At 39.5% G+C, this 41,592-nt stretch carries 30 protein-coding genes and 2 pseudogenes; 9 read left to right on the top strand and 23 right to left on the bottom strand.

All coding sequences use genetic code 11. From position 1 onward, the window contains the following. Positions 1-394, top strand: a pseudogene (gene psaB / locus ACEW80_RS04290) (photosystem I chlorophyll a apoprotein A2); the annotation flags it as partial. Positions 395-478: 84 nt separating this feature from the next. Here psaB and hpsP read toward each other — a convergent pair. From hpsP to ACEW80_RS04245, 9 genes and pseudogenes are all read right to left on the bottom strand, one after another. Continuing rightward, positions 479-1,654 carry a hormogonium polysaccharide biosynthesis glycosyltransferase HpsP gene (gene hpsP / locus ACEW80_RS04285; RefSeq protein ID WP_373525398.1) on the bottom strand — a complete coding sequence of 392 codons (1,176 nt, stop codon included), beginning with the start codon at positions 1,652-1,654 and terminating at the stop codon, positions 479-481. 25 nt (positions 1,655-1,679) lie between these two features. Further along, a complete protein-coding gene (hpsO, locus tag ACEW80_RS04280) occupies positions 1,680-2,858 on the bottom strand; it encodes a hormogonium polysaccharide biosynthesis glycosyltransferase HpsO (RefSeq protein WP_373525397.1) in 1,179 nt (392 codons plus the stop codon). Positions 2,859-2,932: 74 nt separating this feature from the next. Further along, a complete protein-coding gene (hpsN, locus tag ACEW80_RS04275) occupies positions 2,933-3,913 on the bottom strand; it encodes a hormogonium polysaccharide biosynthesis glycosyltransferase HpsN (RefSeq protein WP_373525396.1) in 981 nt (326 codons plus the stop codon). 58 nt (positions 3,914-3,971) lie between these two features. Beyond that, the gene (locus tag ACEW80_RS04270) at positions 3,972-5,093 is read right to left on the bottom strand and encodes an acyltransferase family protein (protein WP_373525395.1); all 1,122 of its coding nucleotides are present in this window, start codon (positions 5,091-5,093) and stop codon (positions 3,972-3,974) included. A gap of 234 nt (positions 5,094-5,327) precedes the next feature. Continuing rightward, positions 5,328-5,439, bottom strand: a pseudogene (locus ACEW80_RS04265) (glycosyltransferase family 2 protein); the annotation flags it as partial. A gap of 321 nt (positions 5,440-5,760) precedes the next feature. Continuing rightward, positions 5,761-6,912, bottom strand: a complete 1,152-nt coding sequence (locus tag ACEW80_RS04260) for a glycosyltransferase family 4 protein (RefSeq protein ID WP_373525394.1) — start codon at positions 6,910-6,912, stop codon at positions 5,761-5,763. An 11-nt stretch (positions 6,913-6,923) separates the two neighbouring features. Further along, the gene (gene hpsL, locus ACEW80_RS04255; protein ID WP_373525393.1) at positions 6,924-8,570 is read right to left on the bottom strand and encodes a hormogonium polysaccharide biosynthesis protein HpsL; all 1,647 of its coding nucleotides are present in this window, start codon (positions 8,568-8,570) and stop codon (positions 6,924-6,926) included. 295 nt (positions 8,571-8,865) lie between these two features. After that, positions 8,866-9,981: an ABC transporter permease gene (locus ACEW80_RS04250; protein ID WP_373525392.1), complete on the bottom strand. Its 1,116-nt coding sequence runs from the start codon at positions 9,979-9,981 to the stop codon at positions 8,866-8,868. Positions 9,982-10,262: 281 nt separating this feature from the next. After that, positions 10,263-11,144, bottom strand: coding sequence for an Npun_R2479 family HD domain-containing metalloprotein (locus ACEW80_RS04245; protein ID WP_373525391.1), 882 nt, complete (start codon positions 11,142-11,144; stop codon positions 10,263-10,265). 388 nt (positions 11,145-11,532) lie between these two features. On the opposite strand from ACEW80_RS04245, the gene ACEW80_RS04240 reads away from it, so the two are divergent. After that, positions 11,533-12,990, top strand: coding sequence for an efflux RND transporter periplasmic adaptor subunit (locus ACEW80_RS04240; protein ID WP_373525390.1), 1,458 nt, complete (start codon positions 11,533-11,535; stop codon positions 12,988-12,990). Positions 12,991-13,036: 46 nt separating this feature from the next. Continuing rightward, positions 13,037-16,159 (top strand): efflux RND transporter permease subunit, encoded by a 3,123-nt coding sequence (locus ACEW80_RS04235; RefSeq protein WP_373525389.1) that lies wholly within the window; start codon positions 13,037-13,039, stop codon positions 16,157-16,159. Between the two features lie 636 nt (positions 16,160-16,795). On the opposite strand, the gene ACEW80_RS04230 is transcribed toward ACEW80_RS04235, so the two are convergent. Further along, the gene (locus tag ACEW80_RS04230; RefSeq protein WP_373525388.1) at positions 16,796-18,445 is read right to left on the bottom strand and encodes a mechanosensitive ion channel; all 1,650 of its coding nucleotides are present in this window, start codon (positions 18,443-18,445) and stop codon (positions 16,796-16,798) included. A gap of 314 nt (positions 18,446-18,759) precedes the next feature. Here ACEW80_RS04230 and ACEW80_RS04225 point away from each other — a divergent pair, with 314 nt between their 5' ends. Together ACEW80_RS04225 and ACEW80_RS04220 are read left to right on the top strand one after the other, a co-directional pair. After that, positions 18,760-19,203: an SRPBCC family protein gene (locus ACEW80_RS04225; protein WP_373525387.1), complete on the top strand. Its 444-nt coding sequence runs from the start codon at positions 18,760-18,762 to the stop codon at positions 19,201-19,203. A 512-nt stretch (positions 19,204-19,715) separates the two neighbouring features. Continuing rightward, positions 19,716-19,991: a hypothetical protein gene (locus ACEW80_RS04220; RefSeq protein WP_373525386.1), complete on the top strand. Its 276-nt coding sequence runs from the start codon at positions 19,716-19,718 to the stop codon at positions 19,989-19,991. 43 nt (positions 19,992-20,034) lie between these two features. On the opposite strand, the gene ACEW80_RS04215 is transcribed toward ACEW80_RS04220, so the two are convergent. Continuing rightward, positions 20,035-20,859: a SirB1 family protein gene (locus ACEW80_RS04215; RefSeq protein WP_373525385.1), complete on the bottom strand. Its 825-nt coding sequence runs from the start codon at positions 20,857-20,859 to the stop codon at positions 20,035-20,037. Between the two features lie 604 nt (positions 20,860-21,463). Between ACEW80_RS04215 and ACEW80_RS04210 the strand changes: the two genes are divergently transcribed. Both ACEW80_RS04210 and ACEW80_RS04205 read left to right on the top strand, forming a co-directional pair. Beyond that, positions 21,464-22,363 (top strand): choice-of-anchor L domain-containing protein, encoded by a 900-nt coding sequence (locus ACEW80_RS04210; protein ID WP_373525384.1) that lies wholly within the window; start codon positions 21,464-21,466, stop codon positions 22,361-22,363. 142 nt (positions 22,364-22,505) lie between these two features. Further along, positions 22,506-23,660: an endo-1,4-beta-xylanase gene (locus ACEW80_RS04205; RefSeq protein WP_373525383.1), complete on the top strand. Its 1,155-nt coding sequence runs from the start codon at positions 22,506-22,508 to the stop codon at positions 23,658-23,660. Between the two features lie 443 nt (positions 23,661-24,103). On the opposite strand, the gene ACEW80_RS04200 is transcribed toward ACEW80_RS04205, so the two are convergent. The 12 genes from ACEW80_RS04200 to ACEW80_RS04145 all read right to left on the bottom strand — a co-directional run bounded on the left by ACEW80_RS04200 (position 24,104) and on the right by ACEW80_RS04145 (position 38,402). Then, positions 24,104-24,979 (bottom strand): WecB/TagA/CpsF family glycosyltransferase, encoded by an 876-nt coding sequence (locus ACEW80_RS04200; protein WP_373525382.1) that lies wholly within the window; start codon positions 24,977-24,979, stop codon positions 24,104-24,106. Between the two features lie 100 nt (positions 24,980-25,079). Then, the gene (locus ACEW80_RS04195) at positions 25,080-26,231 is read right to left on the bottom strand and encodes a glycosyltransferase family 4 protein (protein ID WP_373525381.1); all 1,152 of its coding nucleotides are present in this window, start codon (positions 26,229-26,231) and stop codon (positions 25,080-25,082) included. A gap of 89 nt (positions 26,232-26,320) precedes the next feature. Then, positions 26,321-27,214: a glycosyltransferase family 2 protein gene (locus ACEW80_RS04190; protein WP_373525399.1), complete on the bottom strand. Its 894-nt coding sequence runs from the start codon at positions 27,212-27,214 to the stop codon at positions 26,321-26,323. Between the two features lie 98 nt (positions 27,215-27,312). Beyond that, positions 27,313-28,329, bottom strand: a complete 1,017-nt coding sequence (locus ACEW80_RS04185) for a hypothetical protein (RefSeq protein WP_373525380.1) — start codon at positions 28,327-28,329, stop codon at positions 27,313-27,315. A 23-nt stretch (positions 28,330-28,352) separates the two neighbouring features. Then, on the bottom strand, positions 28,353-29,624 hold the full coding sequence (locus ACEW80_RS04180; RefSeq protein WP_373525379.1) for a glycosyltransferase family 4 protein: 1,272 nt from the start codon (positions 29,622-29,624) through the stop codon (positions 28,353-28,355). 57 nt (positions 29,625-29,681) lie between these two features. Further along, the gene (locus tag ACEW80_RS04175; RefSeq protein WP_373525378.1) at positions 29,682-30,509 is read right to left on the bottom strand and encodes a methyltransferase domain-containing protein; all 828 of its coding nucleotides are present in this window, start codon (positions 30,507-30,509) and stop codon (positions 29,682-29,684) included. Between the two features lie 34 nt (positions 30,510-30,543). Then, positions 30,544-31,764 (bottom strand): O-antigen ligase family protein, encoded by a 1,221-nt coding sequence (locus tag ACEW80_RS04170; RefSeq protein ID WP_373525377.1) that lies wholly within the window; start codon positions 31,762-31,764, stop codon positions 30,544-30,546. Between the two features lie 39 nt (positions 31,765-31,803). Then, positions 31,804-32,730, bottom strand: coding sequence for a glycosyltransferase family 2 protein (locus tag ACEW80_RS04165; RefSeq protein WP_373525376.1), 927 nt, complete (start codon positions 32,728-32,730; stop codon positions 31,804-31,806). A gap of 24 nt (positions 32,731-32,754) precedes the next feature. After that, the gene (locus ACEW80_RS04160; RefSeq protein WP_373525375.1) at positions 32,755-34,077 is read right to left on the bottom strand and encodes a flippase; all 1,323 of its coding nucleotides are present in this window, start codon (positions 34,075-34,077) and stop codon (positions 32,755-32,757) included. Positions 34,078-34,175: 98 nt separating this feature from the next. Continuing rightward, positions 34,176-35,126 (bottom strand): glycosyltransferase family 2 protein, encoded by a 951-nt coding sequence (locus tag ACEW80_RS04155; protein ID WP_373525374.1) that lies wholly within the window; start codon positions 35,124-35,126, stop codon positions 34,176-34,178. Positions 35,127-35,181: 55 nt separating this feature from the next. After that, complete coding sequence (locus tag ACEW80_RS04150; RefSeq protein WP_373525373.1) at positions 35,182-36,123, bottom strand: hypothetical protein; 942 nt, start codon at positions 36,121-36,123, stop codon at positions 35,182-35,184. A 74-nt stretch (positions 36,124-36,197) separates the two neighbouring features. After that, the gene (locus ACEW80_RS04145; protein WP_373525372.1) at positions 36,198-38,402 is read right to left on the bottom strand and encodes a GumC family protein; all 2,205 of its coding nucleotides are present in this window, start codon (positions 38,400-38,402) and stop codon (positions 36,198-36,200) included. Between the two features lie 978 nt (positions 38,403-39,380). Between ACEW80_RS04145 and atpD the strand changes: the two genes are divergently transcribed. Continuing rightward, the gene (gene atpD, locus ACEW80_RS04140; RefSeq protein ID WP_373525371.1) at positions 39,381-40,829 is read left to right on the top strand and encodes a F0F1 ATP synthase subunit beta; all 1,449 of its coding nucleotides are present in this window, start codon (positions 39,381-39,383) and stop codon (positions 40,827-40,829) included. A gap of 159 nt (positions 40,830-40,988) precedes the next feature. Then, entirely contained in the window at positions 40,989-41,402 is a 414-nt protein-coding gene (gene atpC, locus ACEW80_RS04135; protein WP_373525370.1) for an ATP synthase F1 subunit epsilon, read from the top strand. The last annotated feature ends 190 nt before the right edge of the window (positions 41,403-41,592 follow it).

Below are 41,592 nucleotides of genomic sequence, written 5' to 3'. Positions count from 1 at the left end.
CAACGTTGCTCAGTTCAACGAAAACTCCACATACCTAATGGGCTGGTTCCGTGATTACCTCTGGGCTAACTCCGCTCAGTTGATCAACGGATACAACCCCTACGGCGTGAATAACCTGTCTGTCTGGGCTTGGATGTTCTTATTTGGACACCTCGTTTGGGCTACTGGTTTCATGTTCTTAATCTCCTGGAGAGGTTACTGGCAAGAGTTGATTGAAACCCTTGTTTGGGCACACGAACGTACTCCTCTAGCTAACCTAGTTCGCTGGAAAGACAAGCCTGTAGCTATGTCTATCGTTCAAGGTCGTGTAGTTGGTCTAGCTCACTTCACTGTTGGCTATGTCTTGACCTACGCCGCATTCTTGATCGCTTCTACTGCTGGTAAGTTCGGTTAATTCGGCTGCTAGTTTTGTAGATAAGTAATAAAAATCCCCTGCCGCAAGGTGGGGGATTTTTTCACGTTCTACTTTTTTGGAACTCTAGAGCTTGTTTGCCAGAATTTTCTGGTAAGCTTGGATTGTTTGTTTAGCGATCGCATCCCAGCTAAAATTTTGTAATGCATATTTTTGGGCATTTAATCCCCGTCGTTGGCGTTCTGCGGGATTTTGTAAAGCTTCTTGCAGTAATTCAACCAGCGCTTGGACATTGGTTGCGCCCACCCAACCAGATTCACTATCAAGTACCTGCTGATAAATATGCACTTGGTCAGAAATTAGCACCGGTGTTCCTGCTACCATCGCTTCAGCTACAGCAATCCCAAAATTTTCGTAGTACGAAGGTAAAACAAATAAATCCGCAGCTTGTAGTAAACTAACTTTTAGTTCACCAGTTACAAAGCCAGTAATTGTAGTGTGCGATCGCAATGGTGAATTTTGAATTTGCGATATTATCTTTTGTTCATAATCTGGATCTTGGGGATTTGTTCCAGCTAAAACAAAATGAAACTTATAACCAATTGCTAACAGCTTCTCTAGCGCCGGAATCAACAAATTTAAGCCTTTTTTCGGATCAATTCGTGACATAAACAGCACTAAAGGCAGATCCTTTGGTATTTCTAACTGACTACATACATTTTTAATCGGAGATTGCAGGGGAATTACACCCAAAGGAATTACCAAATCTGGCGTAGATACCCCAAATCGCTCTGATATTTTGGCTTCTTGCTCGCTAGTAAAATGAATTGTCGCCGCACCAGCTAAATTTTGACGTTCTATAAATGCAACATAAAGCTTTTTTAATTGCTTTTTTTTCTTTAAATCAGCCGGATCGAGAGTACCCAAAGGACGCAAAATATAAGGTAGTTTTTGCTGACGACATACAATAGCCGCAGCACTACTTATAGGAGAGAATAGAGCATGAATATGTGCTATGTCAAACTCTTGAGCATGACGTTTTAACCAGTTTAATAAATCTAAAGAAAATTTGTAGCGACGAAATGGAGCGCAACGAAAGTAAATTATTTCATAACCATCTTGTTTAACTGGGCAATTTAAAGGAACATCTAGAGGTGTTTGACCATTATCACCATTACTATCAGTTGTGAGAATTGTAACTTCCACTCCCTCTTTTACCAACGCTGGAGCTAATCCTAGTACCATTTGACTGGGACCGCCGTAAATTAGAGAAATTGAGGGGACAATTTGTAATATTTTCATTTTTTTGTCATTTGCTAATAGCTAATTACTCTTGACTATTAACTAACTCTTGATAAAACTCTAATTGCTGTTTAGCTAAAGCCTTATTTGTATATTTAATCATTGCTTTTTGATAACCCATTTCACCAAGAGTATGAGCAAAATTAGGTTTATCCATTAATTGAACTAAACAATTAGCAAGGGCTTGAGCATCGCCTTCGGGAAAGACTAAACCAGCGTCGCCAATTACATGGGGGATTTCACCAGAATCGGAACCAATTACAGGTACTTGGCAAGCCATTGCTTCAATTAGTACATGACCAAATTGTTCTTTCCAGCCGACAGAGGTTAAGGTTTTAAACTTGTAAGTTGTTTCTGAAGGCAGTACCAAAGTACTCATTAAATTGATATAGTTTGCAACCTGATGATGAGGGACACTTTCTACCAAAATTAGCCGTTCTTTGAGATGATTTTCTGTTGCTATTTGGATTAATTCAGTTTGCAATTCTCCTCGTCCCAGCAGCAGTAATTTCCAAGGTTTATTTTTTAACGTTACTAAAGCTTTTAAAAGTGTTAATAAACCCTTTTGTTGCACAAAACGCCCAACAAAACCCACCACAAAATCTCCTTTTTCAATACCCAACTTAGTTGCTAATTCTGGTTGAGCTTGGGGAATAAATAGACTTTCATCTACACCCAATTGTGGCATAACTTTAATTGACCCTTGATATCCCCGCGATCGCAAAACCTCTGCTCCATCCTGATTGCCAGAAATGATCCCATGACTGTGGTTGAGATTATATTTTTCTAATAAACCAACTGGAAATTTTAGTTCATAGGGTAGATTCCACCAGGTAAAAAATACATTTTTTGCCTTGAGTCCTAAGAGTTTATTTAAAACAATCATCTGACTATAAGCCAGTCCCCTAGACCCTTGTTCTACCTGGATGATATGCGGACGAAATTGTTTTAACAAAGATACTAAATCAACACCAAAGGTAAGCAGTCCTTGATGATTTTGACTAAAATTAGAAACAGGAACTATTTTAAACCTACCTTCATCGCGGTATTCAGTTTCAATGATTTTATTTTGCACACCACCTGGTTTCCAGCGCTTTGGCACTACAACTGTCACTTCAATATCCGGTTCTAGTTGAGATAAAGCGCGTAATTTTTCACAGTTCAGGTCTACGATATAAGTGTGACTAGCAACTAAAATTTTCATTGATATTTGTTATTTGTCATGTGTCATTTTTTTAAATAATTAATGCCCGATGCCCAATGCCCCATGCCCAATCACTAAACTTGTTTATCCAATCGACTATAAATTTGACCATCATTCCATGTTGATTGGATGACAGTACCCAAGGCTTTGAAAAAACCCAAAGTGTAGAAAATAGCACGACTGGCAATTTTGATCGGAGAACCGCTTTTGTGACAAGGTGGGCGTCCCAAAACGTGACAGTCAAATAAACGGGCATATAAACGTAAAGCTTGACTAACAGTGAGATTTTTCAGCCCCAGTAAGAAATGGTTGTGGTAAAAGGTGAGTTGATATTTGAGCGATCGCATACTAATATCATGACAACCCCCAGTTTCTTCGCCTAAATGCACCAAATGGGCTTCTGGGTCGTACCAAATCTTATATCCAGTCTGGCGCACCCGCAAACAAAAATCTGACTCTTCGCGCACTGCACTACCGCCAAACCTCTCATCAAACCTCAGCCCGTACTTAGTAAAAATCTCACGGCGAAAAGACATATTACAACCTCTTGCCGTCAGTACTTGTTGGGGTTTGATGGTATGTACTAAATCAATATGATACCAAGCAATTCCAGGGTCCATAGCTTGGGGAGGCAGATATTCAATCTCTAAATCTCCTCCAGAATCACCCAATTTCATTCTGTCAAATACCCGTCCAGCGACAGCCCCCACCTCTGGGTTTTGTAAATAATTTTTTGCATGGGCTGCTAACAATCCTGGGGTTAACTGAACATCATCATCAATAAACAACATTATTTCACCAGAAGACCGCCGGATAGCATAATTGCGCGCCCCTGGCAAACTCGCCCAATCTAAGCGCAACCATTTAATTTTACCTGCCCCCGCCATCTCCTCTAAATAGGCTTGAATTTCTGGCTGGTGTTTTGGGGTTTGGTCTATCACCAAAACTTCAAAATTTGGATAGTCCTGTTTCAGAACATCCACAATGCTATCTCGTAGCGGTTCCTCCCGACCATATGTCGGTATAACTACAGAAATTAAAGGGTAATTAGCCATAAGTTTTTATACTAGTTTATCTAAAGGTAATTGAAATTTTCGTTAATCATGCGAAACACTAATTTTGCTTATTCATGACTGTTGCAAACATTTTCATTACGAATCGCTCTATTTTAATAAATGAAAATACATAAATTCCCATTAAAATACTCACTATCATTAAACAAACCCCTATCTTCAAATAGTTATTTATCTGAATTAGATAATTTAATTTAGGTAATAATACAAAATACAAAGGTTGATGAATTAGATAAATTTGATAAGAATAAATTCCTAATAGACTAAGAAAGCTTAGTATACGTCCAATTTTAGTTATTTTATCGAGACGGAATAATACTGTTTGAATACCCAAAAAAAATAAAGGAGTAAACAGCATATCTATACCTAACATATATATATATTTGATTTTAAAAATAGTTAAGATAGCATAAATCAGAATTCCCACGCTAAAAAGAATGCTTGCAACAATAAAATCTATTTTTCTAAAAGTTTGATGCTCGGCATAGATAAATCCCCAATAAAGTCCCAGACAGAACTGAAATAAATAACTTCCTATAAAATTATTTTGCAAGAAGAATAAATAAGTATTGGTATCATCATCTATCAGAAAGTAAAAAGCTAAAAGCTTAGTTATTATTGCTCCTATAATTCCTAAAATTAATATTTTATTCGGCTTATTTTTACAACACAAAAACATCAATGGTGTAAGTAAATAAGCCTCTAAGATTACTGTAAAAAACCAAAAACCAGGATTGATTGATTGGAATCTTATCCCGGCTATACCTATAAATGATAAGAAAAAATTGAGGTTTAAATTAATCTTAATATTAGTAAAAAGATAAAGTAAGCAACTTAATATAACAGCTAGTATATAAGGAGGATATATTCTATACAAACGTTTAATTAACCATGATTTCCACTTAGTTTTAATTGGCTCTATCTGGTTTTTTTGTAACTTAGAGATTAGAGCATAACTTGTGTTCAAACCAGCCATTAAAAAGAATATATCGACAGCAGCATATCCGAGCTTTGCTCCATTGCTATCCAAAATTGAAATTAGTTGCGATCGCTCAGGATAATTTTGAAAAAAATGAAACATGACAATTGCTAAAATTGCTAATCCTTTTGTCTGATCAATCCAATTAAATCTAGTTTGGCGTGTTTGACTGTGAGTATTCATATATCTGATATCTCGGAGTTTCTGTTCAGCTTGATATCCAGCAATTCGACCTTTAGAGGCTGGTTATTCGCTAATACCTGCTGATAACTAGAAAGATACCAGACTTAGCCACTAGGAGGATTTAGCAACCCTTGGTTAAGCTTAATACACAAGCAAGCTTCTGTCCATCATAGCGTACTGGGTATTTTCACTATGTCCCGTCAGATTATTAAACGTTTTTGTTTTCTTGCTTGCTTAACCCAAGGCTTTGAAAAAACCTAAAGTGTAGAAAATAGCACGACTGGCAATTTTGAAAAGGAGAATCGCTTTGGTGACAAGGTGGGCATCCCAAAACGTGACAGTCAAATTAAAAAAGCAGGGGGGCAGGGAGCAGGGGAGAAAATCCACCCACAAGGGATGGGGAATCGCCACGACTCTAAATGCACGTCGAGACGGAGTAATGCCACTTCGGTGGATTTTGTCTGTGAAGCGTGAAGACTCACCGCTCTTTTAGGAGCGGTGAGTATTTCAAATTCTGACTTTTCATGGGTTATAAAAAACCTCTCTTTTTGCAGAAGAGAGGCTGGGAATTTTCCCCTTCACTATTAAGTAAGTGGGCTAGGGGGTTAGGTTTACGTTGGTTTTTCCACATCAGCTAAAAAGTCAGAATTTACATTTAGTCAATTGTTTACACTACTGCTGCATAAAGATTATCAAATAACTCATTTTGCTTTTCGGAGTTATGCATAATTTGCGCTTGAGCTAATGCTCCTGCACTCAAAAATTCATAATGTTCTCGTTTATCGGTTCTATCAAGAAATTGGATAATTTGTTGTAATGCTTGCCCTGCCAAATAATCATAGGTACTATTCAAAATTTCCCAATATTCATCAGTTTTAGTTTTCTCTCCGTGTAGCCAATTACTCCAGTGCCTAATTTCATTAATTGGTAACTCCAAAATATAGCCATTTTCGCCATGACGAATAAACTCTGGTAGGGCACATACATTCGTTGTAATTGCCGGAGTTGCAACGGAAAATCCTTCGATGATACTATAGCCATAAGTATCATGTAATGTTGCCATTAATTGAAAATGACTTTGCGATAATAACTCAATAACTTTCTCATTAGAAATATTTTTATGAAAGATAACGTTATTTAAATTCAGTAACTTTAAATCATCTATGTATTTGGTGCGATCGGGAAAATCAGTTGGGATTCCTGAACCATGTTCTAATCCCGATATTATATGTATAGTAATAGGTAAACCTAATTTTTCAGCTTTCTTGGCTAGCCTTAAAGCAACAACTCCGCCTTTGCGGGCAATATGATTTCCTATAAATACAATCTGGAGATTTTGTTGTTCCTGATAAACTTTAGATTGGTTAACTCTGACTGGAAAGTTAGGATGTATCACGTCCACTTTTTTACTTACTTTTTCTTCTATCTTCCAACCTTCTATCCGCTTAATTAATCTCAACCTTGCATAATCTGAAATAGCAATAATTTTTTGGCAATTTTCTAATGCTAATCGATTATTTAATAATTCATAAATTGCAGCTTCACCTTGATTCTGAGGATTTCTGTATAAAATACGATGATCCTCAAAAGTGAGAAACCAAGGTTTATTTGTGTATAAAATCCTGTTGAAAGAATGAATAGCTTGGTATCTTCCCCATACAGGTTGCCATGCCATAAAACTACCTAAAGGATACCAAATTTTTTCTATAGGATATCTGCCTGCGGGAAAAGCCTTGGGGGTGATGAGTGTATGCCGAGAATTTCGAGGTAGGTTTGGAATGCTGAGGTGTTTTTGACCTGCTATGATCACTTTTACCATTTTTATTTCATTTAAATTGTTTTTAGACGTTTTTTCGGGGTTTTTTGCTGAGGGTTGGCATCTTCTCGATCTTGTTTCTCCAGTTCTGGTAATTTAAAAAGGACTCCCGCGTAAAACCAATAATAGACAGCAACTGGATCAACATCCAGAGGGTAGTAGTAGGTGTTGTAGCTAATAAACAATATAAATACCCACAATGCTGCTCCGTAACTGCGGAAATTACGGTTCTTTATGGAGCGATAAGTTTTAAAGCCAATAATTGTTAAAGTTGTTACTAAACCCAGAAAAGCGAGTACTCCCAGAATTCCAACTTCATAAAGTACTTTGGGGTAGTAGGTTTCCACAAGCTTAGTTTTACCCATTGCACGGGCAGAGTTAGTTGCTCGACCTAAGCCACTTCCTAAAGGCCCCTCTACGTTTTTCCAATTTTCTTCAAATTGCTGGACGATAAAATCTTGAGGTGGTGAAGCCTCCCAGCGACCTGTAAAACTCTCGGTTCTCTGTTGTACGACAGCAGGGTTAGTCACCATCGCAATTCCCAAAATCAAGGCAAGTCCTATCCCTATCGGGATAAATCGTTTGAGGTTGCCAATTTGTCCGGTGAGTAATAGCAAAATCCCAAAGCAGATTGGTACTAAGGCTAAGGCGATTCTCTGCCCAGAGATTACAGCATTGATAAAGACTGTTACTAAAGAACCTAAACCCACCAGCCGCCATATTGGGGAGGGATCGGTGAAGCCAGTGGCAAAGGCAAAAAAGGTGCTAGCAATTAAGAACCATGCCCACTGCCAAGGAGCTACAAATGTCCCTGGTAGGCGAATAACTCCTTCATCGGGACTATATACTAGCGCCCCACCAATATAACACCTGGCTTCGAGTGTTGCTCTAAATAAAGCATCTCCTTCAAGACCTCTAGTGCCTTGACATACACCAGTTATTAGTAATAGATATTGAATAAATCCCAGCACACAGCAAATCAGTATGAGAACAATCTGGAGGCGCGATAAAAATAGAAAATCCCGCTTATCCCGAATTAAATAGTAGGCACAACCAATCAGGGGGACATAGCCTAAAAATACTTTCAGTCCCAGAATTCCCATGCCTAATGGTATTTCTTTTTCTGCTTTTTCTAATAGCCCGACACTAGGCGGGTTAAACTGCTGTCCACCATTGATAAACAACAGCGTTAGCAGACTGCAACCTAAAACAATATAAAGTGGGATTTTAATGCCTTGGGGAATAATTAGGGGTAGCCCCTGTTTACGGCAAGTCTGCCAAAGTCCAATTAGTGCTGGAACGTAAAAGGCATCTTTAGCTAATTGGAGTATGGGACTATTCCCCAAGTAGTAAGTGATAGTACCCCCCATAGGCACGTAAATGATGAAGGCATACAGCGCTTGGCGGGGGTATTTATAGGAAAGGGACATGATGAGTATCCCCAACATACCAGGAACTGCTGCTTTAATTCCAACTACAAAAAAAAGCAGAATGCCAACAAAGACACTAGCAAAGCTAGCGGTGGTGAGTAAGCTAGTGAGTTCTTTACGCCCTTGGGCTGCTTTGCGCTTTTGGGCTAACTGTTCTTTGAGGCTAAGGGTAGAAGTTTCTTTTTCAGCCTGTTTTTTTGATTTTTGATATTTTGACTTAGATTTCGCCATAGTGGCACTGTACCCTATCAGCCTTAAAAAACATCTCGTAGGATGCCGTGGTGTATATAGTATTTGTAATATCCATAGCCCCGATTATATTCTGCGTTTTCTGGTAAGAAATTTAAGTCATAGCGGATAATATTGGATGTGCCGCACATTGAATAGAAATTTTTTCTTTTAATATATATATTTACTACCTTATAAGCGATCGCTAGCAATGACTCGCAGGTTCCGCAATAATTTTGGATAGGTCTAGAAGGTTTGATCTACAGACTCTTAGTTTAAAGGTGTCGTGGAATTTTTACTATCTTCTTAAACTGCGCGGGTCGAGGGCATCTCTGAGCCCATCACCGAGTAAGTTGAATGCCAATACTGTGAGAATAATCAGCACAGCAGGCGGCCAGATTAACCAAGGTTGCAGTACCAAAATTGAAGCATTGCTAGCCAGAGAAAGCATATTGCCCCAAGAGGGATCTGGTTGTTGAATTCCCAAACCGATGAGGCTCAGTATCGCTTCTGCACCAATAAAGCTGGGAACTGCAAGAGTAGCGGAGATAATTATATAACTAGCTGTCTGCGGCAAAACGTGGCGGAGGATGATATAAAGTGGGTTTCCGCCCATTGCGCGTGCTGCTTGGACAAATTCTCGCTCTTTAATTGATAGTACCTGTCCCCGTATAACCCGTGCTAAACCAGCCCAGCTAATAACCGAAGTAATTACCACAATCAGCAAAAAGCGCTGGGTACTGCTTAAACCAGGCGGCAAGACTGCTCCCAAAGTTACCAAAAGATAAATACTAGGGAAAGTCATTAGGACTTCAGCCAAGCGCATGATCATGCTATCAGTCACACCGCCGAAATAGCCGGAAATTCCACCGATGATCAAACCGAGGGGATAAGTAATGATAATGCCAAAAATGCCAATAAACATACTGATGCGACCGCCGTGCAGCAGGCGACTAAATTGGTCGCGGCCTTGGTCGTCAGTACCCAAGAGGTTGAATTTTGCGCCGCTTGTTGTGCCAAATAAATGCCAATTTAAGGGAATACCAGGAAAGATTGTGACTTCATCCCACTTGGGAGGTAGTGGCAAACTCATCTGCAACAATCGGTATTCTGGGCCGGAGATAAATAGACGAAGAGGTGAAGGCTTTGTAAAGTCTACAATGACTTGGCGATCGCCTGTTTCTAAATTCGTATCCCCCTGGGTCGTCGGATAAATATGGGGACCGACAAACTGCCCTGACTGCGAAACCCAGTGTATCTTAGTTGGTGGCAGCAGTGAACCATTGGGCTGTGAGGCATAGGGATCATAAGGAGCTATGAAATCCGCTGCAATTACTGCTATATAAAAAACTAACAGCAAAATTGCCCCAAATTGTGCCAAAGGATTTTTCTTCAGTCGTCGCCACCAATCCATAGTAGTTAGGAGTTATAAGTTATGAGTTATTAATTTTTTATCTTAATTCATGATTAACAATTTTTAACTCTCAACTCTGCCAATTTTGAATTTTAGAATTCGGCGTGAGCGTTACTTCACTACGAGAGGCTGCACGTAGCAAGATCCCGTTTGCGTAGCGTCTCCGACAGGAGAAGGGTACGGCGCTGCTCAGTGACCACGCCAACGACAACGCTCAGTACAAAGTCAGTCGAAGGATTTTTACTTCAATCTAAAATCTAAAACTTAAAATTGAATAACTCCTAATTCCCAACTCCTAACTTTTCTAAATATTGCTGCTGTTCTTGCTGTTGTTTTTCGTGTTCTACAACAAACACATTTGAGTAGAGATTAGCCAAAATTTGTTTTCCCTGTTGTGTCAATGATAGATAATGCAATCCCTCTTGGATATAGGGAAAAACGCCATTCCAGTAAAATTTAGCGTAGTTATTACGTAAATCGGCAGGGGTTTTATAGCCCAAAACTTTATTTACACCAGTTTCTTCAAACTCGTAAAATAAAGAAGTAATTTTCTTCAAGTAACGCGGGTCGCTTAGTTGCCCAATCAAATCAGCAGCCCGGACTAACCCGGCAAAGCACTTTGTATCTTGTTGATCTTCTGCCGCAGGTACAGGAAATCGAGTCAATTCAATATTGCTCTTAATCGCCTCGGCATCTATTAACTTGTGACCCCCAAAACGCTCATCGATAAACAGCTTGGCTCTATCAACATGATAGGGTGTGAGACTGGCATCAGAAGCGCCAGAAGCTACAGAAATCATTCTGCCATTTTTACCTGTGGCATATAAGTCTGCTGTTTCTCGGTCTTGTCGGCAAACTCCTTTAACGTAGCCAATATCATGACACACTAAGGAAATGATACAATGCAACCAGTCTTCACTGGAAACACCACCTTCTCTAATATGTTTGCCACGTAAGATTTCTTGCCCTACTAGGGTGACAAGGACAGTGTGTTCAACATTGTGATAAAGGGCATCGCTATTGGCAATGTTTTCCAAAGCCATATTACCAGCCCAAGCGATAATATCCTGATAATCATTTTTGAAACAACCATAGGTGCGACGGTAGCCTTCTCGAATTTCATTTACAAAGGCATCAATTAAAATTTCAGTGGCATTGAACATATCTGGTTACTCTGGTAAATACCAAGTTATTGATTGATTTCAAAATTCCATAATCAGAGTCATTCTTGCTGGAATTTAAAACAATGCAGTTTGCTCCTTTGTAACTCAGATATAGGTCTGGACGCTAGCTTTTTCTATGTCCATATTCATACATATGTTGTGTGACGTAGAGTAGCTAAATGAAATGATTATTTATATCACAACTTAATATAAAAACTTAAGTATATTTATTTAGTAAGTAATTGTATAAAATATAAATTTTTGTAATAAGTTTGTGAAGGACATTTACTGATAAATGCGTCATAGTTGACATTAGGTAAATAAATTTTAAGTTTTTTTAAGAAAATACTAAAGGTGGTATGCGTAGACAGAAAGTGGAGGGGCGACTGTGAGCGATGAAAGAGTTTCCGAAGTCGGGGTAGAAGAAGTTGTAACATCTGAGGATGATCCTTTTACGAGCAAATTAGCTAAAAAACAAACCAGAGCATGGTTAAAGCCACTATTGTTAGGTGCTGGTTTAGGAATTGCGATCGCCTTTGGTGGGATGGGTGTATTAAATCGTCTTCCATCTGGTCAACAAAGTGCGATCGCGGATAAAAAAGTTAACCCAGCGCTGACAGTCACTATCGCTACAGTAGAAACCGCCCGTGTTGTCCGTACCCTCAAAACTACTGGGACTGTCGCGGCGCGTGATTTAATTCCGGTGTTGCCGCAGACAAATGGCTTGCAAATCAAAAGCATCCCTGAAAATGTGAAAGAAGGAGCTTTTGTCAAAAAAGGTCAAGTGTTAGCGATGTTGGATGATTCCATACTGCAAAACCAAATTAGCCAAGCAAAAGCAGATGTGGAATCCAAACAAGCAGATGTGGAATCTAAACAAGCAGATTTGGCATCTAAACAGGCAGACTTGGTGTCAAATAAAGCGATAGTCCAGCAAAAACAAGCAGATTTAGCTCAAGCTAAGGCGAGGCTAGAGGAAGCAGTCAAAAATTATCAGCGTTATCAACAACTTGCTGACTCTGGGACGATTAGTAAACAAGAACTTGATACTCGTTCCTACAATGTGAAAACTGCCATACAAGTTGTTAATCTCGCCCAAGAAAATGTGCGTAGTGCCCAGGCGAATATTGGCAGCGCTCAGGCGAATATTGGTAACGCCAAAGCTATTATCAACAAAGCTAAGGCCGATGTCCGCAGCAGTGCTGCTAAGGTGCAACAATTGCAAACTCAGTTGGGACAAACTGTGGTACGTGCATCGGTTTCTGGAACGATCGCCGAGAAACTGGCTAGAGTCGGTGATATTACTGGTGTGCCGCCGCAAACCCAGGCTGGGACTGTGATTGGGGGGACGCAAAAGTTATTTTCGATTATCCAGGATAAAAAACTAGAACTTCAAGCGAAGGTTCCCGAAACTCAGCTAAATCAGGTGAAAATTGGCGCATCGGTGCAGATTACTTCTGATGTTGATCGGCGCGTGCGATCGCAAGGACGAGTCAGGGAAATCCAACCACAAGTGAACGATCAAAGGCGTGAAGCTACAGTAAAAATTGACTTACCGCCAACAACTTTACTTAAACCAGGGATGTTTGCTAGTGCTGCAATTACTACTAACTCAGGGATGAGGATGGTAGTACCGCAAAAAGCAGTCCAGTCTCAGTCAGACGCAAGTGTAATTGTATTCACCTTATCGGGTGAGGATACAGTCCGCACCCAGAAAGTAGAGTTAGGAGATCCTGCTAGTGGTGACAAAGTGGAAATTAAGAGAGGGTTGCAGTTAGGCGATCGCGTCGTAGTTGATGGTGCAGGTTATCTCAAAGATGGCGATAAAGTTCGAGTCGCAAAGTAAAACCGAGATGTTGAAAAATGACAAATGACTAATCTAAAATTTCCCCATGTCCTTTAATATCTCAGCTTGGTCGATTAAAAAACCTGTTCCCACAATAGTTTTATTTTTAATTTTAACAGTGGTGGGTTGGTTCTCTTTTATATCCTTGGGGATTGATATTAATCCTAATATTGATGTGCCAACAGTTTCGGTAAAAGTCACCCAACCAGGTGCAGGACCTGCAGAACTAGAATCCCAAGTGACGAAAAAAATTGAAGATGCCGTCGCGGGGTTGGGCAATATTGATTATATGATTTCCACCGTTAGCGATGGGAATTCTCGGACGACAATTAGTTTTGTTTTGGGTACAGATAGCGATCGCGCCACCAATGATGTCCGCAATGCGATCGCTCAAATTCGCCAAGACTTACCCCAAGATATCAACGATCCCATTGTGGAACGCCTGGAATTTTCCGGTGGCTCGGTGATCACCTACGCGGTTAAATCAGATCAGCGTTCTGTAGAAGAACTAAGCAACCTGGTAGATCAAACCATCAGCCGCGCCTTATTGGGAGTCCGTGGTGTCGCCCAAATTCAGCGTGTGGGTGGGGTTGACCGAGAAATTCGGATTAATCTTAATCCCGATCGCTTACAATCTTTAGCGATCACCGCCACCCAGGTAAACGACCAAATCCGCGCTTTGAATATTAACTTACCTGGCGGACGTGCCGAAGTTGGTGGTAGCGAACAAAGTATCCGTACTTTAGGAAGTGCCACCAGTGTAGATATTTTGAAAACCTACGAAATCCTCTTACCACAAGGCGGTTCCGTCCCCTTATCCAGCTTGGGAACCGTAGAAGATAAATTTGGCGACGTGCGCCAAACTGCCCGTCTGAATAATCAACCTGTGGTAGCTTTTCAGGTATTGCGTAGTACTGGCAGCATTCTGGTAACAGTGGAAGAAGGAGTCAAAGCAGCAGTTAAACAACTGGAAAAAACACTTCCCGCAGATGTCAAGCTGGATTTAATTTTTACTAGAGCCGATATTGTCCGCCAATCGTACCAAAGCACTATTGAGGAATTGATTCAAGCTTCGGTGCTGGCGGTGATCGTTATTTTAGTGTTTTTGCGGGACTGGCGAGCAACATTAATTACGGCTGTTGCCTTACCTTTATCAATCATTCCCACCTTCGCAGTGCAGCAAGCTTTTGGTTACACCCTCAATAACATGACTTTGTTGGCATTAGCGCTGGCAGTGGGCAACTTGGTAGATGATGCCGTTGTAGAAATTGAAAACATGGAACGGCACATGGCTATGGGCAAGTCAGCTTGGCAAGCGGCTTTTGACTCTTCTGACGAAGTGGGATTAGCCGTCGTAGCAAGTGCCGCGACGATTATTGCGGTGTTTATGCCCGTTGCTTTTATGGGTGGGATTCCGGGGCAATTTTTCCAACCATTTGGTGTTACCGTTGCCGTTTCCACAATTTTTTCAACTCTTGTAGCGCGGATGGTTACGCCCATGATGGGAGCGTATCTCTTGCAGGAGAAAAAGGAGAGTCGGGGAGTAGTAATAAAATTTTTCAATTTTAAATTTACACTCCCAGGTAGCGGGAACGGAAGTAGAAAACTCAGCACTGAAAAGCGTCGGCGTTTTCAACCTTATAGATCACTCTTAGAGTGGGCGTTACGCCATAGATTAACAACGATCGCGGTCGCCTTAGCTTTCTTCATTGCCAGTGTGATGCTGGTTCCCTTAATTCCCAAGGGTTTCGTTGATGATGGCGACTTCGGATTTTCCAATGTATCTGTAGAATTAGCTCCCGGCTCCACTTTAGAAGACGTTAACAAGGTAGTCACACAAGCGACTGACATCATCCGGCAAAACCCAGTCGTTGAAAGGGTACTAGCAACAGAAGAGATCAATTCTGCAACCCTTGCCATTAATCTCAAACCTAGAGAGGAACGAAATATTTCTCAAAAACAGTTTGAGGAACAAGTGCGCCCTTCCTTTGAACAAATACCAGGAGCGAGAATTAGTTTTCAAAGTCAGTCACCAGGTGGCAGTCGTAAAGGTTTATCAATTGTTCTCAGAAGTGAAAATCCTCAAGCATTGAATCAAGCTGCTGATGCCCTAGAAAAACAGATGCGATCTATAACTGGATTGGTAGAAGTGTCTTCTAGTGCGAGTTTAGTTAAACCAGAAATTTTAGTAATTCCTAACCCACAACGGGCAGCAGATTTGGGAGTGACAGTGCAAGCGATCGCTCGGACTGCTTCCCTTGCCACCATCGGCGACAATGATGCTAACTTAGCAAAATTTAATTTAAGCGATCGGCAAATCCCCATTCGTGTGCAAATCGACCCGAAAGCGCGGGCTGACATCAACAGGATCACGAATCTCCAAGTACCCAGTCAAAATGGTAGCCTAGTTCCCCTTGTGGCAGTGGCAGATATCCGCTTTGGTAGCGGACCTGCTACCATTAACCGCTACGATCGCGCCCGTCAAGTTGCCGTAGAAGCCAATTTACAAGGGATTTCTTTAGGTCAGGCAGTCGAGACAATTAACAAACTACCTGTGATGCAAAACTTACCGCCAGGAGTAGTACAGCAACCTTCAGGCAGTGCCAAAATTATGCAAGACATTTTCGGTCGCTTTGGCGCTGCATTAGGGCTGTCATTAATGTGTATCTATGCAATTCTGGTGTTGCTGTATAACAACTTCCTGCATCCATTATCAATCATGGCAGCCTTGCCCTTTTGTTTAGGCGGCGCACTGATAACGTTGATGATTGCCCAAAAACCCTTGGGACTTTATGCCCTGATTGGTGTCGTGTTGCTATTAGGGATTGTCACTAAAAACTCGATTTTGTTAGTTGACTATACAATCATCAATATGCAAGAAGGCAAAACCCAACGTCAGGCACTTATAGAATCGGGTGTGTCACGTCTGCGCCCAATTTTAATGACTTCTCTGGCAACGATCGCCGGGACTTTGCCCCTAGCATTAGGAATTGGTGCGGGTTCTGAAGTCCGCCAACCAATGGGAATTGCCATTATGGGCGGTTTCACAACTTCCACCCTGTTGACATTGGTGGTAGTGCCAGTAATATTTAGCTACATTGACAACTTCCAAACTTGGATTATGCATACATTGCGCTATGGCTTTGGTAAAAAACCGTCGCGCCCATAAAAGCCTGTTTCTTTTTTTCTTTACTCACATCAGCCGGAGGTCTTCCCAAACTCTACCGATTTCCCGGCTTTATATGGATATGGTTAAAAGCCACATCTTTCGTAAGGGTTTAGCAATGCTAAACCCCTACAGCGTGGTCTATTTACGATTTTCTACAAAATTGTACTAAGTGCGATCGCAATTAACGACACTAAAAATACCTTGTAAGAGATAAGCGATCGTTTAGAGAATTATTGAAAAGTTATCAATTTGATTTTTTCAAGTTATAAAAATATTGTAGATACTAGATTGCACAACTCGGAACTTCGACCTCTGAACTCGGAACTCCGACCTTTAAACTCGGAACTCCGACCTTTAAACTCGGAACTCTGACCTTTAAACTCGGAACTCTGACCTTTGAACTCGGAACTCCGACCTTTGAACTCGGAACTCCGACCATTGAACTCGGAACTCCGACCTTTGAACTCGGAACTTGAGGTTCAGAACTCAAAATCTCAAGTTCTACACTCAAACTCCGAGCTTCTAAGCTCTAACTTTTAACCTCTTAAGCAAAATTGCTGATAGATTTTCTCTACTTTTGATGCTTACGGCTGCACTTTCCGAGATTTACAAAGGAAATTGCGCCTTCATCAACTTTTAGTTTCTACCTTTGAAAGAGTTTAGCCATTCTTGAACTTGCTCTCGTGCAATATCGCGTCCTCCAAGACCAAAGGCTAGAGCAATAGCAACAGCGATCGCACCTAATAAAAGTCCAAAGGCTAAATTTACAATATCACTGGCAACTCCAATCTGTTGCAGTGCCATTGCCGAGACTAAGGCAATGATGGCAATCCGCGCCACCTGTCCCAAAATTTGGGCTTGGCGGTCGCCGGAACTGGTAATGATGTTAAAAGCCATATTTGCTAGGAATAAGCCAATGGCAAATATTACCAATCCCGCCAAAATCCGCCCGAATACGATCACAATACCCGACACTAATGCTGTCAGGGCTGCAATATTCAGGATATTTACTGCCGCCACCGTTGCAAACAGCATGATACCCACCAAGGCAACAATACCTGCAATTTCCGATGGAGTGCGGCTTGTAATCGGGGGTGTTGGTTCTCTTGAAATTACAATTTGTCTGGTGGGTGTTGTCAAACCCAGTATGGTGAAAATGTTATTAAAGCCTAAATTGGTGAGGATACTTGTAACCAAATCCGCGACAAACCGCCCCACGAAATAAGCAACAATCCAAATTGCCACGGCTGTAAAGATGGCAGGGAGGGCGTTAAGAACCTGTTGCAGCATCGAGATCGCTGGCACAGAAATCGCATCAATTCGCAAGGCATTGAGCGCTGCGATCGCTACAGGAATCAAAATCAAAACATAGACAATTGTGCCGATAATACTCGATAAAGGTTGCACCCCCGCAGTGGAAGATAATCCCAATTGAGTACCCAAACGGTCAATGCCTGTTGTTGCAAGCAAGTTCGTCACAATCCGCCGCACCACATTAGCTATGAACCAGCCAACTACAGCAATTAATATCGCCGCTAAAATGTTCGGCAGAATTAGCAGAACTTCTGTAATTAGAGCTTGTACTGGTTGTAGAGCCTGCCTTAGTCCGAGAGTATCCAAAACTGGGGCGAGAAACAGTAAAAATATAAACCAATACAGAGCATTGCCAATCGTCTCACTCAGAGACAGTTGATTGAGGCTGGGTGTTCTGTCTTCTGTTTCTGGATTCAAACGCTCATCCAGGTTAAATGCCTGTAATGAGCGCACAGTGAGTAGCCTCACAATGGTCGCTACTAACCAGGCGGTTGTCAAAATGATTCCCGCGCCAACCAACTTTGGCAAAAAGCCAATCAGTTGATTGAGAAAATTATTCAGGGGTCGAGAGACGACTTCCAGATCCAATGTCTGTAAGACAGCTACCGCCGTCAACAGGATAATGCTCCAAAAGACTAAGCTGGAGATTATTTTCTCCACTTGGGGAACATCTTGACGACCTGTTATTCCGGCGGCAATGCGGTTATCTATGTTTGTGCGATTGAGGATTCCTCGCGTCACTGCTGCTGCGATCGCTGCAATTAGCCAACCTACTAACAAAATTGCCACTGCCCCCAGCAAACGGGGCGTAAACAGAATTAGCTGTTGAACAATACCTTCCACATCAGCTAGTCCTTGATTCACTGATCTTTGGGCCGGTTGCAGGCTGGGCGATTGTGCCAAAAATTGCTGCCCCGTCGTGGACAAAGCAACTCCTATCACCTGTGTTATTCCTTGCCAAGTTGTGTTCATGGTTTTCGGGAATTAAGCTTAAGTATTAACCGCAAACACTGGAGATACTTATGGGATGCCTGAATTTGAATAATTTTGCACTCCAGTAAGTTCACTAGTGTTTTGCCTATCAATTTAGCAGCAAATTACCAGCAAACTCATATATACGTTTAATATTGGGAGTATTTTTTTAACTTTGTTAGGTAATTTCTCGTTTTATCAAAAAATAACGCCAAAAATAAATTGTTCCTAATTTTTTAGTACTACACTGTAATGTGTCCAGAGTGCTTGATTTTGCGCTACTCTAAGTGCAGCAACAGCATAAAATATGTGCAATGTCCCAAGTTTTTGAACAATCGATTCAAATTAATGCTACAGCTACGGTAGTAGAGCGCTGTCTTACCGATCTCGCGCTGATGCATCGTTGGCTCAACCCCGTTCTCCGTTGCGAACCTGTGGGCAAAGCTTGGAGTACCAATGTCGGCAGTCAAAGTCGTTTTATCGTTCAAATTCCGCTACTGAAACCCACCCTAAATAGCGTAGTTGTGCAACGAGAACCGGGTTTAGTAGTCTGGGAATTTCAGGGATTTTTTCAAGGGCGCGATCGCTGGGAATGTCAACCAACACAAAAAGAAACGCGCCTACTGAACCGTTTTGAGTTCGATATTCCTAACCCTGTAATAAGTTGGGGTTTCAAAACCTTTGCTGTATCTTGGACAAAAGAAGATATGCAATCCCAACTGCGCCGCCTCAAACAAGTAGCAGAACAACAAGAATAATTCGATCAGGCGTTGCTGAATTAGGGTATGAAATTTCAAAATTACGTTTATTCAACTCTTAATTCTTTGCGCGGCAGTCGCTCATGGGGGAAACCCCCTTCAACCGCGCTGGCTCGCCTTTGCGTGAGGCTCAATTCATACCGCCATTATCCAATGCCTTCGATCATTAGTCATTTGGTATTGAGTTTTCGCCAGTATTCGTGCTAAAAGCTGTCGGTGGATTCTTTAAAAGACTTTTGCTATTACTCTCAGAATTCATTCTAGAGCAGTTGTTGAGAATAATAGCTTCATCATTACCTTAAGTATAAACACAGTTTTTAACCTCTTGTAGATGTGGCTACAAACCTTTTAAAGTAAGTATTTTTACATTACTTTTACTAGATTAGTAGCTTTAATTGGCAGTGAATTTCCTGTGAAGCAGGTAAAAAAAGCTGTTCTATCCTTAGAGATACGGATTAGTATTGAAGCCTTGAAAGCTGACAAAAAGATTCGTTTATAGGTTAAATGACACAATGTTTAATGTAAATTTTTTGACAAATTTATCACTCGCTACAGTGGGAGCAGCAGTTATTGGACTGGGAGTAGCAGGAACCGCACAAGCTGCGACTTTTACTGAAATGGGTGATGCAGGTAGCACTTTAAGTACCGCCCAAAATCTTCCTGGTGGCATTAATGTCAACAACCCGCAGTTAAGGCATAAACATAAATTTTTATTTAAGCCGTTTAATTTAACTAACCACTGCTGTGTCAATGTTGCTGACACAGCATTTTTGATACTTAAGTTGTAATCAAAGCTATTGTATCTTTCTCACGCAGTCCTTTTTACTTGATTCAACCATTATTACGCAACTTCGCAAGTAACTGCCGAATCACATCTGCATCCTCAGCATCAGGAACCTTTTCTAGATAACTTTGTAAGTCATCTACAGCTTGGGTATAGTTACCAAGTTTATAATAAATTAAACCGCGATCGCGCAATTCTAAACTTAAACCAGGAAACAGCAATAAAATTCGTTCAATCGCTGCTAGCGTTTTTTCTAACTCTTGTTGTTTGATATAAATAAACTTTAAATTTGTGAGCATCCGTGCCAAGAATTGCCGATGACTGACTACGGCTAAAAATTCTGGTTGTAGCGTCACAGATTGCTGATAAAGTTGAGACAGTCGTTCCTCGCAATCTTGGGCAAATATTATTTCACCGCTATTAAAAGCATCCACAAAAATTTCTATATCTGGAATATCCGGGCGGATCAGAAAATGTCCTGGCATCCCCACACCCACCATTGGAAAATCAATCCGTCGGGCAACCTCCAGGTAAACCAACGCTAAAGTAATAGGAATCCCCAATCGTCGCTCAATTACATCATTTAATAAGCTGTTGCGCGGATCATAATAGTCAAGTTGATTACCAGAAAACCCTAAATCATCGTAGAGATACTGATTAATAGTTTGAACCATCCGCAAAGGATATCGTGAGTCAGGCAGGCGTTCTTGAAGTTCCCATGCCATTGTATCGAGGGCGTTGAGATATTCCTCTGGATCTAAGTTGGGATATTCTTCTTGTGCAATATACAAAGCTGCCTTTGCTAAATCAATATCCTCGTCAGACTGCTGAATCTCTTGATAAAAATATTGTCGTGCTGACGAAAAATTCATAAGCTGTTGCTCGGTGAAAGTGTAAGATGTAAGCTTTCCTTTCCTAATGTAATCTAGTAAGCAGCGATCGCTACCCTAAGTTTTTAACCACTATGGTTTTTATCGGTAGATATTATAACACTGTGTTACTACGATGTTCTTAAATATAGATTCTGTTTACATAGCCATACTTACACATAATCACGTAGATAAACCTATCTTAAAGCAACAACTTAATTTTACAAAGTTTTAGTCAATTATTCACTTGATAATGCGTATATAAGTCGCCTTGCATCTAGGTTTTGGCTACTATTTAATCTAATTTTGAATGTATTTCTTATGTGAATACACGCACAAACTCTCGACACTAAATAAATTTGCCAGTAATCTAAGTGAATAAGCGAGTGAGGAAAACACTGATGATAACCTCCTTAATAACTAGAAGACAAAAGCTAAGTTCAAAACTTTAGTCATTTTCACTAGTGCTTATATCTGCGCTCTCCATGAAATGCTGAATTTGACCTGTCGCACTTGAGGCGTTGTGTGCAATTTCGCCAAAAGTTTCGCATAGGCAATTGAGGATATTTCTACTCTTAACATCCACTTTTTTTAGGATAAAAATCTCATGAACTCATTAACTCAATTTCTGAAGCAAAGCGCATTTACATTATTAGGTTTAGGAATATTAACTGCTCCCGCTCATGCTGTTAACATTATTACTACTAGCGATGCCAACGTTTTAGTTAACAGTATTTTAGGATCTGGCATTACTGTCTCAAATGCTACATATAACGGTGCATCTATTGCGTCTGGAACTTTCACAGATGGATTTTCCTCAGGAATTGGCATAGATACAGGCATTATTCTTACTTCCGGTAATGCTACCCTTGCTCCTGGGCCAAATACTCAAGATGACGCAACAGGTAGCAATGGCTTACCTGGGGATGCTGACTTGGATAGCTTGATTTCAGGATTTAATACTTTCGATGCAAATACTCTCCAATTTGATTTTACTTCAGCCACAGGGGATCTCTTTTTCAACTACGTCTTTGCCTCGGAAGAATACAACGAATTCGCTAATACCGCATTTAATGACGTGTTTGGCTTTTTCTTGGACGGGGTTAACATTGCTCTGCTTCCTGGAACTACTACGCCAGTTTCAATTAATAATGTCAACGGTGGTAATCCATTAGGCATTAACGCCCAGAATCCTCAGTTCTTTAACAATAATGATCCATCAGACGGTAGCCCATCCTTCAATCTTCAATATGACGGTTTCACTAAAGTATTTGCTGCTAGCGCCAAAGGGCTAAGTGCTGGAAATCACACCCTTAAACTGGCAATTGCAGATGCGGGAGATAATGTTCTTGATTCCGCTGTGTTTATTCAAGGTGGTACTTTCTCTAGTGAACCACCAAAAAGTGTTCCCGAACCCACTACTATGTTAGGGATTTTAGCATTCGGTGCTTTTAGTCTAAATACACTCAACAAGCGCAAACAATCGAAAGCCACAGTAAAAGCATAAATTCATTGCCAAGTAATTTTAATACTGCGGTGTGAGCGATCGCTCACACCGCAGTTTTTGATTTTGATAGGACTTTTCTCAAAGAGTATAAAATCTTTATTTTGTAATATAATAATCATTGTATTTTTATTAAGTACAATTTATGACTTATCGAAGAAATTTTTTAAAAAGAGCAGGATACACAACCCTTTCTGCATTATTGACTACGGGGTTTTTACAAAAGGATAAGCAGAACGAAAATCATAGCATAAATGCTGCCATAACAAATTCTACAATTGAGAATACCCCCCTTCGGCAATTAGCTGCCGCTAAAGGAAAGCGCTATGGTACAGCAATTTCTAGTGACATTTTGCTAAAAGAAAAAGATTACGCTGACCTAATTGCTCGTGAATGTTCGATTGCGACACCGAATGGTGAATTAAAATGGAATGCCACTGAACCACAGCCAGGAAAATTTACCTTTGAATCAGCAGATGCGATCGCTGACTTCTGCCAAAAGCATAAAATGGAATTGCACGGGCATACCCTTTTCTGGCACATGGCAAAACCAGACTGGGTTCCCTACCCCCCCACTCTTAAGATGATTGAACGGCACGTTAAAGGTGTCATGGGGCATTATCGCAATAGCCCAGTTTTAAAGTCTTGGGATATTGCTAACGAAATTATTGCTGACAATGAAAACGAAACTGATAATGCTACCTACGGTTTACGTAGAGGTGTCAAACCAGAATTGATTCGAGACTTGTTTTTATTTGCCGCTTCAGTTGATAGCAAGAAGAAATTTTACCTCAACGATTTTGGCATCGAAGGCGCTACATGGAAATCAGACCGTTTCTTAAAAATGGTCGAATATCTGAAGAATAAAGAAGTTAAAATTGATGGGGCTGGTATCCAGTCGCATCTGTGGTTTTCTACAGCCTATGCTTTTGACGAAAAAGGATTTAGTTCAGTCTTAAAACGGCTTAACGATCTTGAAGTTAAACCAGTAATCACAGAATTAGATATTATTATTGATACTCCCCTACCCGATAGTATCAAAAAGCTAGACCAGATGGTAGCCGACAGTTACAAGCGATATCTTGACTTGTGCTTTGCGGCTAACGTTGATACTGTAATTACATGGGGGATTAGCGATCGTCATACCTGGATACGTCATCCCGACTGGATACCAGGAAAAACCTTTAGAGAGAATCCACAACTCCATAAATTTCTGCGTCCACTTCCCTTCGACGAAAACCTGAAACCTAAACTTGCTCGTAATGCTATTGCCCAGGCTTTTAGTCAAGCAGTTCGTTAAATACCAGTAAAACATACTCCACACAGGTAGGTGTAAAGTGAACTTTTAAGTATCATCCTAAGCGAAGTATCTGGAGAAGTTCTTGGTAATATTCACCTATAAATCAAAACGACTTTACACTCAACTGCCGATTACTGCATTGGTAGACGCAAAAAGTTGAGCCTGCGATGTGCTTGTTTGTGACAACTTTTGATGTGGATAAGATTCATAATGCTGCCTAGAGAGCGATTCGTTGGGCAGTTATGTCGGGCAGTTATATAGATAGATACGAAGAAGTTTTGGCTCTCAAACCCAAGTTGGCAGTATTCTTATTGCGCGAATGCTGACTCTACTTACAACACTAAAAACTCTTAATTCTCAGCAACGCAATATTTTGGAGTTTATCACACACGCAATTGTTGCCGCTCGTGAGAACAAAGAAGCTCCATCTTTACTTTCAAAAATTAGTACTTCTTCTGCTCAGAAAGAGTTCCTGATTGCTGCATAATCAAAATTGCTTTTTTTGGTTTGAGTCTTATACTAAAGGATTTGACTTTTTTATTTCCACCGTCTGAACTGTTCCGAAAATTCCAAATTTCTCGTAATAATAAAGTACTTAGAAACCAAGGCTCAAGTAAGTAACGGCTCCAAAGTCGTCTCGGTTCACTCAACAACCGATACAACCATTCCAAGCCCATCTTTCCCATCCAGCGAGGAGGAGTAGGTATTACTCCTGCTACATAGTCGATACAGGCTCCACAAGTCAAAATAGTATTAGTCTGAATATGTTCAAGATTTTCGGAAATCCAATCCTCTTGGCGTGGCATACCCATGCCCACCATTAATACATGGGGTTTGTAAGCATTAATTGCAGCCAGAGTAGAGAGATTTTCTTGACTATCTTTATCCATATCAATGTAGCCATGAGCGCAAGCAATCTGTAAACCAGGAAATCTCTGGCGCAAAATACTTGCTCCTTCTTCAGCGACTCCTGGTTTTGAACCTAGATAGAATACGCGCCAGCCTTTATTAACTGCTTCCTCCATCAGAGGCCATATCCAGTCAGCGTATGTTACTCTTTGTTCTCGCTTCATTGGAAAACCCAACAGCTTTCCAATAAACACTAAAGGCATACTATCAATATGGGTATATTCTGCCTTGGCATAAAAAGCTTGCATTTTTGGATTTTTATGGAAGAGATAAAGACTATGCAAGTTGTGATTAGCAATAATCCATTTCTTATTCTTCTGAATAGATTTTTCAATCAAGGCATTCAACTCAGGGATAGAGAGTGCATCTACTGTAACACCAAGAAGTTTATAAGAAGATTGTTTTTTCATAAATTTATTCTACCTTTGGAGTATAATACTCTAACGTTAAAACGTTTTAAAAAACTTATTTTTTTAGTTAAATAATTTTTACAATCGAAATAAATCTTAACTAAAAATGACTTACTTTCATGAGGATTTCTGCAATATTCTGTGCTCTAGCATTCCAGGAATATTTTTCTGTAATTAAGGTATATGCTCTATCTACAAGTGATTGATACTTCTCAATATTTGAAGCCGCGTCTAAGACTGTATTAGCAACTTCTTCACTAGAGTATCCTGTTACTAAAAGATGTTCTAAATGGCGAAATTCTTCTAAACCTCGCAAGCCTTCTGGTGTAGATATAACTAACTTTTTACTAGCAAAATAATCTAATGCTTTATTGCGAGCGCCACCTGCTACAGCTTGTTTTGAAAACGGTAGTAAAGCGATATCTGCATATTTAAGATGGGCGACAAAATCCTCTCTTTTCGGTAAAAAGCCTAAAAAAGAAATGTTAGAAGGTATTGGTTCTGAAATATCACTACCATCCCTACCAATGACAACAAAATGTACTTTCTGCTGATGACTTTCAAGATATTTAGCAACCTCAATAGTCATTGCAACAGACATATCGTTAGTTGGAAATTGAAATGTTCTGGGAGCAATAACAACCGCTATTTTAGCTGGTCTGAATGCTTGATAGGGGTCTTGATTAACGAAAGATTCAGTATTTAGTAAGTCTTCAGTCACTCCATTACCGATGGCATAAATTTGTTGGGGAGTTTTCCCATACCACTGGGAAATTAGTTTAGGAATTGATTCACCTGCTGCAATAATTGGACTGCCGGAAAATACCAAAATTCCCTGAGCAATATACGTTTTAATACATTGTGCCAACTCTTTGAAAGGATTAGCAACTGAAAACAAGCGCATCCAGTATTCATACGCTGAAAATGTATGAAAATCTAATACAAGCGAGGAATCACTATGTTTTCTTAGCTTCAGTGAAATTAAAGCAGCCAATGCAGGTAGTGTTTCTTGAGCATACACAATATCTGGGCAAAACTCGTCGATGCACTTTTCTATAGTTTGAATATATGACTTTAAACTTCTTGAACCAATTGAAATAGAAGGTGCATAATTAACAGATGAACAATCTAATCCTAGCTGAAAAACATCAAAATGTTCAGTAAGATATTGTCCGAGATAAAAAGGTCTAGTAAAAGCACCAAATGGTTGACTGGAATCGAGGGTTGATACAATTAGTAAGCGTTTACCCATATAAAAATCGCTGGTTATTCAAAATTTAAAAACCTGATTTTTAAACTGCATTTGTTAGCAGTTTATTGAGATAGTTATAATGTTAAAAATCAAACCTCTGAGTTAGTTTGGTTGATATCCTCAGCGAATGTGGGAGAACTTGCCAAATTCTTGTAACCAATCATTGCTCTAATATAAGGTAAGAACCAGTAAAATATCCAGAATGGCCCAGAGTGTCTCCTACAAAATACAGTCCAAGGTTTTAACGGAAATGCTTTAATTTGCAACGCCTTTTTCAAGCGTTCTAAGACATTTAAATTGGTATCTACCCAACTATTGCGGATAGAATTTTTAGTACAAGTACCAACATATTCAGGAGCTACCCATATTTGACAACCCAATTTACCTGCTCTGAGGGCATAATCTAAATCTCCTAAACTGTGAACAAATGTTGTATCAACATTGCCAACTTTGGCGGCAACAGTTTTAGGAATTAGTACGCAGTTACCATACATAGCATCGCATTTTTGTATAGCCGAACTTGGTTCTACAAATTCAAATTTATTAGAATACCACTTTTTGGATTTTACTGCTCCTCCATAGGTTGCTTTTCCTGTCGTTGCGTCTTTAGTTGAACCAACTACAATTGAGTCTATACAACCTTGTTCAATCAAATTTTGATGAATCCGCAATAATTTACTTACAGCATTGGTTTCTAGAAATGTGTCATCATTCAACCACAGATAATAATCATATTGATTTTTTATCGCCTCACCAAAGGCCAGATGCATTCCTCCTACCCAGAATAAATTGCCATTACCTTGAAGAATTTTTACCTCTGGATATTCTGCTTTGATAGCCTCCGCAGTTCCATCAGAGCTACCATCATCAGTTAAATAAACATCACAAGGATTTTTTTGCTGATATAAAGCACGTAAACAGGCAAGAGTTGTATTGCGCCTGTTATGGCAGGTCATAATTACGGCTAAGTTTGCTTGTTTAATGTGAATCATTTCTCTCATATAATTTCTTTGGAACATACATATAAATAATGGACTTATAACGGTGTTTTTACAGGTCTACCTTCATAATTCGATAAGGTTTAAAGTTTAGCCATCCTTTCTATCCAGCCACTCAAGTTAATATCTAAATTAAAGTTTTTGAGTTTTTGTTCCATTTTTCTTACTACCAACATATATCGATGCAAAACTGATACGCGAGGCATATTAAGTCTGACAACCTCTTGACACAGCCATTGATATTTATCTGAATTAATATTAATTTTTTTCAATCTTTTGATTTGTGCATTCCAATCGTTATAGAAGAATAAGTTGAAATAATGAATGGAGATAATATCATCCCAATGTTTAATTTGTAGTTCTGTTGATAAACGGTTATGTAAAGATAATGGATAACTATAATTAGGAGGAAGATGTTCGACGTTTACTTCCAAGGCACATAAAGTTACAGATAAAACAGACTGCTCAACAAAATAAAGACCCTGGGGAGGAGTGATATCAAGGCGCATTACGGTTTCAAAATTATCTTTCCATGCTGTAAATATACCCGCACTTCTTCTCACTGCTACTAAACCAGAATTCCAGTAGGCTCTGATTCTTTTATTACCAATTGGGGTGTTAACAAATAACTCACGCTTTACCCCCAGCACTTCATAAAGTTTTTGCCAGTACCATTCTTGGCGGTCTTGCGAACCTGTAGAGCCAATTCCTTGACCATACTCAGGACGTATGCGAACGTTACAATTTACTGGCAATAAAAGCTCTTTTGGTTCAGAAAAAAAGCATTTGTCACTGTCTAAAAAAACTAATATTTCTGCATCAATATTTTGTTCTGCATAGGCACAAACCAAGGGTTTATTGGCTAAATAATATTCATGAAATTCTCGATTTATCGGAATTTGCTGATGAGTCACCTGCAACGCTTCAAAGGCTTGCTGAGTTTGCTTTGATATTGGCTCACCGACTCTGGGATGAAAACTATACATGGGTGTATCTTTTAAATTGCCGCAGAACTTACGAATACTTTCTGCAAGCATCAAAGATTGATCTTCTAAACGACCAGGTTCTGTACAAATTATAAACGCTATAGGTATTGACATATATGAAGGATTTATTTTCTAAGTTAATTACTGAATGAAGATTTATTTGCTAGTATCAATATTTCCTGAAATAAAGCTGAATAACGACGTGCTTGAAGCTCCAGAGTAAATTTTTGTTCGGCTTTCTCACGAGCATAGAATGAGAGCTTTTGCAGCCTCTGTTCATTTTCAAGTACCCAGATAATTCCTTTGGCAAAATCCTCGACTTTATAAGATTTAGCTAAATAACCGTTCTGTTGATGGTCAACAATATCTTTTAAGCCAGTAGAATTAAATGCCACAACTGGAGTACCACAAGCGAGTGATTCGGAAGCTGTCTGTCCAAAAGATTCTTGCAGAGACGGTACAAGCATTACATCAGCTGCTGAGTAAACAGTTGCTAAAGATATATCATCATGTAAGTGTCCCAAATAGTGGGTTTTGAAGCCCAGATCAGGTGGATTTTCGGGTTGAGATGCACCGAAAATAACGACCTCAAACTTATCTTTCCAGCCAGATTTGCTTAATTCTTGTAATGCTGGTTGCAGGTAATGAAAACCTTTTCTAGAGTCATTGGTGGCATCTAGCGCTCCAAATAGAATGAGTTGTTTATCTAGAGGTAAATTCAGTAATTCTCGCGCTAAACCTTGATGAACAGGTTTATACTTTTGAGTATCCAGTCCATTCGGAATTACTTCGATTCGCAAATTCTTAAACAGAGAACTAGACTTAGCGCATTCGGCTAACCAAGAACCTGGCGAAACAATTGTCAGATTTAAATTTTTCAAAGCTTTGGCTTTACGCTGCCATACCCAACGCGATAAATCCCAATCCTTTTGGCTGTTTAGTTGAGGACAGGCTCCACAGGATATTTGATAGCGATCGCAATCTCCAGTATAGCTGCATCCTCCAGTAAATCCCCACATATCATGAATTGTCCAGACCAAAGGGCGCTTTAGTTTAGCAATAGTTTCTATTTGCATAAAAGCCGCGCTAATCCAATGCAAATTGATTATGTCTGGATTAATCTGAGCAACTTGAGAAACAACTCTATCTGGCAACCATTGAATAAAAAATGGAGTACTTTGCTTTTGAGAATAAAGCTTTAAAGGTAAAGTTTCAAATGTCAACTTTGCTTTAGCGATGCCTTGAAATAATCTGAGCTTAGGTGCAATTACTGTTTTGTCATCAGTATATTTTTCTTGCACCAGCATTTGTGATTGTAAGTCAATATTTTGTAACCCTTTGTGCAAGCGATATGCAGCACGAGCCGCACCACCAGCCACATCCTGGGTGCTAAGGAGCAAGACGTTCATATTAGTAGTATTTAATTTTAAAAAAATATATTTGATATTGATCGCAGAAAATCAATATTATTTGTTTGGCTTGATGCCCTCACAATATAACGAGCCTGGTAGATATACTGTTCCATCGGCATTAATATCTAAGACTTCACTCCCAAAGTTTGAAATATCACTTGTATGGGCATCCAAAAATTTAATATCCGAAAAACCAACTCTTTCAAAAAGCGTTTTCATACTATAGCTATCATACATCCACTTATGTTTTTCACCAAGGGTCGTTTCATCTATCAGAGACTTACGGACATAATGTGGTATAAACCTCTTTACCATATCAATATAGAGGTATTTGAATTTGTTTCTGAGTTTATTTTGATTGATACTAAATAGCTTTTCTAACAAAGAATTAGTATGATTAGTTGCTATCTCTTCTTTGATTTTAACACCTGTTCTGGCTTCTACATAGTTGATAGATGATTCATCATTGTTTTCAAGCACTTGTCGCCAGTAAGTTTTCATCAAACCGCCATGTTCGGTTCTAACTAACTGGTCGATTAACTCAATAATAATCCATTCATATTGTTTCTTTGTTCCCTCATTTTCAATACTGTCGATAATTCTTAAATATTCACGGCAGGTTCGCTCTAAGTCAGGAACAACAATGCGTAAAATGCCTTGAGGTTTGAGAACTCTATAGCATTCTTTCACCAGCATTTCTCCCGTGTCTTTAGAGAAATGCTCTAGTACATGACTACTATAAATTACATCGAAATAATCTTTAGGATATGGAAGTGGTTGCAGTAAGTTATGGGCAATTACTTCAGGATGTTCAGAATTAAAATCTATATTTATCCATCCAGAAGAAAATCTGTGTCCACAGCCAAAATTTAACTTTTTCATGCTTTTTCTCCTTTTACTTATGCAAGTATGTAAACTATTTATTTATTGCTGTACGCTGAAAACTAAGAGTCAGAGATAGAGAGGTTGTGACATACATTAACCAATTCCAACCGGGAGTTAATAATCTTGCTTCTGAGAAATTCAATATGACGATAATAACTAACATCTGCATTGGCCAGTAATCTTCCGGTTTTTTGGCGATAGAAACAATTCGAGTCAATGCCATTGCAAAGAACCGGATAAACCCTGCCGCAAAAATCAAAAAACCTAAGAATCCTAAATCTAACAATAGTTCTAAAAAGCCATTGTGAGCATTACTTGCCCAATCATAAGTAGCTCTCAGATTAGATGCGGCACTAGTAGTCCAAAATCCATAATATCCATAACCTAGCCAAGGTCTTTCCAAAACCTTGGAAATCACTAATCCCCAGACGTCAGAGCGTCCGTTGAAGGTAAGGTCTTTACCAGAAGTACCAATTACACTTTCAGCATTATTGATCAGTAACATTGAAAAAATAATGAGTAACATTAAAGCTGAAGTAATCGTAATAACTTGTAATTTATAATTAGTTTTTTTCAGGGATTGGTAGAAAGGCAAAAGTAATATCGTTGTCAATAAAATCGCCAAAGATGTTGTTGAACGTGTGAGGATAATTAAACATATAGATAACCCACATATTGCCCACATCAACCAGCGATATCGAGAGCTACTAAGGGCAAGATGTAAAAACACTCCTGCACTCCAATTCATCATGTAACCTAATTCATTTTTATGACCATAAATTCCGCTCCACATATTTACTAATTCAGGTGATTTGTGAATATAACCTGGGATGAATGCAGAGAATATCATAGATAATAATGTAGCGGCACCAAGCGCCCAAGCTATTAGTCTCATTTGTTCCCTAAGGGAATAACGCATTGCCAAATAGATTGCAATAAAATATACTCTGATTAGACCTTTTATATAAGTAAGACTAGAAGTTAGGTCTTCTGACCACAAGATAGAAAATATAACTATAGCTAGTAAAAAAAACTGTAATGGACTTTTGGTAATTACATAAAGAAAACCCTTCCAGTATAAAATTAGGAAATAAAATAGGATTAAATATGAAATTATATTGAACAAAGTATCTAGCTTATCCCCTCCAAGGGTAGTCATGGAAACTTCTTGTGCAGGGTGGATTGTTAATGCCCCTACAGCAATAAGTAATAGCAAAATAGTTAATATTTTTTCTGTTAATTTTACGTTCATTGCTTACATTCAATTTATTAATTAACTACATATTCATCACTATTTTTTTATCGCTGAGTAATTCAATCTTTTCTTAACTTCCTCTTTGAAAATATCCAATGCAGTTGCTTTATAGACTGTTCTCTGAGTAAAATTATCTGCCTCTGTATTCCTCACAATAAACGGTGGATGTTTTAAGGGAAATTCCATTGCTTGCATTGACATATTGATGAACGAAAATTCTTGGTTGGAAGTGAAATGAGTCGCGTCTGCACCAACACCAACATTAGAGATTAAGTTGACATTGGGGATAATACTTAAGCTACCCTGCATCCAGCAAGCAAATGTCCATTGATAATCCCAGGTTATACCCGTAGGATTGTTATAAACAGAGTGAAATATTCGTCGCCAATAATTTACTGCTTTTTGGTCTATGAGAATATCACGTAAAAGGTTTTCTGCCTGCACTTCTTTCCAGAGTTTGATCGTCAAATCATAATGTTGCCAAGCACGTCTCCAACTTGCCCAACCCCAACAGTGGTTATAGCGAGAAAAATAGTAACTATAATTTGTGCGTTTTCGTCCGAATTGAAGATTTTGAGCAGAGATTGTGGCGATTCTAGTATCATATCTATATTTTTCTAGCAGTTCTTCACTAAATCTAAAAAATGTTGGGTGAGGGATACAATCATCTTCTAAAATAATTGTTTCTTCAACATTATTAAATACCCAATCTAAACCACTAGATACTCGTTTTGCACAACCTAAGTTGATATTAGAATAGTTCTTAATAACTTCGCAATCCCAATCAACTCTTTCAATAATTGCGCGAGTTGCTTCACACTTTTCTACCTCACCTTCGCGGTCAGTGCGGGGTCCATCGGCAATTACAAAAAGTTTTGTTGGCTTGGCTTGGCGAATAGCGTCAAAAACTTTCTCTGTTGTTTGTGGACGTTTGAAAATAATAAAAGTTACTGGTGTTTGCATCTTTGATGATTTTGGTTAAAATTATTAATATTTGTAAAAAGGAATAAGCGATCGCACTTGAATCTTAAATATTTTCTGTGTTCTTGAATCAAAGGCATTGCAGACAAAAGCCGCAGCAGCTTGAGATATTATTGTGGCGATCGCAGCCCCAAGTCCGGCATATTTAGGAATTAGGAATAAATTGAGAACAATGTTTAATATCGCTCCAAATAAAGTTTTACCTAAAGAAACGTGGTTCAAATTTTCAGCAATAAACCAGGGTGATGTTGCAAGACCCATAAAGACAAACAAAGAAGTCCAAATATGAACTGCTAATATTGGCCCTGCTTCTGCATATCCACTGCCAAACATCACCATAATTATCTTGTTAGACAAAAATGACATTGGCAGAGCAATTGCCAAAGATATACACGTCATTAGACTGAGTAATTGTCCCAGTCGCTGATAGTAAAGACTTTCTGATTTTTCCTTAGCTGCGTAAATTGCCGGAGCAACAGAAGAAACAATCGCCCCCGGAATAAAATACCAAATTTCAGAAATACGGACAGCAGCAGAATAAATTCCAACCTCACTATTTCCGATCATTTGACCTAACATCACCTGATCTATTTTCATAAAAATCAGGATAGCAAACCCCGAAAAAATAAGAGGTAAACTCTCTTTCATCAGAGTTTTAGCAGCAGAAAAACTCCAACGCCATAACCACAACGAAGACGCTTTGACTTGGTAAACAATCAGCAAACCAATTGCACTCATTGCAAATTCTGCTAATGTTACCCAAGCAAAAGCTAACAACGGTGCTTTTGTTAATATTAGGGCGATTTTGATGCCACTACTTAGTAGAAACGCTGCGTTTTTAGCGATCACAGTGTATTTTGATTGCACCTGTGATTGAAACCATATTTCAATAGTATCAGCAGCCCTAAAAATTCCTGCCATCCCTAAAATTGCAACTAGCCATATCTTCAGTGTTTCATTTTCACCTAAGAAAAACATAGTGCTAACTGCCAATAAGACAGAAGCAATTCCACCCAGCAATTTTAGCCAAAAAGTGGTTCCTAAAATTTCCTCTTTGTCTGATGATTGACGGACAAGATGGCGAACTACTACGTCGTCTAGTCCTAGAGTGAAAATTGGGCTAAATAAGCTCACAAAAGCTAAAGCATAGTTAAACAGACCATACTGCTGTACTCCTAAGTAGCGTGCTACCCATACTCCTACGACTAAGCTCGCACCCATACGTAGAATGCGGTCACCAAACAACCAACCTGTATTGGCAATAATTGCACGCAGCCCAGAACGAGATTTAAATTTTGATAAGTTTTGAAATTTTAATTTACTTAACATTATTTTTAGTAGTTAATTATGTGGCATTCTCCATCAAGCTCTATCGGGCTATTTTTTTATTTTTCAAGGCACAAAATGATGTATATTTATCCAAGCTTCTACATTACTTTTAATTTCCCAGTCATTAAGTTTTTTAAAAAATAGCTAAATAATAAAACCATTCCTTTGATTTTCCAAAAGAAATTGCGTTCAAACAAAAATATTATTTTCCAATATGAAATAAAATCTTCAACTTTTGGACATGGGATTGTTTTTAATTCATTGAGGGATGTGAAAGCCAATAATAATGGTAAAGTAAAATTATTTTTTTGCAGGATGTAATTAAATAAGGAATTGCGTTTCCAGAATCTCTTATATTCATAATTATTGTTGGCGTCCAAAAGCTTCTTGTTATGATATTGATTACTTTGATGTATTCTATACTTCACTAGAGGTTTAGACATATAAAACTTTTTAGCCCCTACCAAAGAAGCTCCCCATATCAAACAGTCATCAGCCCTCACACGCCAATCTTCCATATATGGAATAGGTAAAAACTTGCTGACTATTTCTCTACGTATTGATAAGGTTGAAGTTATCGAGCCAATCCATTCACCACTATATAAAGTTCTGATTAGTGAATAACCTAAATCTAAATCAACTGCATCGCTTTGAAATGTTTCTTCCACTGCTCCAAATTTTTTATACGCACAAAATACAAAATCACATTCACTACGCCTATTATAAAAATTTAAGGCAGTTTCTAAATATTGAGGTTCATAAATATCATCGGCGTCTAAAAAAAATATAATGTCGCCAGTTGCAGCTAAAAATCCTTCGTTAAAGGATGATAATTGTCCTTGATTTTTTTCTTTCAAGATAGATTTAACATTAGCTACTTGACTAAAATTAGCGATAACTTCCGCAGAATTATCTGTGGATGCGTCATCAACAACAATAATTTCATCAAATTTAACTGTTTGATTTAAAGCACTATCAAGTGCCTCAGAGAGAAATTCAGCGTAATTGTAATTATTAATTAAACAAGATGTTTTAATTTTATTATCCATCTAAAAATGCCTCGGTAGAGAATAAAAAAACTGAGATATTTTTTACAGCCTATAATTACCAATAGGCTGGATATTTTGATGGATTTGTAGGGACATCATCAGGTCTACACCTCACCCAATATTCATTATAAATAGACTGAAAAAACGGACTTTTATCCCAACGGTTGCCTTTAATTCCAAAAAGAATTTGAGTTGCTCCTCCAAGATGCACAGCCTGTTTACCCAGAGATTTAATGTAAGCAGCTAATGGAAGTCCATAAGCACCACATCCGATAATAGCTACGTCAAAATCTTGGTTTTTAATTTGGTTACACATCCAATCATAAGCATCGAACCAAGTATTGAACTGGGTTTGAGTTCCAGCTAGAGACTGAACTGCTTTGAAGGTAGTTAATTCAAATTCAGGCAGAATATTTTGGTTTTCAAAAAGTAACTTTCTATGGTTTTTATATTGTGATGAAATGGTTTCTGCAAAAGGGTGAATAACCAAAACCTTTTTCCCCTCAAGATTCTTGCTCCAAGGGTCGTTGTGATAATAAGGTTCAAGTGTCTTTAATTCGACAAAAGAAGCTTTTTGGCAAGAATTTCTGATGATTTCCGGTTCTCCAATTTGAAACCATACTCCCAAAGCATCTATAGATTTTGATGACTCTATAAAAAGTTGACTAAATCGATCTAGATGTTTTTCATCTACTGGAAAAAACCCAGAATCATTAGACATTGACTCAAATATAGATTCCTTGTAACCTCCTTTTAGATATTCATTCACACAATAAGCTTCTGTGCTACCAAACCGACTAATCATAAAAGGTTTAGTATCTTTGATAAGATTGGTAAGTAATTCATTACTCTGTTGAGGAGATAAAATTTGCCGATATATGTCATAGTTTTTGACATAATTCTGAAGAATTATGGCCTTTGTAGAAAGAGAACCTTTCCATTTAGCTAATGGAGTATTTGATTTTACAAATTGCTTGAGATTTTTACTTAATGTCATTAATTTAGTCCTCAGTCAAAAAATTGGATTTAGATGGTTGTAATGAGGCTCGCTTTCGCAATCCATCGGAGAACTTAACCTTCTTTGGAATATTTGGTTAAGCTGCTAGATACTAAATCTTGTTCCATTTCTTGTCCTTTGGTATAGTAGAAATAACTATTAGGTTCATTTCTAATATTCACACCATTCATGACTATCCCTAAAACCTTCTGACCTGACTGAGTTAAAAACTCTTTAGCTGCATTTGCACTGTTCAAGTCAACTACTCCAGGACGAACAACTAATAAAATACCGTCAGTGAGCGTGCTTAATACAGCAGCATCTGCTATTCCTGACAAAGGTGGCGTATCAAAAATGATAAAGTCATAATCTTTACCAAAGTTACTAATCAATGTTGCCATACGTTGAGAATCTAGCATTGCCACTGGATTAGGAGGCAAAACTCCAGAAGGAAGAACATCCAGGTTAGGCATAACTTCTTGCACCGCTGTATCTAAAGAAACTTGACCAACAAGGACATTGCTTAACCCCACTACATTTGTTAGCTCCCAGATATGATGCTGTATGGGATGACGCATATCTGCATCCACTAATAGCACCCGACGTCCCGCCTGAGCCATAGTCACAGCTAGATTTGCAGATACGTCAGACTTTCCTTCTTTGGATACAGAACTTGTGACTACAATGCTTTTGAGCGGTTTATCAAAACAGAGGAACTTCAAGTTCACTTGTAGTATTTGGTATGCGTCACCAAGAGGGAAGTAAGGAATATCTCTGCCAATAATTTTGGGAACAGGTCTATCGAGTCCTGCTACAGAAGAATGATCTTTACCACTTCTACCTTGTGTTGGAATCACTGCCAAAACTGTATATTTTAAGACTTCTTTGGCTTCTTTGACCGTCTTCACCGAGCGGTCTATCAAGTCTATACCAAAGGCGGCAATGATACCTAAGAAAAGACCAACTGCGCCTCCACCAATAATGAACAGGGTTTTGCGAGGTCCTTCTGGTTTCTCGGGGGTTAAGGCATAGGAAATTACACGAGCATTGGGAATCTTTTGGTTCTGTGCAATATCAATTTCTTGGCGTTTATTTAAGAGCGTTTCGTAAGTCGTTTGAGCCGCTTTCAGCTTCCGTTCTAGCTCTCGTTGATTCTGTTCTAGTCTTGGCAAATTATTGGCTCGTTTGATGTAGGCCTTTTGCTGTCGTTGGAGTGTGGCAATTTGTCTTTCTAGACCAACGTGTTGTGCCTCAGCACGAGTAATATCTAGAATTAGGCTTTGCCGTAGTTGCCCAACCTGTAAACTTCCCTGTGTTATCTGCGTTCCACCAGCTATTTGTCCAGTGCGCTCTTTTAGCAAGCTCTTAAGAGCTACAACTTTTTCTTCTAAGCTAGTAATTGTCGGGTGTCCAGATTCAAAACGAGTGCGCTCCAGTACTAGTTGACTTTCTACTTCTTGGAGTTGGGCAAGCACTTTCTGAACTCCAGGCGCTTGACTGACTTCAGATTCGATTACACCTCGCGGTGAATCTACCTGAGCTTGACTGCGTAACTTTCCTAAACGACCTTGGACATCATCTAGTTGCGCTTGAGCTTGAGAAATTTGGTTTCCTAACTGGGAAATTGTATCAACTGCTGCGGCTGATTCTTGTTCTAGGACAACAACTTTATTCTTTTCTTTAAATATCCGCAGTTCTGATTCGGCTCTGCTGACAATTCTCTCGGCTGTGGGTACTTCGGTTATCAGAACCTCTTTGGCTGTCAGTGCTTCATTCTGATTAGCCTTGATATTTAGGTCGATATAACTGTCAATAACTTTATTAACGACTTTGGCAGCCAGTTCTGGATTACCGCCCTGATAAGAAAGTTGTACAACATCAGTACCTTTGATTCCTTCTATTTTTAGTTGTCTTGCCAACTGGGGAATTGACAGCAATTTACCTTCACTATTTTGGAGGTTGAGGGAATTAATTGTTTTCTCAATTACTGGATTTGAACCAACAACTCTCACCTGAGTTTCCAGAGGATTGTCGTTCATATTCAAAGCTTCCAGACGTCCTATGTCTTGCGGTAATCCCGTGAGTGAGGAAGTGCGATTTGTTTTAATCATCAAACTTCCTTCTGCCTTGTAGAAGGGTTTTAGTGAAAAGGCATATAAGCATCCAAGAGTAACAGATATGCCAAAAATTCCGACTATAGGTAGCCAACGCCGTTGAAGAACTTCTAAGTATTTTTGAATATCTATCTCTTCAACGTGGGGTAAAGATTCCATTGTCATAATATACAAATATTATAAAAAACAATACTGTTTACAGCAGATTTTTCTCAGTATTTTCCCACAAACTGCGCCAAATCAATCCTCCGAATACATATCCTAATTTTATAAGTCTAAATTTTGCCCTAGATGTTCCCCTGTCAGTAAAATAGGATAATTCACAACTTTATTCCTGATTTCACGGCTTTCTATTTTTCTTGGTTAATTTACTTTTATCCAACCACTGATGTAATTATTGATGAGTGGTCTAACTTTTCATATCATATTATGTAAGAACACTTAATCGGTGAACTTTACAAAAAATTTACACATTGTAGTATATTAGAATTGGTTTATTATTGCAGATTATACGTATTTTCGACTCCTGCTGTTTCCTACAGGTGGCTATAGTACCTATTTAGTAAGCAGATTGCAGATTAATTCAACTTGTGAAAGATAATATTGATTCGGTATTAGTGCGCTACTAGGTGCAGCAGGTTTACTACGATTAATGTAGGCAATGGAACATACAGCAGAATTCAGGAGTCAGAATTCGGAATTCAGAAGTAAAACAGACTTTACGCCTGACTTGGAGACTTAGGTTGTGTATTTCACCAACTTGAAATCATCTGTAGATTTCTGACTTGAGTCAGCGCTTTACCAACTGAGTGTTGAATATCATAATCAAGCGGATTTCCAAGATTCTGGCGCTATCATTGGTCACGCTGTAATTACGCAGATGCGATCGCTAACCATAATCCTAACACTGGACTAAGAAACCCATCTGGCGGAGCGTACAACCTAGCGGCGAGTCATTTGATTTTGAATCTCCCCCAGCCTCCCGCTAAAACTTAGCCGTAAATTGATCCCCAAGCCCCAGTCTTAAGGATCAATTTATGGCGTAGAGGGGGGGCGTTCAGTGCTAATCTGAAAGGTGACATTGCTTGATTTTATGTCTTCTACGACCTTATCTGAAATATAGCTTCAATCATTAGGCGCAGCATGGTAACAACCGCAGAAAAAACAAACATTGGTTACATTACCCAAATCATTGGCCCAGTTGTAGACGTTAAATTTCCCGGCGGGAAATTGCCACAAATCTACAGCGCTTTGAAAATCAAAGGCACCAATGAAGCTGGACAGGAAATCAACATCACCGTTGAAGTACAGCAACTGCTAGGCGACAACCAGGTGCGGACTGTTGCGATGAGTTCCACCGAAGGCTTAGTGCGCGGTTTTGAAGTCAGCGATACAGGCGCTCCCATTACCGTGCCAGTTGGTAAAGCCACCTTGGGTCGAATTTTCAACGTCCTTGGTGAACCTGTGGACAACAGAGGCCCAGTAAATGCTGAGGCAACTCTACCCATTCACCGCTCTGCTCCCAAATTCACTGACCTGGAAACCAAACCTTCCGTATTTGAGACTGGGATTAAAGTTGTTGACCTTCTGACTCCCTATCGACGCGGCGGTAAGATTGGTCTGTTCGGCGGTGCTGGTGTTGGTAAAACCGTGATCATGATGGAGTTGATCAACAACATCGCTACCCAACACGGTGGAGTATCTGTATTTGCTGGCGTGGGTGAGCGCACCCGTGAAGGCAATGACCTCTACAACGAAATGATTGAATCTGGGGTTATCAACAATGAGAACCTCAACGAATCAAAAATTGCTCTAGTTTACGGTCAAATGAACGAGCCACCCGGAGCCAGAATGCGGGTTGGTCTTTCTGGATTGACAGTAGCAGAGTACTTCCGCGATGTGAACAAGCAGGATGTGCTGTTGTTTATTGACAACATTTTCCGGTTTGTACAAGCAGGTTCGGAAGTGTCCGCGCTACTGGGTCGGATGCCTTCAGCGGTAGGATATCAGCCGACATTGGGAACCGACGTGGGTGAACTGCAAGAGCGGATTACCTCGACTACAGAGGGTTCCATTACCTCCATTCAGGCAGTGTACGTACCTGCAGATGACCTCACCGACCCCGCACCTGCTACTACCTTCGCCCACTTGGATGGTACAACAGTGCTATCTCGTGGTTTGGCAGCTAAGGGAATTTATCCCGCAGTTGACCCCCTTGGTTCCACTTCCACCATGCTTCAACCAAATATTGTTGGTGACGAACACTACAATACTGCGCGGGCGGTGCAATCAACTCTGCAACGTTATAAAGAACTCCAAGACATTATCGCCATTCTTGGTCTAGATGAATTGTCTGAAGAAGACCGTCTCATCGTAGCGCGGGCCCGGAAAGTTGAGCGTTTCTTGTCCCAGCCGTTCTTTGTGGCAGAAGTATTCACCGGTTCTCCTGGTAAGTACGTGAAGTTGGAAGACACCATCAAAGGGTTCCAAAAGATTCTGTCTGGTGAGTTGGATGATCTGCCAGAACAGGCTTTCTACTTGGTTGGCGATATTAACGAAGCGATCGCTAAAGCTGCAAAAATCAAAGGTTAGTCATTAGTCATTGGTCATTAGTCATTAGTCATTAGTCATTAGTCATTAGTTCAACTGCTAATGACTAATGGCAATTACAAATGACAAAGGACATAGACGCCCTTTGGGCGGCTTCCCGTAGGGTAGGACAAAGGACGAAGGACAAAGGACAAAAGACAAATGACATTAACCGTTCGTGTAATTTCCCCAGACAAAACAGTATGGGATGCCCCAGCTGAAGAAGTTGTTTTGCCTAGCACTACTGGTCAACTAGGTATTTTAACTGGACATGCACCACTGTTGACCGCCCTGGATACTGGTGTAATGCGAGTCCGTGCCGCTAAAAATCAGAATTGGCAAGCGATCGCTCTTTTGGGTGGCTTTGCCGAAATCGAAGAAAATGAAGTGACAATTCTGGTTAACGGCGCTGAACGTGGCGACAAAATTAACCTTGATGAAGCTCGTGCTGCTTACAACCAAGCAGAAGCACGTCTAAATCAAGTTTCAGGAGACGATCGCCAAGCCCAAATCCAAGCAACACAAGGCTTCAAACGCGCCCGCGCTCGGTTTCAAGCTGCTGGCGGTTTGGTCTAACATTTTACTTCTGACTTTTGCTTAGTAGGGTGAGCTAAAGACTCACCCTACTAAATAGTAAGTAATTCGATAGTGACGTACCTACACCGCCTGAGTACAGGTCGGTGTAGGCTTCTCAAAGACTCCTCATTGAGGACATTTTTTGAGCTTTTAGATCGTGCGTCCCACGATTCTTTATGTTTAGGGAAGC

The organism is Nostoc sp., assembly GCF_041747015.1.
Classification (GTDB): domain Bacteria; phylum Cyanobacteriota; class Cyanobacteriia; order Cyanobacteriales; family Nostocaceae; genus Nostoc.
This window is presented reverse-complemented; position numbering and strand designations above follow the sequence as displayed.

Coding starts and splice junctions, on each gene's coding strand:
- hpsP (WP_373525398.1), bottom strand. CDS start 1,654: ATGAAAATATTACAAATTGTCCCCTCAATTTCTCTAATTTACGGCGGT.
- hpsO (WP_373525397.1), bottom strand. CDS start 2,858: ATGAAAATTTTAGTTGCTAGTCACACTTATATCGTAGACCTGAACTGT.
- hpsN (WP_373525396.1), bottom strand. CDS start 3,913: ATGGCTAATTACCCTTTAATTTCTGTAGTTATACCGACATATGGTCGG.
- ACEW80_RS04270 (WP_373525395.1), bottom strand. CDS start 5,093: ATGAATACTCACAGTCAAACACGCCAAACTAGATTTAATTGGATTGAT.
- ACEW80_RS04260 (WP_373525394.1), bottom strand. CDS start 6,912: ATGGTAAAAGTGATCATAGCAGGTCAAAAACACCTCAGCATTCCAAAC.
- hpsL (WP_373525393.1), bottom strand. CDS start 8,570: ATGGCGAAATCTAAGTCAAAATATCAAAAATCAAAAAAACAGGCTGAA.
- ACEW80_RS04250 (WP_373525392.1), bottom strand. CDS start 9,981: ATGGATTGGTGGCGACGACTGAAGAAAAATCCTTTGGCACAATTTGGG.
- ACEW80_RS04245 (WP_373525391.1), bottom strand. CDS start 11,144: ATGTTCAATGCCACTGAAATTTTAATTGATGCCTTTGTAAATGAAATT.
- ACEW80_RS04235 (WP_373525389.1), top strand. CDS start 13,037: ATGTCCTTTAATATCTCAGCTTGGTCGATTAAAAAACCTGTTCCCACA.
- ACEW80_RS04230 (WP_373525388.1), bottom strand. CDS start 18,445: ATGAACACAACTTGGCAAGGAATAACACAGGTGATAGGAGTTGCTTTG.
- ACEW80_RS04225 (WP_373525387.1), top strand. CDS start 18,760: ATGTCCCAAGTTTTTGAACAATCGATTCAAATTAATGCTACAGCTACG.
- ACEW80_RS04220 (WP_373525386.1), top strand. CDS start 19,716: ATGTTTAATGTAAATTTTTTGACAAATTTATCACTCGCTACAGTGGGA.
- ACEW80_RS04215 (WP_373525385.1), bottom strand. CDS start 20,859: ATGAATTTTTCGTCAGCACGACAATATTTTTATCAAGAGATTCAGCAG.
- ACEW80_RS04210 (WP_373525384.1), top strand. CDS start 21,464: ATGAACTCATTAACTCAATTTCTGAAGCAAAGCGCATTTACATTATTA.
- ACEW80_RS04205 (WP_373525383.1), top strand. CDS start 22,506: ATGACTTATCGAAGAAATTTTTTAAAAAGAGCAGGATACACAACCCTT.
- ACEW80_RS04200 (WP_373525382.1), bottom strand. CDS start 24,979: ATGAAAAAACAATCTTCTTATAAACTTCTTGGTGTTACAGTAGATGCA.
- ACEW80_RS04195 (WP_373525381.1), bottom strand. CDS start 26,231: ATGGGTAAACGCTTACTAATTGTATCAACCCTCGATTCCAGTCAACCA.
- ACEW80_RS04185 (WP_373525380.1), bottom strand. CDS start 28,329: ATGTCAATACCTATAGCGTTTATAATTTGTACAGAACCTGGTCGTTTA.
- ACEW80_RS04180 (WP_373525379.1), bottom strand. CDS start 29,624: ATGAACGTCTTGCTCCTTAGCACCCAGGATGTGGCTGGTGGTGCGGCT.
- ACEW80_RS04175 (WP_373525378.1), bottom strand. CDS start 30,509: ATGAAAAAGTTAAATTTTGGCTGTGGACACAGATTTTCTTCTGGATGG.
- ACEW80_RS04170 (WP_373525377.1), bottom strand. CDS start 31,764: ATGAACGTAAAATTAACAGAAAAAATATTAACTATTTTGCTATTACTT.
- ACEW80_RS04165 (WP_373525376.1), bottom strand. CDS start 32,730: ATGCAAACACCAGTAACTTTTATTATTTTCAAACGTCCACAAACAACA.
- ACEW80_RS04160 (WP_373525375.1), bottom strand. CDS start 34,077: ATGTTAAGTAAATTAAAATTTCAAAACTTATCAAAATTTAAATCTCGT.
- ACEW80_RS04155 (WP_373525374.1), bottom strand. CDS start 35,126: ATGGATAATAAAATTAAAACATCTTGTTTAATTAATAATTACAATTAC.
- ACEW80_RS04150 (WP_373525373.1), bottom strand. CDS start 36,123: ATGACATTAAGTAAAAATCTCAAGCAATTTGTAAAATCAAATACTCCA.
- ACEW80_RS04145 (WP_373525372.1), bottom strand. CDS start 38,402: ATGACAATGGAATCTTTACCCCACGTTGAAGAGATAGATATTCAAAAA.
- atpD (WP_373525371.1), top strand. CDS start 39,381: ATGGTAACAACCGCAGAAAAAACAAACATTGGTTACATTACCCAAATC.
- atpC (WP_373525370.1), top strand. CDS start 40,989: ATGACATTAACCGTTCGTGTAATTTCCCCAGACAAAACAGTATGGGAT.